The organism is Gracilibacillus marinus, assembly GCF_042651725.1.
GTDB classification, from domain to species: domain Bacteria; phylum Bacillota; class Bacilli; order Bacillales; family Amphibacillaceae; genus Gracilibacillus; species Gracilibacillus marinus.
The window spans coordinates 115,344-173,014 of the sequence record NZ_JBHSDV010000001.1 but is presented as its reverse complement, the minus strand read 5'-3'; the positions used below and the strand labels follow the sequence as shown (position 1 = coordinate 173,014).

Genomic DNA, 57,671 nt, shown 5'->3' with positions numbered 1-57,671 from the left:
CTAACAAATCACAGCCTCTCCAGCTATTGTGTAAATCAATACTATCCCATTTTTTCTTGTAACTATCGATCGACTTTGTATATGTTGGCGCAACATGTAATGCCATTGGTAATGGGTACAGATATGTTGCACCGAGTTTCTTTAATGAACGAATCGAGTACGCTAGTGCTCTATGGACCATTACTTCATCTAATTTCATTGCACTATTTAGGTCATAAAAGTATCCTGACTGCTTATTTTGTTTTTCTTGAAAGAAATGAATCATATGTTGTTTGATAGAATGAGGCATCACCTCTAGTAGTTGATGCCTTTCTAATATGTTTAATCCTTGTGCAGTTGACTCAATGTCTGGCGTAAACAATGCGTTATCTCTAGAACTTCTCGCATAATAGAAACCACCACTATGTTGATCGTATTGACCTAATAACCAATCCCTTAATCCTTCAAATAGTGAATCTAACTTAACTATCCTGTCTTCCTTCCATCCCACAAGAATATGCCCCTCTCTACGCTGTTTAATCTATTATCCTTTAACAGAACCGAGCAATGCACCTTTCGCAAAGTATTTCTGTAAGAATGGATAAACAAGTAATACTGGAACAGTTGCTACTACAATTGTAGCCATTTTAATAGTTGTTTCTGGTGGTGGAACATCTGAGAATGTTTCACTGTCATAATTCATCCCACTTGCTAACACTACAATTTGACGCAATAATACTTGAACAGGCCACTTATCTGCATCACTTAAATATAAAATGGCATGCATGTATGTGTTCCAGTACGTAACTGCATAAAATAATGAGATTGTCGCAATTGCAGGTAATGAAATCGGTAACACAATTCGGAACAAGATACTAAAGTCATTTGCACCGTCAATCTTAGCTGATTCTTCCAAACTCTCTGGGATATTCATAAAGAAACTTCTCAAAATAATCATGTTAAATGCATTAATTGTTACAGGTATAATCAATGCCCAAAGTGAATTAAGTAAACCTGTTTGTTGTACAACTAAGAATGTCGGGATCATCCCACCATTAAAGAGTAGTGTAAATACAATTAAGAAATTAATTGCACGACGACCAACTAAATCCTTACGTGACAACCCATATGCTGTTAGTACGGAGAATAACATACTCCAGAGTGTTCCTATTATCGTAATAAATATGGATACACCTAATGCTCGAAAAATTGTGTCTGTAGAAAAAATGTATTTATATGCCGCTAACGTAAATTCTGTAGGGAATAATAAGAATTTTGTTCTCGCAACTTCTGCACTTGTTGCAAAGGAACTACCAACTACATGAATAAAAGGTAGTACTGTGATAATTGCAATTAAAGCAAGCAAGAAGTAGTTAAAGAAGTCAAATAGTCTACTGCCTGTCGATACCTGTCCTAATTTCGCCATATTGTTCACCTCATTCTAGATTAGTAAATGCCTTCTTCATTAAATTTCTTCGCTAACCAGTTTGCGAATATTACCATTACTAAACCTACCCCACCTTTAAAGAAACCTACGGCAGTACTGTAACTAAATTGACCTTGTTGTAAACCAGCTACATATACATACGTATCAAAAATTTCTGCAACATTACGGTTTGTTGAATTTAGTAATAAATACACATGTTCAAAACCAAGTTCTAACACGTCACCAATTTTTAGAATTAGTAAAACGATGATAACCCCTCTAATAGCAGGTAATGTAATGTGCCACATTTGTCTAAATCTGTTCGCTCCATCCATTCTTGCCGCTTCGTATAATGCGGGATCTACTGCTGTAATTGCAGCTAAGAAAATAATGGTACCCCATCCAGCCTCTCGCCAGATAACTTGTAAAATATACATTGGTCTAAACCATTCTTCACTTAAAAGGAAATTGATTGGCTGAAATCCAAGTGCATCTATAATAGAGTTAACAATCCCACCATCTAATGTCAGCATTACATAACTGATTGACACAATAACAACCCATGACATGAAGTGAGGAATATACACCAATGTTTGTACAGAACGTTTGAAGAAACTATGTCTCACTTCATTCAACATAAGTGATAAAATAATTGGTATTGGAAAGAAGATAAATACTTGTAAACCAAATAATATCAAAGTGTTTTTGAAAATCATCCAAAATTCAGAGCTTGAAAATAACCTCGCAAAATGCTCCAACCCTACCCATTCACTACCCATAATTCCTTTGTAAGGTTTATAATCTTGAAAGGAAATGATTAGTCCATACATTGGTAAGTACTTATACACGATAAAATATAAAATACCTGGAAGAATCATTAAATAAATCAATTTGTTTTTCTTTACCTTTTTCCACGTTTCTGATCGATTTACTTTACGAAGTTGCTTTGCTTCTTTCGAAGATAATGTAGACGTTTCCATTATTACCATCCCTTCTTTCTCTTATCTATTTCTTTCATTCAATCGCTTAAGTCAAATCGTAAATGATAAGTTGTATAACGTAAATAATCATTATCTTAAGAGTTACTATCCTTTATAGGACAAGGATTCCTAAGAAGTTAAAATGATAGAAAATGCAACTAACATAACATAATGATCATCTCCGTTAATGACACTTTTTTATAATTTGGGCTCTTAAACGTCATCCGTTTTAAGAGCCCATTTCTTGCTATAAAAATTGACTGATTTAACGTTTCTAAACGGGAGTAGTCGCTTTTGTTTCATCTAGCTCCTTCTCCCAGCGACTAGTGGACTTCCCTCACCTCTGTACGATAAGTCAACATCGACTCACTTTGTTCGTCGTGTTTCCTTTATCTCCTACGGTTCAGTCCAGTCCATACGTCGCTAAACGGGAGTAGTCGCTTTTGTTCATCCAGCTCCTTCTCCCAGAAACTAGGTGACTTCGCATTTCAACCTTCAATAAGTCATCATCGGTTCGTTCCTCACCGTGATTCCTTTATTTTGGTTGCCCTGCTCCAGTCACTACGTTTCTAAACGGGAGTAGTCGCTTTTGTTTTTACTCAGATGCGTTGAATTCTTCGATGATTTTGTCTCCGCCTCGGGACTTCCAATCTTCTACTGCTTTGTCGAAGCCTGCTTTGTCAATTTGTCCTAAAATATAATTATATGTTGCATCTGTAATAATTTGTTGTAATGTTGCTCCGTCTTGTGTGTATGTTTCTGAGTATAATGGAACTGTTGGATCTTCGATTAGATAATTTTCATTATCGATAAATAATTCTTCTGATTTTGCTTTTGGCTCATAATCGAAGTATCCAATCAAACGACCATTTGTTTCTGGCTCACCGATTTCAAGCGCTTGGTATGGCTTTACTTCACGGTCATTCTTCGCTTGATCATCTCCAACTTTAGCAGCACCATCTATTACTTCATAATGCTCGCCTTCAATACCCCAATATGCCGTATTAATTACTTCTGGAGTCATCATCTTATCAAAGAAACCTAGAATTTTCTTTAAATCTTCTTCTGTCTCAACAGAACTTTTCGGGAACATTACTAAGTTACCGTAACCTGGAATTGCCCATACTCCAAATTCGCCGTGAGGGCCTTCTACATGGTTGTGCACGTCAAATACTACGTCTGGGTTGATTGCAATTGCATCATCTTTCAAACTACCAACATCGCCCATTGAACCAACATATAGACCTGCTGTACCATTTTTAATAAATTCTTGTTGATCTGTTTTACTTGTTACAGGGAAGTCTTTATTGATATATCCTTTTTCATGCATTTCTTTAAAGAAATCCATTGTTTGTACATATTCGTCAAACATAAATTCTGGTAACAGCTGACCATCTTTTTCGCCCCAATAGTTTGGCGTGCCAAACCAGGAAGAGACTGTTTTAAATGCACCATAGATTAAGTCAGATCTATCTGTTACACCAAATGTATCATCTTTCCCATTTCCGTCTGGATCATCTTCAGTAAAAGCTCTTGCCATCTCCATAAATTCATCTGTTGTTGTAGGTGCTTCTAAACCTAGATTATCTGCCCAGTCTTTACGATAAATCAGACCTTGGCGAGAAAGTGGACGCCCTTGATATAATGTATATAATTTCCCATTCACTTTTGTGTTTTCCAACACGTTGTCTTTTAATTTAGATAAGTTCTCAAATTCGTCTAAGTATGGTCCAATCTCCCAAAACTGCTCATCTTGAATCGCATCACGGAACTGAATAAATGTCGTTTGGTTCTTTAAGAACACTGCTTGTGGTAAAGAGTTTGTCGCAAACGCTGTGTTCAGTCTGTCTTCATAGTTGTTATCTGGTACCCATTGAATCTCGATATCTGTGTTTGTCAGTTCTTCTATCTTATTAAGAACTTTTTCGTCAGGTACTTCAGGTGTGTGTAAGTTTGCCATAATTGAGAATGCATATGGTTCATCTGATTCTTCTGGTTGGTCATCTGTTCCTTCTTCAGCAGGTTGTTCAGAATCTGAAGGTGTCTCTTCTCCTTCATTTCCTCCATCTGTGGAATCACTGTTACATGCTGCTGTCACTAATAAAATGAACATTAGCAACAAAACCCCTATTAACTTTTTCCAATTACTCAAATTAACCACCCTCCAAAAATTTATTTAATTTGGTTGAACAGCGTTTGCTGTCTAATTTCATGTTATAGAATAGTTTAAAAAATGTATATAATCACTTTTTCACAGTTGTTGTAAACGCTTACTAACAACGTTTTCATTTTTCGTTTTTTTTAGAGAATAATCATTATCTATTATTCCATCCAAAATGATGACATAATGATTATTTTACATTCCATGAGTTTATAAAGTACTTGCTACATAAGGGTTTAACTCGCCTTACAAAATGATTATTTCATGTAAACGCTTTCTGATTGACTTTACATCTACTTTAGATGCATTTATGCTTATTAGTATAGCATATATTAATGAGGAAAAAGGTGATTACATGGAAATTAACGGCGTATGGGGAAGTTTATATAGAGTAAGCATATGGGTGTCAAGATTTGCCTTATTAAATGTACTATGGATTGTAGCTACACTAATTGGCTTCATTCTATTAGGGATTTTCCCTGCAACCATCGCTATGTTTACAGTTGTGAGAAAATGGGTGCAAAAAGAATATGATATTCCCGTTTTTCAAACCTTTTACAAATCTTTCAAAACTAACTTTCTTCAAGCAAATGGTTTTGGTATAATTATTTATGTATTCGGTTACATTTTATCTGTATTTCTAAAATACACTGGTTTGATGAATGATAGTGTTTTCCACTCTGTTTTATTAGGGATTTTTGTTCTAGCTGCATTTTTTTATGTGATGTTACTTGTTTATATTGGACCAGTTTACGTTCATTATAATCTTAATTTTTGGCAATACATTCGTTACGCCATTACAATTGGTGCAGTTAATTTACATTATTCCATTAGTATTCTTACATTATTAACAGGTGTTTACTTTTTAACATTTCATTATCCTGCAATTAGCTTAGTATTTAGTTTTAGCGTGAGTGCTTATATTACGATGCTTCTAGCAAATATAGGGTTTGAGCAATTGTTAAAGAAGCAAAAGCAAGCAAGAATAGAAGTGGAGGAGTCTCAATCGAACATCTCAACGATCAACACTACATCCCATATTCATGAGTCGCGTTAAACTTCTAGATTAACTATATATAAAGAGAATATAATTCGAGGAAGTTGCCTATGAAAAAGTTGTCAACCAAACATTATTTTAAGTTAATTGCATTTCTTATTATTTTAAGTACAGTTCCTGTTATTATCACAGGTGGCCTTTCTTATTGGCAATCATCTCAATCAATTGTCGATTACTCGAATGACGAAAAAAAGCAAAATATCTACCAAATCCAGACAAATGTGGAGCAAGTACTTAGATACGTTGATTTATCTACAACATATTTTGTACGTTCCACTCAAACACAACAATTTCTTAGTGAACAGATGGATGCATTGTCCTTCTTAAGCTTCCATAATTTACGCAGAGATTTAAATCATCTGCAGACAATTGAGACAGGCATTGAAGATATTGTTTTCGTTAATTTTGAAAAGAATTGGTTGATCAACAATGAGGGACTTGTACATTTAGATGGCAAAACATATGAAAAAATAAATACATCCTATATGAAGTTGCCTCGTAAATCAAATTGGATATTGGAAGAAGCAGACAAAATTAATTTTCCTAATGCAACAAAGAAGAGTTGTTCTCATTACATTACACTTGTAAAAAAACTACCTATCTTATCAACAGAATCAACTGGTGTTATTGGTGTACTTATTCCTAGCTGTGAATTAACAGAGATTATGGCAAAAAGCAATGATAGTGAATCATTCTTAATTTTAGATGAAAATAATAAAACAATTGCGCATAGCAATACATCTTATATTAGCGAAGATGGTTATATTCCTCCTTCCTTGTTTAAAAAGGTAGACCATTCTCTAGATGAAGGCGAGTTTGAAGAAACGCTGAATGGAACTGCTTATAAAATTACCTATCAAACATCCGATTACAATGATTGGACATATTTATCTTTTGTCAAAGTGAGTGATCTCCATTCAAAATCTAGTTCTATTGGTTGGATTACGCTATTAATTGTAGGAATATTATTAATTATTTCCACTGCTTTTGCACTTATTGGTAGTCGTGTCCTTTATGAACCTGTAAAACGTTTAAAGAATTCAATCCAATCGAATAGTGATCCAGTCTCAGGAAATGAATTTGAATTTATCGAAACACATATTGAAAAATTACTGCATCAAAATAATCAGTTAGAACAACGTGTACAAAACCAAGTAAATCAATTAAAACAATTATTTATGATGCGCCTGCTTCAAGGCAAAGTACATCATGATGAAATACCACTAAAACTTGCTGCATTTCATTACACATTAGATTGGACGTGGCTTACTGTCGTCTCATTAAAAATAGATGTCATCGATCATAACAAATTTGAACAGAGCGACCAAGATTTAATTCTATTTGCAATTAATAATTTAATAGAAGATATTATTCCTTATACAGAATGCTTTACACCTGTTGTGATAAATGATACTCAAACAACTATTTTGATTACACATGATGACGATGATGCGGCATATACCAAACAATTAAATGATAAGATTGAAGCGATACAAAGACAAGTTCAAGAAATGTTCCATCTTACGATAAGTATTGGGATTAGTCGAAGATTCACATCACTTGAAGAAGCCAGTACCGCATTTAAAGAAAGTAAAGAAGCATTAAAATATCGATTGAAAATGGGGCAATCTTCTATTATTTTTTATGATAATTTAAATAGAAAATACACGAATATTGCGCCATATCCTACAGCAATTAAGAATAAGTTATTTGATGCAATAAAAATTAGTGATAAAGCACAAGCTGAGTGCGAATTAAATAAACTATTCGAATACATTTCAAGACATGACATTCATCACGAACAATTGGAAATCATATTGTCACGTTTTTTATATGAGTTATTTGAATTAAAAGAAATGCTTGGTATTGAACTGGATTCTTTTCAAACAACTGAAATGATTACACATTATCAATCTTTTACATCTTTACAAGAAATTCATAGCTGGGTATATGATTCGATTGTGCTTCCTTTAATCATTAATTTAGATGCAAAGGATGAAAGTAAAAACAAACGAATTTCAGATAAAATGATTCGAATAATCCAAGATAATTTCAATAAAGATATTTCATTAGATATGATTGCAGCAGAATTGCATTATAATCCGAATTATTTAAGCAGTATTTTCCAAAAAGAAACCAATTACTCCTTTAGTGAGTATTTGCTTAAATATCGTCTAAATAAAGCGAAGGATTGGCTTACAACAACAAATAAATCTGTAAAAGAAATCGCTGAAGAATTACAATACAATAACTCACAGAACTTTATTCGTTCCTTCAGAAAGTTAGAAGGCATTACACCTGGTAAATACCGAAGCGAATATAAAAACAAACAAGCTTAATTAAATACAACAATAGCCCAACCTTTATCCTTATTGATAGAGGTTGGGCTATTTGTAATTCTTATTAAAGGAAAAGTATAACTAAAATCCCGACAATGACACAGTAGTAAGAGAAATATTTTAAATTACCTTTTGCCATAATGTCCATTAACCATTTTAACGCAAAATATGTTGCAATGAATGATGTAATAAATGCAATGATGTAAGGGATAAGTAATGTATCCATCGTTGGATCTTTTAACATATCTGGAATTTCCAAAATCCCTGTACCAAGACTCACCGGAATATAAAGAAGAAATGAGAACCTAAGTGCTGTTTCTTGCTTCATTCCCATTAACATAGATCCAACAATTGTTGCACCTGAACGACTAATTCCTGGAGTCACTGCTACCGTTTGTGCAAGTCCCACAATCAGTGCATCTTTCACAGTTAAATCACCATCATCTTTTCTTCCTCTAAGATTACGTATCATCCATACCGCAACAGCAGTAATCAATAATGTAATCCCAACAACTTTTGTATTACTTAACGCTTCCCCGATTGCATCACCAAATAATACACCAACTACACCAACTGGAATGGTAGCAATAATCAAATAGATAATAAAATTAAAATCCTTTTTCGTATCTTGTTCTCTTTTCGCAACATAGCTAACTCCGTTTACTGCTAAACGAACAATATCTTTCCAATAAATGACCAGTACTGCTAAAAGCGATGCGAAATTAACAAAAATCTCAAAAGATAATCCTTTTGCTTCAATACCAAATAATTCTCTAGCTATAACAAGATGTCCACTTGAGGATATTGGTATCGGTTCTGTAATCCCCTGTACTAAACCAAGTACAAAATATTTAATTAATACAACAAATTCTTCCATCGTTAATCCCCTTCAATTCCATTACTTTGACGTTCCAATTACTGCCCTTAATACGTTTGGATGTTCTTTAAATGTCTTCGTTCCTGCGCCATATCCTATTTCACTCACAATCAAATCTGGCATACCAAGCGAAAATTCCTTAACGAGTACTTTGATAATAGCCGCACCAGTTGGTGTAGTTAATTCTCCTTTAAGTGAACTTTTTTTAATTGGGACACCTTTTAATATTTCTAAAGTTGCAGGTGCAGGAACCGGATATGTACCATGATCAATATGAATATGCCCTGATCCAACCGGGATATGTGAGGCAATGACTTTTTCAATTTCTAATTTGTCTATCAATATAGCTACACTAACGATGTCAATAATCGAATCAATTGCACCGACTTCATGAAAATGAACGTCATCTAATGATTGTCCATGTATTTTTGCCTCTGCTTGTCCAATCCCTTTAAACATCTCTAATGCCATTTCCTTCGTTTTATTAGACAGTTCACTTTCATTAATCATGGAAACAATATCTTTATATGTACGGTGATGGTGATGATGTTCATGACTATGATGATGGCTATGTCCGTGATAATGTGAATGGCTATGTTCATGCGTATCACTATCATGGTGATGACTATGCTCATGGCTATGATGATGGTCTGCATGCTTAGATTCTTCGTAAAGTACATCAAATTTATAGCTAGTTATTCCATTTTTATTCACTTGTTTTACTATTAATTCGTATTCTTTATTCATTCCTAATTTCTTTAATTCTTCTTGCAATTCATCAAACGAAACTCCTGTAGCTAATAATGCAGCTACAGTCATATCCCCACTAATTCCTGAGAAGCAATCCAAATATAACGTCTTAGTCATTTTACCACATCCTATTCCTATTTGATGATTCTATTATAATTTCTTTTTGTTGGGATTGTATAGTTGTATTATAATTATTGACAATTAAATATTAAATAGCCGAACATACTTTCAAAATTATGTTCGGCTACCTATCATTTTTTTGTTATTTAACAGATATACTTACAACAGATTTTGCAGGCAGTTGCAATGTTAATTCACTGCCACTTATTTGGAATTGATTATATTCTTCTGGTTTTACGTTATCTGGTTTATCAAACGTATTGTGTGCATCTAATTCATCTGCTGTAATAATACGTGCAGTTACATTAGACAAATCTTGACCACGTAAATCAAGCATTAAGTCTGATGCTTCACCTTTATCAAGATTACATAAAGTAATTAAGATAGACCCATCTTTTGCTTTCGAAGCAGAACCAGATATCGCTGCTATTTCTTTTTCTCCTATTTTAATTGTACTTGATTCTATATTTAAATCTAATCGTTCTGCATCTTGGTGACCTTTGTACATTTCAAAAACATGATATGTTGGTGTTAAAATCATTTTTTCCTTGTCTGTTAAGATCATTGCTTGGATAACGTTTATTGTTTGTGCAATATTAGCCATTTGTACTCGGTCATTATGATTATTAAAAATATTCAAAGATACTCCCGCAACAAGTGCATCTCGTATTGTATTTTGCTGGTATAAGAAACCTGGATTTGTTCCTGGTTCTACATCATACCATGCTCCCCACTCATCAATGATCATTGCCACACGTTTTTCTGGATCGTATTTATCCATAATTGTACCATGACGCTTAATAAGCTCTTCGATATAAACTGTTTTCTCCATCGTGATATCCCAAACGTTTTCTTCAAATCCTGTGGCAGGGCCTTTATTCCAGAATCCGCCTGGATGTACATAATAATGTAAGCTAAGTCCATCCATTAAATGACCTGCTTCACGCATTAACACTTCTGTCCAATTATAATCGTCTACATTTGCACCACCAGCAATACGGAAGATTTTGTTATCTCCGTAATTTCTGACATATGTTTGGAATCTACGATATAAATCTGCATAATATTGTGGACGCATATTTCCACCACAACCCCAATTTTCATTCCCTACTCCGAAATACTTTAATTTCCAAGGATCTGATTTCCCATTTTCTTGACGAAGATTTGCCATCGGGGATTCCCCATCAAATGTCATGTATTCTACCCATTCAGACATTTCCTGTACCGTACCACTTCCAACATTTCCATTGACATACGGTTCTGTATCTAGCAATTCACATAATCTAAAAAATTCATGTGTACCAAAGTGATTATTCTCTATGACACCACCCCAGTGCGTATTCACCATACGTTTTCTATTTTCACGTGGCCCAATTCCATCCTTCCAATGATACTCATCTGCAAAACAACCACCAGGCCAACGTAAAACTGGAATATTTAAATTACGCAACGCTTCTACTACATCATTTCGAATGCCATCTGTATTTGGTATATCAGAATCTTCTCCTACCCAAAAGCCTTCATAAATACAACGACCTAAGTGTTCTGCAAAATGACCATAAATATTTTTGTTAATGATACCTTTTGACACATCTGCATTTACAACTACTTTATTTGTCATTATTTCCACCTCATTATTATAAATTAAATTTTGTTGATTTTTGACAATACCGAATACAAGCATCGGTTAATTTGAAGAATTTGGCACCATGTGATGAAACTTCTACTTCTATCTTGTCAGAAAGTTTCCCTAATGATTTTTTAGCCCACAAATCCCTTACTTCAACTTTATTCTCTTCCATTTCTAATTGATCAAACGTTACGCCAACTGTTTTTGTCTCATCTGTCAAGTTGAACAATGCGATATATAATGTATGTTCATCTCCACACGATGCCCATACAACTGTGTCATCTTCACGCTTCACTTGCCTTGCACCATATCCATCACGATGCGCTTCTAATACTTCTTCATTCGTAACTAATGACAATGTCCATTCATCATTGTCTCTAAGTTCTCCACCAAACATTAATGGTGACTTAAATATGGACCATAGTGTCATCATTGTCACTTGCTCGTCTTCAGTGAATCGTGTGTATCGATCACTCGCTCCACCATCAACAGACCTTATACCAATATGACCTAACGGGAGCATATCTGCATCTGGCCAATATCCTGGCCCAATATTCTTACTCCATCGATAACATCTGTCAAACATATCATAAAGCAATGGCCATAAATCCCAAAAGTCATCTGTCATGCGCCACATATTTGCATTTTCCTCAAGTAAACTAGCATGGTTTAATGGCGCTGGACCTGGTGAAAGACTTAATACCATTGGACGACCACATTGATCGATTGCCTTACGTATCATTTTGATTTCTTCTGCATGAATGCCATATAATTTGGAATCCGCAATATCATCTACTTTTACAAAATCGACACCCCACTCCGCATATAAGTCAAATAAAGAATTATAATATGCTTGTGCTCCCTCTTTTGTATGATCAATTCCATACATATCCGTATTCCATGGACATATAGAATTAGGTTTAGCTATCTCTCTCGCTCTTACATCTGTGCCTAGAATTTTAGTATTTTGATGGACTGCTTGTCTTGGTATTCCTCTCATGATATGGATACCAAATTTCAATCCCAGATTATGGACATATTCAGATAATTGTTTAAAACCATTTCCATTTGCAGATGAAGGAAAACGATTCGCAGCTGGAATCAACCTTGAATACTCATCCATTTCTAATGGTACAAACGGCCGATATGCTGACGATACAGCACCAGATTCTGACCATTGGATATCCACAACAATATATTCCCATCCATAGTCTTTTAAATGTTGCGCCATATAGTCTGCATTCCCTTTTACTTCTTCCTCTGTTACAGTTGCTCCGTAGCAATCCCAGCTATTCCACCCCATAGGAGGTGTCAGTGCATATTGATGGTGTTTCATGAAGAAACCTCCTTACCCTTTATCTTATGTATTTAATTAAAAGTGACTGAGATATAACATAATAGGTAATGAGCCGATCTGAACAGATTCCCATGATCTATTTAAGTAGGATATGCACTACTTGAAGTAAGTTCAGATTTCTCCTATTTATGTAACAATCCCAGCCTCTTATTTTTCAATCATTCTATTACATTGTAAAATATTTAATCTATGCCTAGTAATCTCTGTTCCTTATTACTCGCCTCTTTTTTGTAGACGAACCATGTTCCAAGAGAATTTAGGGAAGATACCTACAAGCTTGCCATTATCTACATATGATTTACCATTACTATGAGGTTTCACATTTTCTTGGCCAGCTAAATTCACAGCTTTTGCATCTTCATTTTCTAATACGACATGTTCCACTACATCGTATCCTTCAAATGAACGAATATCAATATCCACTTCTAAATCTTGTTTTAAGTGACGATTTGTCGCAAAAATTACCACTTCACCTTTTTCTTCATTAAAGACAACAGACGGATCAAGATATGGCACATCTGTGAAATCTTTACTATCATATTTTGGTGAACTTACTACTGGGTTCAGTGCTACTCCACGTCCATATACAGAAGTATAATAATACGGATAGAAAATCGTTTGTTTCCATGCAGCTCCACCATTCTCTGTCATGATTGGTGCAATTACGTTAACAAGTTGTGCCATACATGCAACTTTTACTCGATCTGAGTGACGAAGCATTGTATTTAGCATACTTCCTACTAGTAATGCATCTTCAAATGTATAGACATCCTCTAATTGTGGAGGTGCAACCGTCCATGGTTCAATTTCTTTATCCTGATCATTGGAGTGGAACCATACATTCCATTCATCAAAGCTCAAGTACATATTTTTCTTACTACGCTTCTTCGCTTTAATATAGTCGCATGTTGAGATAACTGTTTGGATGAAATTCTCCATGTCCATTGATTTTGCTAGGAAGTTAGCTGTATCGCCACTTCTATTTCCATAATATTGGTGTAGAGAAATGTAATCAGCCACTTCATATGTGTGTTCTAATGTATCTGCTTCCCACTGTGGAAATGTTGGCATTGCGGAACTCGAGCTTCCACAAGTAACAAGTTCAATAGAAGGATCAACTAAACGCATTGCTTTACCAGTCTCAGCAGCAAGTCTACCATATTCATATGCAGTTTTTTGTCCTAATTGCCATGGTCCATCCATTTCATTTCCTAAACACCATACTTTAATATTGTGAGGGTCTTCATATCCATGTGATTTACGTAAATCACTCCAATACGTGCCACCAGGATGATTACAGTATTCTAGTAAATTACGCGCAGCATCTACACCTCTAGTTCCAAGGTTCACAGCCATCATCACATCTGTTCCAACCTTCTTAGCCCAATCAACAAATTCATTTGTACCTACTTGGTTCGTTTCCGTCACTCGCCAAGCTAATTCTAATCGTTTCGGACGGCTTTCTTTTGGACCAACACCATCTTCCCAATTATATGCAGATACCATGTTTCCGCCTGGATATCGTACGATTGGAACTTGTAATTCTTTTACAAGATCAATGACATCTTGTCTAAAACCGTGATTATCCGCTGTTGGGTGTTCTGGTTCATAAATCCCACCATATACAGCTCGTCCTAAATGTTCAATAAATGAACCATATATTCTTGCGTCAATTTCTGAAATTTGGAATTCCTTGTCGATGACCATTTTTGCTTTTACTGATTCGTTTGCCATTTGATTCATCCTCTCCTCTGATTCCTCATCATTTGTAATTCATACAGATTTAAACGCTTCCATACAAAACAAAAAAATAATAATTCGCTTTCAGTTGAACGTACATTTTTATATATACACATATAATTGAAGTGGATGTACGTATATTTAGATTACAAAACAGATGGAGAATAGTCAAGACTTTCAGCTTAAATTTAATACTATTAATAGAAAAGAAACATAGATATTTTTTCTTAACACAAAACACGAACGATGTTATTTGTATTGTTTCGCTATAAAAGATGATAGGGAACAACTCTAATGAGTAATTAAGAGATGAATTGTGGACGTATACCCCGCTCCAGCTTACCCACTCCCGTTTCCACTACTACGGTATATTTATCCCTAAGACCTACTTTTTTTGGCGTTCTTTGCTAAAAAAGTTAGCTTAGGGGAAAAATCCACGGAAAGGGAAACGGACAAGCTGGAGCGGTTACAAAGCACATATAAACTTGCAAAGTCATCAAATAGAGTTATATATGAAATTCCCTATCTAATACGCACAAAATCCAAACAATTCGGTAAATAGCCACCGAATCATTTGGATTTTTCAAGTTAAAGAAATACTTTGTTCCAAGCTCATTTTTTCTTTTCTCCACTAATTGATTTTCTAATAACTTTAGTTATTTTTCAACAACTGGTCATCCTTCTTCTCTATTTGTACAATACTTAACCAATTAATACCTAAAATGACTAATACAATGAATAGTAGTGGAATTAGTACAGTAAATTCTATACACAAAATACCAACAACAAATAACCATAGCACCATTAATATTGTTGTAATCGGCTTTGTCATTGTCATAACAAAAGCTAATTTTAAATATTCACTTTTTTTCATCTCAAATCTTGAGTAAATCGGAAAGAAATGTAGTAATAAACCAGTAAGAATAAAAAATAACATTGAAACACCTATTAGTAGCACCGTTCCTACCATATTAGATGTAGTAATTAAAAAATTAAAATCAATGTAGATAAATAGGACAGCTATCCAAAAGAATATCCCTATTATGTTGCTTGATTTAAAATTGTTTTTATATAACGTCCAAAATTCACGAAATACAGACTCTACTTCTTCATTTTTGATCATTTTACGAACTAAAGAACTGACAGCAGCAGTTGCGGGCATAAGTCCGAGTATAATTCCACCTAACAAAGTGAAAAATACCCACAAACAATTCATCCATACCAATTTCACTAATTTGTCTAACATTTGCATGATGTTACCTGCCCAGCCCGTCTCCATTGTCCAAAAACTCCTTTTCATTACTTGTTGTCAATTTTCTTAGCGATTGCTACATTTCCTTGTGAATCTTTACCCATATATACAATGGTTTCATTCCAATTCTCCCAGTCCCATCCATTACTTACTACACCATTAAATAGCGTATCTTGTACAGACACATTGTAACAATTTTCGGATAAAGAAGACCAAGATTTCTCAGTTAATTCTACCACAGTAGCAATATCTTGTCCGTCATTATGCTGATCAACAACAATCCATTCCCATTTTCCAATCAACCTACCTATATTCACCTGCTCATCTGTTTCTCCAGCATATCTTTGGGGAGATACTAATGGCCAGCCATCTCTTGTCCAACTAATTTTGCGAATATGTAAATAATGCCACCTCTTGTCTTTTGGCGCTCGAATATGATGACAGACATAATAAGTATCTTCATCTGTCAATATAGAGTTATGACCTGGTGCAACCCAACCATCATGCCCTTCAAAACGATACCCACCAAGTACCTTCATACCAATTGTATACTGATCTTTTTCTAAATCTGTCATGACATTCCCATTAAAGTCTACATACGGACCTTCAATATTCTTCGATCTTGCAACCCTAATATTATAATTAGAGAACAACGAATCATAGGAAACAAATAAATAATAATAATCAAATGTTGGATGATACACAATATACGGTCCTTCTAATGCTCGATCTACACTTCTATTACGTTTAGCAAGTAATGTTCCTCTTCCTTCTTTGACAAACTTTCCTGTAGATGGATTGATTTCTGCAACATATAATCCTCCAAAGAATGAACCATATACCATCCATGGTTTCCCATCGCGATCAAACGTAATATTAGGATCAATTGCATTAGGTCCATCCGTTCCTTCAACAGATTTATACACTTCACCTAAATCTGTATATGGACCTTCTATTGTATCACTCGTTGCAACACCAATAAACGATTGTGTTTTACCGAATTGACTTGCAGCATAGTACATATAATACGTATCACCATAATTCACTACCTCTGGAGCCCACAATCCATTTGCACCTGTCCATTTTTTGGCTGTTTCTGGTACACCTTCTGCAAATGCTCGTCCAACAAATGTCCAATTAATTAAATCTTGAGATTTTCTAATCTGGATACCTGCTTTGAATTCTCCACCATTCTGTGCATCTGTAGAAAAGACATAATACCAATCTCCATCCTTAATAATTGCAGGATCATGTGCATTATTCGTCGTCCATTTTGAATCATCATGTATCACAGTCTCGTCATATAATTTATCTTTAGGTAATTGTATTGAATTTATCATTTTGTCACCTCATATCTCTCATTATAAGAATACTCTACTATCAAAATGACAGTAGAGTATATTTCTTTAACCTTTAACACCTGAAATGGCGATTGATTCGATAATTTGTTTTTGGAAAATAAGGAAAATAATCAACATCGGTAATAATGCGATAATCGATGCCGCCATAATTAATGGATAATCTGTTTGAATGGCATATGTCGCATTAAAGTTAGCAATTACTAATTGAATCGTTAATTTCTCTGGTGAATTCAAGTAAATAATCGGTGCTAAGTAATCATTCCATACTGCCATAAACCATAAAATAAATTGTGCTGCTATTGCTGGTTTGATTAACGGTACAATAATTCGGTAGAAAATACCAAAGAATGACGTTCCATCAATTTTTGCTGCTTCAATTACTGCATTAGGAACATTAATCAAGTACTGTCTTAAGAAAAAGACCATAACAATATTTCCAAATATAGGCGGGATAATTAGTGGCAATAATGTATCTACCCATCCAGCACTTGCAAACATAGAGAATTGAGGAATCATTAAACTTGGATATGGAATCATCATTGCTGATAATAACAACAAGAAGATTGCATTTTTGTTTTTAAGACGTAATTTAGCAAAAGCAAATGCCGCTAAACTAGACGTAAATGAACCAACAATTGTTACAGATAAAGATATGATTAAACTATTCTGAATACCTGATAGTAACGGACCTGCTTGCCAAATCTCCAGATATTTCGAAAAGTCGAACTCGCTTGGAATCCACACTGGTGGCAATGCAAATACATCTGACTTTTGTTTTACAGATGTAGATAACATCCATAACAATGGTGCAATCATAAATACAGCACCAGCGGATAATGCTACAAATATTAAACTGTCAGCTACTTTTTTTCTTTTTACTTGTGACAATGTTCTCACCTCAACTTATCTTTTAAGACTATTGTAAATCTATTAATCGATTTCAAATGATGATCTGTCATTTAGTTTAAACTGAATCAATGTGACGATAAAAATGATAATACCTAATACTACGGATAGTGTAGATGCATAACCCATTTGTAAGTTATCAAATGCTTTTTTCCAAATATAGAATACTACTGTTGCCGCACTATATTCTGGTCCACCTGTCGGTGTCATAATGTTAATTTCTGTAAACATTTGCGCACCACCAATGATATTTGTAATAACTAAGAAAAAAGTTACCGGTTTTACCATTGGCCAAGTAATATGAAGAAATTGTTGGAAACTATTCGCCCCATCAAGATCTGCTGCTTCGTAGTACATTTTCGGTACACTTTGTAATGCAGCTAAGTAAAGAAGCATGGAATACCCTAAACCTTTCCAAACAGTCATAATAATTAAGGCTGGTTTAACTGTAGCTGTATTTTGCAACCAGTTTGGACCATCAATTCCGATTAATGATAAGAACTGATTCACTAAACCATAATCTCCATTATAAGCCCATTGCCACAACACAGAGATTGCTGCTAATGATGATACTACAGGAATGTAATAAATCACTCGGAATGTCGTTGTACCAGGAATCCCCCGGTTAAGTCCCATTGCTAGTATTAAGGATAGGAATAGACCAATTGGAATACCTAGCATCATAAAGAATGTATTAAATAAAGCTTTTCTAAAATAATCATCAGATAATAACTTTACATAGTTATCAATACCGACAAAGTTCATTGTCCCTAATCCATTCCAATTCGTAAATGATGCATAAATGGAGAAGAAGAATGGATATAAAGTGAAAATTAAATAACCGACTAATGGTGCTAAAATGAAAATAAATGCTGCTATCGATTCTTGACGATATAGTCTAGATTTTCTTGGTTTTTGTACGGATGTTGTTTTTGACACTGACATGGATATTCACCTCAAATTCTTTCATAACCAATGATTAATTGGTAATATTTTTACTTGGAATTAAGCAAACCTTCCTTCATGTTGATAAATAACGAAGAAAAGATTTGCTTAAAGCCATGTAAATACCACTCATTATTTCTATTTCGAACATGGACTTATTTCTTTTGAATGGGAAAGGAAGATAATACCATTCATTATAAATGACAGGTAATACCTCCCTATTCAACTTAATGTAACTAATCCCTACTTATTTTGATTGATTTTCTAATTCAATAGCATTATCAAGATATTCTTGCATTTTCGGTTGAACTTCTTTTACATATTCAGCAGCTGTCTTCTTACCATCAAGCACTGGTTGTACATTTGTAAAGAAGTAATCATACCATTCTGCATTATATGTGTTGTTTGCTGGTAATGCACGACCATAATCTTCTACAATTTGAAGATATTCTTCTTTGTTTGCTGGCATAGATGAATCATCTGCCGCCCATTCTTGTGCCATGTCTTTCAAGTTAGGAATTTGGATACGTGCATCTACAAGTGCTTGTTGTCCTTCTTCAGATGCAGTTAAGTAATACACTAATTCTGTTGCTAAATCTGGATATTCAGTTGCTTGTGCTACTGCAATACCTAATGTTCCAATCCAAGTGGCAGATTCGCCTGTTTTTCCAGCAGGGTAAGGAATTACATCATATTCAAAATCTAACTCTGTATCAAATGTAGCTAAATCCCATGGTGCTACAGGGAAGAATGCCAATTGACCTTGCATCCAACGTTGGTACGTATCTAATGTTTGCGCATCTTCAATAGATGGTGTAATTTCATACACGTTTTGGTGATCTGCAAACCATTGTAATGCTTCTGCGAATTCTGGTGTATCTACTGTTACTTTTGTTTGTGTTTCATCTAAGAAATCGCCACCATTACTCCATACAAATGATTGTAATACCCAGTTTATATTAAATCCTGTACCATATTGGTCAATTTCACCATCGCCATCTGTATCTTTCGTTAACTCTTGGTTTACTTCAATAAATTTATCCCATGTCATTGGCTCATCTTTGTCAGGCAACTCCAAACCAGCTTTTTCAAACATTGTTTTGTTGTAACCTAATGAGAATGGACCAACGTCTTTCGGCATTGCATAGATAGAACCAGTTCCTTGTGTTTCACCATCAAAACGATAGCTATCTACACCATATTGCCAAATGTTATCTAGATTGATATTTTCATTACTTTCTACATACTCTGTTAAATCTAATAATATGTTACTGTGTACATATGATCTTACTTCACCAGGTGCAACATAAAATACATCCGGTACTTGGTTACCAGTAATCGCAGCTTTTAATTTTGTTGCATATTGGTCTGCTGCAGTTACGATCATTTCTACTTCTACTCCAGGGTTTTTCTCTTCAAAAGCGTCGATTGCTTTTTGATACGCTTTCTCTTCTTCTGTTCCACCTCTAAACATAAATGTTAATTTTTTTGTACCGTCTTCAGATGCTTCACCGCCATCGCTATCTTTTGAGTCGCCACCTGCACATGCGCTTAATACAAGCAGTACAGATAGAAGTAACATCGCTATCATTGCATAGGATTTTCTCATAATTTTCTAACCCCCATTTTTTAATTTTTATTAGTATGTGTAAAAGTTCTTCGTATATTCAGAAAGCGTTTTTATATTTATATGTAACGCTTTCAACTTATCGAACAACCTTACAATTAATAATATATTATAGTTGTTCGTACATGTCAAGAGAATATGTATTAATTTTTTAGTTCTTTTTATCTAAATTAATAGAATTATGTTATTTTTTCGGATACATAGCTGTAATTATTACGAGAATCGACAGTATAATCAATGTTTCAACATTGACTATTACACAAACAGCCTTCTATTAAATATAACTTGTACGTTAGTTTTTTAGCAAGCTCACTTAATCCAATACTTATATCATTTAGAAATATTCATATAATTAACTACTTTCTCCTCTTTCTTTTATATTTGTTTATTAGGTTACATTTTGCCAAAAAAAAAAAAGCACCAAATCGGTTAACCATTCGATGCTTTTTTGTAATTATACATTATTAAATTGCCATATCATTCTCCAACAATTGTGTTGATTGCCTTATTTTCAATTCTGGCGTATATAACTTAGATAATTGATTAATTTGTCTAGCTCCTGGTTTTTCAATCATTTCAATAATAGCCACTGCTGCATCATATCCTAGCTCACTTTTAGGGTGAATCACAGAAGTTAGTTTGATTTCTGTTATTTCTGAATACATAGAATCATCATACCCAACAATAGAAATATCTTCAGGAACTCTTATACTCGCATTACGAAAATAGTCGAACAACCGTAATACAAGTTGGTCATTATAACAGACAACTGCTGTAGGTCTATCGATTTTCAAATCCAACAATTCCTTTAATCCTTGTAACGGTTTGATAAATTCATTCTCTGATTCATATGTAATGATATTCTTGGGGTTTAATGTTGTAATACTTTCGCGATGCGCCTTAATAAACCCTTTTAGTCTATTTTGACCTTGTGCATCATCTGTTTTATATATACATGCAATATTAGTATGACCCAAGTCCATTACATGCTTTGTTTGTAAGTAACCACCTAATACATCATCCATTGTAAAACTCACTGGCTCTAACTCATCATATTTTGCATTAATCATCACATATGGAATCTTCTCTTTTTCTAAGTTTAAATAAAATTTTAAATTCGGACTAGATGATGCACTGTGCGTAGGTTCAATAATTACTCCAGCATAATTACCTGTCAATATTTGATTTAGAATTTGTTTTTCTTGCTCATACTCATTATTCGTGTTGAAGATGCTTACATTATATCCTTTTCTACTTAAATACCTTTCTGCACCTCTAATAATGGATGGAAAAATATATTCTGAAATAAATGTAGTGACAATTGCAATATTTCTATTAGAAGATGGTAGAGAGGTAGTTTGTTGAGATGATCGATCTGCACAAAATGTACCTGCACCTTGTTCACGATAAAGCCATCCTTCGTTTACTAATTCGCCTAATGCTAATCGAACTGTATGTCTACTCACACTGAATTGTTGCATTAATTTACTCTCTGAACTTATCTTCTCATGTGGGGTAATGATTCCTTCTAAAATATTCGATTTAATAGAATGTTTTATTTTTTTATATTTTGGTTCCAAATGATGTTCCCCCAATCTTTGTTTATTCATTAAACCAACCAATTGTTATCGGTTACACAAAAAATATAAAAAATAATTCCCTTGTATAAACATACACTATTGTACGTACTACTAGTATATCAAAAAGATTATTTATTACAATAACTATTTGTCTTTGTCACTATCGTCTCACTATAGAGCAAAAAGACTAGCATATAGATATGTATAACAAGTACATAATCTATTCTAGTCTCCCTTACATTCTATCTTCTTATTTAACTGGTCCTGTAGAGCTACGTATAACTAGCTCTGGATCAAAACGAATTAAATCCTTTTCTGTCATTGTTTGTTTCTTCGTTCCTTTAGATTGTTTTACCATATCCAAAATAACTTTAGCAGCTAATTCTCCCATTTCACTCTGCGGGTGTTTCACTGTCGTTAATTTCACTTCTGTCAGTTCCGCCATAAAGGAATCATCAAATCCTATAATAGATAAATCTTCTGGTATGGATAATTCCGCATCACGAATGACATCTAATAATTTTATTGCTAACTCATCATTGTAACAAACGATTCCTGTTGGACGTTTCTCAGGACTCTCTGCCAATAACTTTGTTAACACTTCAATTGGTTTCGTCGATTTTTCCTCGGTTGTATATGTGACAATATTATTTGGCGCAATTTCTATACTGTGTTTTCGATGTGCCTTCAAATATCCTTTCATCCGCTTCGTACCTTGTGTATCATCATTTTTAAAGAATCCGACGATATTACGATGCCCGAGTTCAATTAAGTGCTCTGTCTGTAATAGACCACCTTTTTCTTCATCCATGACAATATGGAATGGTTCTAATTCATCATAAAATGCATTAATCATAAGATATGGTATATTTTGGCGTTCTAAATTCAGATAATAATTAATATTTGGATTAGATATCGCGCTCTTTGTTGGTTCAATAATTACACCATCAAATTGTTGCGTTAGGATTTTTTCAAGAAATTTACGTTCATTATCATGATCATTATTTGTTGAGAAAAGACTAACTTGGTACCCTCGTTGACTTAAATACGATTCCGCACCACGAATAATTGATGGAAAGATATAATCAGAAATATACGTTGTAATTATGGCTATATTTTTCTGTCGAATTTGGTTTACATTCTCTTCTTTTGATCTGTCTGCACAGAAAGTTCCTGCTCCTTGTTCACGATAAAGCCATCCTTGATTAACTAAATCACCTATCGCTAAACGAACGGTATGGCGACTAACACCAAATTGTTTCATCAATTCACTTTCTGAACTGATTTTTTGGTGAGGTTGATATGTGCCATCTAATATTTGCGATTTAATCGCTTGTTTGACAATATTATATTTTGTTTGCATCTACTTACACCTCATTAATTGCTATTCGGAAATCGTAGAGCGCTTACTAAATCACACACCCCACTTTTTTATACTATATACAATAAGACTACTATCATTTTACATGAAAAGACACAATAAACCAATAAAATTCTTTGATGTAGATAAACTTGGGTTTATTGCCAGAAAGCGATAAGTGCTTTGTCTATTATTATATATGAAAGAGAGACCTACATTACGTAGATCTCCGCATTCACCTTATTAACGATAAATTGCTTCATTCCATTTTAATTCATTCCTAAACTGGCGTAAATTCATATCTTTATCAATCACAACACACTCGATTTTTGCCATGTTAGCAAAATCATATAATTGTTCTGTTGTCACTTCAAACGAGAACACTGTATGGTGTGCACCACCAGCATAAATCCATGCTTCTGTTGCTTCACTTAATGATGGTTCTGGCTTCCACAACACTTTTGCAACAGGTAAGTGTGGTGTATCAATTTGTGGTTGTTCTGCTTTCACTTCATTAATCACAAGGCGATAACGACCACCCATCTCAATTAATGATGCATTCACAGCATCTCCACCACGACCGTCAAATACTAAACGTGCTGGATCTTCTTTACCACCAATACCTAATGGGTTCACAACAATTTTAGGTTTTGTTGCAGAAACTGTTGGACAGATTTCTAACATGTGAGATCCTAGAATCATTTCGTTACCTGGCTCTAAGTGGTATGTGTAATCTTCCATAAATGACGTACCTTTATTGTCTGCAATAATCTTCATAAAGCGAGTTAGTGCCGCTGTTCTCCAGTCACCTTCTCCTGCAAAGCCATAACCTTCTGCCATTAAACGTTGTGCAGCTAAACCAGGTAATTGCTTCATACCATGAAGATCTTCAAAGTTTGTTGTAAATGCTGTATAGTTACCTTTCTTCAAGAAAGATTTTAATCCTAACTCGATTTTAGCTTGATATAGAATAGAATCGCGTACATGACCAGCTTCACTTGCTTCAGCAGGTAGTTCATATAATTTTTCGTATTCACTGTATAGATTTGCAACTTCTTCATCAGAAATTGTATTCATTTCTTCAACTAAATCACCAATACCATAGTAATCAACAACCCAGCCGAATTTAATTTGTGCTTCTATTTTATCTCCATCTGTTACAGCAACATTACGCATATTATCACCGAAACGCGCAACACGAATGTTAGAACCTTCTGATACTGCAACAGCTGTTTTCATCCAGCTACTAATTTTTCCTGTAACTATTTCATCTTGCCAATGTCCTACAACTACTTTACGTGACACATCCATACGTGTACCGATAAAGCCATATTCACGATCTCCATGTGCAGCTTGATTTAAATTCATAAAGTCCATATCAATGCTATCCCATGGAATATCACGGTTATATTGTGTATGAAGATGTAACAATGGTTTTTGTAATGTTTTTAAACCAGCAATCCACATTTTTGCGGGTGAGAATGTGTGCATCCATGTAATGATACCTGCACAATTTTCATCTGAATTTGCTTTTAACATTAGTGCATGGATGTCATTTGATGTTGTTAATACTTCTTTAAATTCTACCTCAAATGGAAGGTTTCCTTCGTTGTTTAATCCTTCTACTACTTTTTTACTGTTGTCCGCAACTTCTTTTAACGTTTCTTCACCGTATAGGTGCTGGCTTCCTGTTACAAACCAAAATTTGTATGGTCTAATTTCTAACATATGTGTTACCTCCTATTGGTTCATTTTTATTTATCTTGTCCATAATATGCATTTGCACCATGCTTACGTAAATAATGTTTATCTAATAAGTATGAATCCATTGGTGCAATGGATGGATTTAATTGATATGTGTGAAGTGCCATTTTTGCAACTTCTTCTAATACCACAGCATTGTGCACTGCTTCATGAGGGTCTTTCCCCCAATTAAATGGTGCATGGCTATGCACTAGTACACTAGGGACTTGTAGTGGATCGATTTCTTTGAATGCTTCCACAATTACATTACCTGTTTCCCATTCGTATTCACCTTTTACTTCTTCTTTCGTCATTCTTCTTGTACAAGGAACTTCACCGTAAAAGTAATCCGCTTGTGTCGTTCCTAGTGCAGGAATTCCTCTCCCTGCTTGCGCCCAACTTGTTGCCCATGGCGAATGTGTATGAACAATCCCGCCAATACCCGGGAACTTCTTATACAATAAACGATGTGTTGGTGTATCTGAAGATGGCTTCAAATCACCTTCCACAATATTCCCATCCAAGTCTAAAACAACCAAATCTTCTACTTTTAATTCTTCGTATGGTACCCCGCTTGGTTTAATAACCATTAAACCGGACTCTTTATCGAAACCGCTTACATTGCCCCAAGTAAACGTAACGAGCCCGTATTTGGGTAAAGCTAGATTCGCTTCTAATACTTGTTGCTTTAACGATTCAAGCATGTATACATCACCTTTCTAATTAATATAGCCCTTGTACGTATGTGTAAAATGGATTAACTTAATAATAATATAATTCGTACGTACATTCAATAAAAAAATAAAAAATTATAAAAAATTGAACAAAAAACAAAAAAAAGTGTAGTAAACCTCCTATATATGTAGCTAAAACTTCATATAAAGCACATACACACCTAACTTATTTTTACAAGTTAGGTGTGTATATTATTTACGTATTAATTAAAAATTTGACATTTGGATGCGTGTATACGGTCTCAAACAGTTCGTGATTTACTAGTTGCTCGTGGAGATCTTCTGGCGAAAACCATAAATGATCATTTTCGAATGTCACATCTGCACCATAATGATAGCATGCCCAGACTAATTTAGAACAATAAATATATTCCCATATATTATCTAAATCTTGACTTAATTGAAATGAAAAAACAGGTTTCTTTATGTCATCCTTCAAATTATCCATGTACTTTTCATGATAATTATTAGCAAAATCTGCTGCTTTTTTACCAATTGTTACTTTTTTCGGACGAAATTGAGCATGAATAGGATGTTTGGTTAAAAATTGTTGTATCGTATCTTTCGAGATAGCAGGATGCCCTCCACTAGCTTCTACTAAATATTGCCCATCTACAACAATAGCTGAGTGCCCCATATACCCAGACAACTCTTCTTTTACATTATCACTCGCTACAAGAATGTCCCCTGGCATGAATTCTCTATCTCTTAGTGTTTTGCTTTTTCGAATCAAATAATCTTCACGATAAATGTAATTTGTCTCAAAATGTACGATTGTAACCACTTCATGTTCAGTTGTGATTGGAAGCAGAATAACACCATTATTTCTTTCCCATTGTCTCACTTGTTGATAGTCTACATATATTCTTACATGTGATGACTCTAATCCATCTATCACAAAATATTTATTGTTTGTTTGAACTTTATGATGATACATCACTCACACCTCCATCATATCCTATGCAGAAGTATATTAGATGGAAACAAAAGCGAAAGCGTCCGTTAGAAACGTAGAGACTGGAGCGAATCAACAGAAATAAAGGAATCACGGTGAGCTTGCGAATCGATGATGACTTATACTCACCAGTACAAGTGCGACTACACCTCATGTATCCACATGAGGTAAGTCTTCTATGTTGATCGTTGATTCGTGAAGTCTCCTAGTTTCTGGACACTTGAGCTGGATGAAACAAAAGCGAAAACGCCCGATTAGAAACGTAGAGGTTGATACGCATCAACGTTTCTAATCGGGCTCTTTTGATGTTACTTATTAAAAAACAATTGTTTTATTACCATACACAATAATACGGTCTTCTAAATGCCATTTAACGGCACGTGCTAATACGCTACGTTCCACTGATTGACCAATTTTCTTCATCACCTCTGCATTATCACGGTGATCCACACGACTAATATCTTGTTCAATAATCGGACCTTCATCTAAGTCATTTGTCACATAATGAGATGTGGCACCAATTAATTTCACCCCACGGTTATACGCTCTTTCATATGGTTTCGCACCAATAAATGCAGGTAAAAAGGAATGGTGAATATTAATAATTTTATTTTTGAATACTTCCACAAAATTAGGAGTTAAGATTTGCATATATCTTGCTAAAACAATGACATCAATATCATGTTCTTTTAATAATTTAATCTGTTGCTCTTCGACTTCATTTCTAATATCCTTATTCGCAGGAATATAATAATATGGAATACCTAAAGACTCCACATATTCTCTCGATGTCTCATGATTGCTTACTACTAAGCTGATATCTGCCATTAAATCTCCGCTTTGCCATTCCCATAGTAGCTCTAATAAACAATGTGGCTCTTTGGATACAAATACAGCGACTTTTTTGATTTGATCCACATATTTAAATGTTGCTTTCATATTAAACTTCTCTTTTATTTCCTTAAAATCTTCTTCTAAAGTAGCTATTTTTTCTTTTAGTTGAGGCATTTCAAACTCTAATCGAATAAAAAATTCCCCACCTTTAGGGTTTGTAGAATATTGATTGGATTCTAAAATATTCGCATTGTGTTCAGCTAAAAATTGCGAAATAGCAGCAACAATTCCTGGTTGATCTGGACAATTAATTAGTAATCTAGCTCTGTTTTTATTTTCCTCTCGAAATGCATCTATATGTTCTTTAATGTAATTTTTCATCATAATCCCTCTTTGTTAGTTTCATTCTTTTATCACTGTGCTCTCGTCTGTTATATGGTATACACATGTAAACAGCCGCTAACCACTTGATAAGTCTCCTTATATACTTTATCATTTTAACGCAAATGGTCAAGTAATTCTAAAGATTTTAATCAACTTAAAAACCGATTCATCTCTTATTATGAATCGGTTCCAAAGCATATATTAGTTAAATAATTGTTCCATTACGTGTAGAAATTGATTCATTTCTTCTTTTGTTGTATTTAATGGTGGCAGTATACGTACGACACTTGGTCCAGCAACAACAATTAACAGTTGATAATCTTCTCTAGCTTTATTCACAAAATCAATTGCTTGCCCCTCTACTTCTAAACCAATTAAAAGACCTTTTCCTCTTACTTGTTTTATTACTTTTGAACTAGTAGCTAGTTGTTCAAGTTGATTCCATAGATAATCCGCATTCTCTTTTGCTTTTAAAAGAATATCAGTTTCGGTTAAATATTCTACCGTCGCCAATCCTGCTGTTGTTGCAATCGGATTGCCACCAAATGTGGAGCCATGCGTACCAGGAGAGAAGGATTTTGCAACATGTTCTTTTGCAATGATTGCCCCAATTGGTATTCCTGATCCTAATCCTTTAGCTAAACTGATCACATCTGGCTCTATATCATATTGTTCATACAAAAATAAGCTACCTGTACGACCCATACCTGTTTGAATCTCATCTACCATTAGTAAACTATCATTCTCTTTACAAATAGCTGCAACTTGTTGTACCCATTCCTTATCTGCAGGTATGACACCACCTTCTCCCTGCACTAATTCAAATAAAACAGCTGCTGGTTTTATTTTTTTCAGTTGCTCTAATGCATCCATATCATTAAAAGGAAGATAAGAAAAACCAGGCGTAAGTGGTGTAAATCCATTTTGTATTTTTTCTTGTCCTGTAGCAGATAATGTTGCCATTGTTCTTCCGTGGAAAGAGTTCTTAAATGTGATGATTAATGGTTGCTCTACTCCATCCTTATCATTCGCATATTTCTTCGCAATTTTTATACTTGCTTCGTTCGCTTCTGCTCCACTATTACAGAAGAACACTCGATCACCGCAACTATATTGCACTAGTATTTCCGCTAATTGTTCTTGGACTGGAATATGGTACAAATTCGAACAGTGCCACAATTTAGTCAATTGCTCTTGGACCTTTTTCTCCACTACTGAAGGTACGTGACCTAAGTTACATGTTGCAATACCAGATGTATAATCTAAATACTTTGTACCTTTGTCATCCCATACATAACTACCTTTTCCTTCCACAACTGCTAGCGGAAATCTTGCATATGTATCCATTACTGGTGTTGTCACTACTTGTTCTGTCATATACTTTTTACCTCCTTATCTAAGTTAATTCTAGTACCAATCATTTTTCCTTGCATAAACTGCAATAACCCGTTCTGTTCCATTCCGTTCACAATAGAGACTTCACGTACATGATGCTTTAATGCTTGTATCGCAGCATTTACTTTTGGTATCATCCCACCAGAAATCACTTTTCTTTCAATTAGTGTCGTAATCTCTTGTTCATTTAACTGATGAAAGACATGCTTCTCTCCATTTACTTCTTCATAAATACCATCAATATCACTAATAAAGCACAATTTCGCATGTAAGCTTTCCGCAATACTAGATGCAGCCATATCTGCATTAACGTTGTACCTTTGGCCATAATTATCCATCGCAATTGGTGATATTATAGGAATTAACCCTTGAGAAGCCATTTGTTCCAATATGTCCTTATTGACTTCTGTTACCTTTCCAACATAACCTAACTTGCCAGTAGGATCGACTGGTTCTGCTGTTAACAATTGAGTATCTACGCCACTTATCCCTAAGCCCTTCCCACCAAGTTGTGCGATATTTCTTACAATCCCTTTGTTCATCGCACCACTTAACGCCATCTCCACAACATCTAACACTTCTTCTGTTGTGACACGTAACCCATCTACAAATGTTGATTGGACGCCTGTTTGATCTAATAATTTTGAAATTAATGGTCCACCACCATGAACAATGATTGGATACCATTCTCCTTGTTCTTGTATCGTAACAATATCTTGATAAAAAGAATGCGGCAGTTGTTCAAACACACTGCCACCACATTTAATCACAACATAATTATTTTCCATTGCTATCATCCTCCTTATGTTCGGTAAGATGCATTGATTCTCACATATTCATACGATAAGTCACAACCCCATGCAGTTGCTTTGCCATTTCCGTCCCCAAGCTTTGCAAGTATCTTTACTTCATCTTGCAATAAATGATTTTTTGCTTTTTCTTCATCGAACACTAAAGGGATTCCGTTCTCAACTACTAGCACATCCCCTAAATAAATACTTACTTTATCCGGGTCTAATGCTTCCCCACTATAGCCAATTGCTGTAATAATACGTCCCCAGTTAGCGTCTGCACCATGAATTGCTGTTTTTACTAGATTCGAGGAAATAATAGATTTCGCAATAATTTGTGCAGATGTATCTGTAAAAGAACCATCAACAGTTACTTCCACCAATTTACTTGCTCCTTCACCGTCTCGAGCAATTTCCTTTGCTAAATGCTCACATACAAATTGTAATCCTTCGTAAAATGCATCCCAATCCTTATGTGCTTCTGTTAACGATTCATTCATTGCTTTCCCATTTGCTAGTACTAACACCATATCATTTGTACTTGTGTCCCCATCCACTGTGATCATATTAAAAGATTTATTTGTGATTGATTTTAATGCTTTAGAAAGTTCACTCGCTTCAATATTGGCATCTGTTGTAACAAATCCAAGCATTGTCGCCATATTTGGGTGAATCATACCTGACCCTTTAGCCGCACCACCGATAACTACTTTTTTATCATCGATTTCTAATTCTATCGCAATCCCTTTTTCGTGTGTATCTGTTGTTAATATCGCTGTCTCAAATTTATCTGCACCTTGATGTTTTTCCTCATGCAGTTGGCTAATACCTTTGTGAATGCGTTCCATCGGTAATAACTCGCCAATCAACCCAGTCGAGGCAACTGCTGCTAAATGTGGCTCAATTCCCATTTTTTCAGCGAAAGAATTACGCATATCGTATGCATCTTCTAACCCTTGTTGTCCAGTACACGCATTTGCAATACCTGAATTGACAACAATTGCTTGCAACTTGTTCTCTGCTGCAATACTTTCTTTAGTTACTTTTAATGGCGCTGCTTGAAAGGCATTTGTTGTATACACTCCTGCCGCTGCCGCCTTTGTATCTGAATATATCCAACCGAAATCTATTTTTTGCTTTCTAATACCACAATGTAATCCGCCAGCTTTAAATCCCTGTGCTGTTGCAATATTTCCGTTCTCTATGATACAAAACTTCCCCTGTTGTTCTGTTAGCATTTACTTTTTTCACTCCTTATGGATAGATCGGCAACTGTGTCAGCCCAGTCGTCTCATCCCATCCATTCATTATATTCAGATTCTGAATTGCTTGGCCTGAAGCCCCTTTAACTAAATTATCAATCACAGATACGATAATTAACTTACCTGTTCTCTCATCTACATACAGACCAATATCACAATAGTTACTACCAAATACTTCTTTTGTCTGCGGAATAGTTCCTTCTTCTCTTATTCTTACAAATGGATCATTTCGATAGAATTCTTTATATAAATTGATTGCCTCTTTTGTTGATAACTTTTCCTTTAAATCCACATATATCGTACTCATAATTCCTCTTGTCATCGGAACAACATGTGGTGTAAACGTAACTTGTAATTCTGTATTAGCCACATCTGATAATACTTGTTCTATTTCAGGAATATGCTTATGCACACCTAATTTATATGCTTTAAAATTTTCCTGCATCTCTGAAAAATGAAATCCTTGTGCTAAGCTTCTACCTGCACCTGTTGTACCAGTTTTGGCATCAATAATGATTTGTTTCTTATCTATGATTCCTTTAGACAGTGCTGGAATGATCCCTAAAGTAGTAGCTGTAGGGTAACAACCTGGGTTTGCGATTAAGGATGCTTCTTTAATCTCTTGCCTATTTATTTCACACAAACCATATACCGCCTGTTGAATATACGTCTCTTCTGCGATGTCTTCCCCATAGTACGATTTGTATAAACCACCGTCTCTTAATCGAAAATCTCCAGATAAATCAATACATTTCACGCCTAAATCTATTAAGCTTGGAATAACATGTTTACTAACATTAGAAGGTGTTGCGAAGAAAACCACATCGACTTCTTTCGCTAAATTTTCTACATCTAATGCTTCCATTTCTAAATCTACAATATTAGTTAAATGTGGATATACCTCACTAAAAGGTATACCACTATTAGAATGTGAAATTATTTTTGCTACTTTTACATGTGGATGATTGTATAAAAATCGAAGCAACTCAACTGCCCCGTATCCAGTTCCGCCTACTATTGCAACATTCACATTAAATCCCCCTACATTTTCCGTTTCTGATATTTTATAATTATACTTCATAATGTATTTATATGCAATATGGAATATTAGAAAAACTTGACTTTTCGCCAAAGTTGAATAGCGGAAATTCAAGTTATACTTATACTGTATACTTTTCGTTTTTATAGCATGATGAGACTTCTATACAAAAAAGAGACTTCCCTAATTATTTAGAAAAGTCCCTTTTTTGCGTGTCATACTCATTATTGTTGGCTTATTTTATTTTGCATTGCGCCAATATGTTCAATTTCTACCTTCACAATATCACCATCTTCTAGAAATGATTGTGGGTTCATCCCCATCCCCACCCCATCAGGTGTCCCTGTTAAGATAATATCGCCAGGATTTAACGTAATTAATTCAGAAATGAATCGAATCAGAAATGGCACAGTGAAGATTAAATGTTTCGTATTGGATGATTGTCTAAGCTCTCCATTCACATATGACTGAATACTCAGGTTAGATGGATTTTGTAATTCATCTTTTGTCACAATCCACGGACCAATTGGCGTGGAATGGTCTAATGATTTTCCTTGTAACCATTGTACCGTTCTTTTTTGCAGATCCCTTGCTGAACTATCATTTGCAATCGTATATCCAGCAATATAATCAAGCGCCTCACTTTCATTCACCTTAGAAGCTTTTTTCCCAATTACTAATGCAAGCTCGACCTCATAATCTAACTTTTCTGTTAAAGAAGACTTATGAATATCATCCTCTGGACCAATTAATGCATTATTAAATTTAGAAAATAACACTGGAAAAGGTGATATTTCACTACCCATTTCTTTCACATGATCGGCATAGTTGACACCGACACAAATTATTTTAGATGGATTTGGAACAGGTGTAGATAAACGAACATCTTCCATTTTGTAAGTCGCCTTTACCGTATTTGCCTGAATATACTTATAGGCATTCATCAATAACTCAATATGTACATTCGCTTGCGCAAAAAAGGCTGTAGGATTACTCGGTAATGTATAGATACTCGGAGCATTTATCGTCTTTTGATATTCCTTATATGCTGATGCTACATCCACTATACAATCCTTCCAAAAAAGACCGATGCGCTCCTCAGCAAAATCATATAGCAAACGATAATTAACTAACTTCATATGACACGCCTCCTCTTTTTCCTTCTATTTTATCACGGCACCTTCGTTCTTTACACGCTAAAGTTCTTTCTTTGAAAAACAAAAAACTTGTAAATGAATCTTACAACAGTTCAGACATAATGAATGAACCATGTAAAAATAACACTATATTTACTTGAATGAGGAGTGTATGAAATGAAAATAGTAGAATTATTTCAGTTTAAGAATGAGCAAATAAAAGTTTTACATTTTACATGGTTTGCCTTTTTTGTATCTTTTTTTGCTTGGTTTAGTATGGCGCCACTTGCAACAACAATGATGGCAGATATGAATTGGTTAACGAAAGAACACATTGCTGCTCTCGGTATTTGTAATGTTGTATTAACAATCCCTGCCCGCATAATAATTGGACAATTGCTAGATAAGTTCGGTCCGAGAATCGTCTATTCAGGCCTTCTAATTACGATGTCTATTCCTGCTATTATCTTTGCATTTGGAGATAGTTGGAGCCAATTGATGATATCAAGACTAGTATTAGGGAGTATTGGTGCAAGCTTTGTTATTGGTATACGTATGGTTGCTGAATGGTTTCCTCCAAAAAACGTCGGTTTTGCTGAAGGTATTTATGGCGGTTGGGGGAACTTTGGATCTGCTGCCGCGGCAATTTTGTTACCATGGTTTGCTCTAACGGTTCTTGGTGGGGAACAAGGGTATCGCTATGCATTAGCATTTACAGGGATTCTTTGTTTCGTTTATGGTATCATTTATTATATTTTCATTCGTGACACACCTGAAGGCAAGAAATTAGTTAGGCCAAAAAAGGCAGCAGCACTAGAAGTAAGCAGCTGGGGCGATATGGTTCAGCTAATTATTTGGACATTACCATTAGGTGGAGCTGTGGCGATTAGTGCTTGGCGTTTAGAAGGACTAGGATTTATTACATCGAATGTACTTTATGCAATTTATACAACTATTATTCTTGTTTTAATCTACCAAGTATATGCCATCCTTAAGGTGAATGTACCTATATTAAAGGTTGGAGTACCTGAGCAAGATAAATATAAATTTAAAAATGTTGCTGCATTAAATAGTACGTATTTCGCAAACTTTGGTGCTGAATTAGCCATTGTTTCTATGTTACCAATGTTCTTTCAATTCACATTCTCTCTAACTCCAGCACAAGCGGGAATGATTGCATCCTCTTTTGCCTTTGTTAATTTACTCGCAAGACCACTTGGCGGTGTATTATCAGATCGGATGGGCAGTCGAAGAAAAGTAATGTTAGTATATATGGTTGGAATTACTTTCGGACTCCTTCTAATGGGATTAATGAATTCCAATTGGCCACTTATCCTTGCAGTCACTATTACTATCTTGACATCTATGTTTATTCAAGGAGCAGAGGGTGCTACTTTCGCTGTCATTCCAATGATTAAAAAGCGAGTCACAGGTCAAATTGCAGGAATGTCTGGTGCATACGGAAATGTTGGTTCAACTATTTATTTAACATTATATACATTTGTTACTCCACAACAATTTTTCTTTATTTTAGCTACAGGTGCTTTTGTTAGTTTTGTTATTTGTTATTTTATGCTAGAGGAACCTAAGAATTCATTCGGGGAAGAATATTATTTAACAGAGGAAGAGCAACAAGAGCAAAAAAACATTTCACCACCTATACCTATAAGAAAAGAAGCTTAGAAACAAAAATAGTTGTAAAAAATGTAAGTTCATAATCTTATTCCATACGAAAAATACCCTCAGTAAGAAGTGCATACTTTCTTGCTGAGGGCATTGGTTTATTTTATTAGTTTAAGTCAGTGTCTCCACATAAACCTACAAAACTTTACTCAAAAATGCTTTTGTTCGTTCGTGTTGTGGATTTTGGAATAATGCGATTGGTTCGTTTTCCTCTACTACATACCCATCATCCATAAAGATCACTCGATCTCCAACTTCTCTAGCAAATCCCATTTCATGTGTGACAACTACCATTGTCATTCCTTCTTTTGCAAGCTGCTTCATTACTTCTAATACTTCTCCAACCATTTCAGGATCAAGTGCAGAAGTTGGTTCATCAAATAACATAATTTTCGGCTCCATACCTAACGCACGAGCAATTGCTACCCTTTGTTTTTGTCCACCTGATAAGGAGTCAGGATAAACTGACGCTTTATCTTGTAGTCCTACTTTCGCAAGCAACTCCATTGCTTTTGCTTCGGCATCTTGTTTTTTCCACTTACGAACAGTAATCATTGGTAATGTAATGTTCTGTAATACGGTCTTGTGCGGGAATAGATTAAATTGTTGGAATACCATTCCGACTTCTGCCCGTAATTTATTGATATCAATTTTTTTGTCTGTTATTTCTTGTCCATCTATCGTTACCGTACCATCTGTCACTGATTCGATTAAATTCAAGCAGCGTAATAATGTTGATTTACCTGAACCGGATGGCCCAATTACTACAACAACTTCTTTTTGTTTAATTTCAACATTGATATCCTTTAATACTTCTAAATCTCCAAAGGTTTTCTTTAAATGTTTTACAGTGATCATTTCACATCAAACCTTCTTTCTAAATAATTAAGTAAATAGGTCAGAGAGAGTGTTAATACTAAATAAATAAGTGCCACCATTAAATATGGTTCCCAAACACGTAAATATTGGCTAGCAGCTGCTCTTCCCCAATATAATAATTCTGGCGCTGCAATCATCGCACCGAGAGAGGAATCTTTTAATAAAACAATAAATTCATTTCCGAGTGGCGGGATAGATCGTTTAAATGCTTGTGGCAACAATACATAACGCATCACTTGGAATTTGTTCATACCTAAAGAATGTGCCGCTTCACTTTGACCTTTATCAATAGATTGTAATCCTGCACGGAAAATTTCTGCAACATATGCGGATGAGTTAAGTGACAATGTTACAATAACAGATGTCACTGCCGTTGTATCACCTAAAAGTGCTGGTAATACAGCATAATGAAATAGAAATAATTGCACAAGTAGTGGTGTCCCTCTTAAAAAGTTAATATACCATGTAAATGGAAAACGTATAAGTAAGACTGGAGACATCTTACCTAAAGCAATAAAAAACCCTAATATACATCCAACTAACACCCCTACGACGGAGAGTAAAATGGTGAGCATCATACCTTCTAAGAAAAACGGCATATATTCTGTTATAATTTCAAACCGAAAGTCCATTCATAAGACCCCTTTCTTTCCATATTATCATTTGTTCACTATTTTCCCTTATGTACAGGGGATAAACGACAGAAAAGCGCAACGATTTTACCGTTACGCTTATGGTATCACTGCTCACTTACTGCAATGCATCCATATTTGGATCTGCATCAAACCATTTTTTATATAATTCTTCATATGTTCCATTTTCCATTAATGTTTGTAGTGCTGTGTTTACTTGTTCCACTAACTCACTACCTTTTGGAAACATAATTCCGTAAAATTCTGAGTCAAATGTTTCTGGATCTGTAATCATTTCCACATTTGCATCTGGATTATTGTTTACATATTCATCTGCTACAATATTATCTGTTACAACAGCATCCACATCTCCTGATTGTAAGGACATAAATGCTAATGTATTGGAATCATATTTAGAGATATTCGGGTGGTTCTCTCCCATGATTTTTTCAGCAGCTTTTGATCCAGTCGTTCCTGCCTGTACACCGACTTTTAATTCTTTAATATCTTCTCCACTAGTAATTGCTTCTCCTTCACGAAAAACTACTTTATGTGTAGATTCAAAGTATGAACTAGAGAAATCATATGTTTGTTTACGATCGTCATCCACTGTAATACCTGCGATTGCTAAGTCTGCATCTTTGTTCTGAACAGCAGCTAGCATCGATTCCCATCCTACATTTTCGATTGTATACTCAATTCCAGCTTCTTTTAATACAGCATCAATTAATTCAATGTCAAAACCAACCAATTCACCTTTATCTAAGTAAGAAAACGGCATGAATCCTGCTTCTGTTACAACTTTAATGGGTTCTTTTCCTTCACTAGCTCCATTATCTCCTTCATCAGAAGAGCCACATCCGGCTAACATAAATATAACAAATGTTGCAATAATACCAATCATCCATTTATTCATAAATATTCACTCCAGTTATTATTTATACATTTAATAATCATTATAATATAGCATATTAATGCAAATTACAATAGGTTTTACTCAGAAAATAATTATTTAAATTTTCTGATAATTCTTATTTCAAAATGTATATTATATACATCAACATGTCATTTCCTCCAATTAAAAAGAAAAGGTGTATTCCTAACCATAAGATACACCTTTTCCTCTTTCTTATACAATAATCATTAAAAGAATTGGTAATGTAACAATGCTTAGAACAGTCGTAACTAGTGTTGCACTAGAGACAAAATTAGGTCTAGCACCAAATTGTAATGCATACATGGTTGTATTGGCTGCTGTTGGCATTGCTGCAGTTAGTACTAATATATCCTTCACCATCTCATCTAGAGGTAATGGCAATGTGATAAAATACGCAATAACTGGTGCAAGAATTAAACGAAATACAACTGCCAAGGACAATTTACCAAATTCTAAATCATGAAGTTTAATTTTTGCTAATTGCATACCTAACACAATCATAATAATTGGAATCGTCGCTTCTGCCACCATATTAATTGCTGTCATCATTTGCTCACTTATTTGGATATTACTCATATTACAAACAATTCCTATTATTGCACCATAGACAATCGGTACTTTAATAACATCTTTTAATGGTGATATTCTTACATTTGTTTCTGATGCTCCACCTTTTGCCGCTACATAAATCCCAATCGTACACATAATCAGTGTCTGTAATACCATTAATATAATGGCGTAATGAAAACCTTGCTCACCAAATACAAGTAATACTAACGGTGTCCCATAATTCCCATTATTCATAAATACAGAAGCTAGTATAAACCCACTCTTCTCGCTATTATTCCATTTTCTAATATATCCGATTACATAACAGAACAGTAAACTAATCATACATAATACAAATAAAAAGCCACCTAAGTATACATAGTCAATTGTTAACTGGTTAACATAGAATGTTTGAAAAGCAAGTATCGGAGACATCAAATATAATGTCACTGTTGAAATCGATTTAATATCTACACGTAGAAACTTTACTCCGATATAACCGATTGCAAAAATGCTAAATATCGGGAGTAGTACACTTATAAATTGCATATTCTCACCTATTTTGTCTTATGATTTTCCATATGGTAACACGTGATATAGTAACATAGTTAAAGAACCGATACTAGATAAAATACCCATATATAAATACAATGTGTCACCACCAAATGTATCCATCAATGTTCCACCAAACAATGATCCAATAATTCCAGATATCCCAAAGAAGACCGCAACAAATATTAAGTGTCCTGTTGATTGCATGACCATTGGAATCAATCTTGTGACATATTGGAATGCTGTTAAGTAGAAGACACCAAATGTAAGACCATGTAAGAATTGTAATCCGACAATCAGCATTGGATCATCTGCACTCGCATATATAAACCACCGTATACTATACAAGAATCCTGCACTTATCATAAAAATAAGCGGATGATATTTCTTAAACCATTTTCCCGCTGTTGCAAATACAAGTGCTTCACTTGCTACACCTAGAAACCAACTAAAACCAATCAAACTTTCTGAGCCACCTAGTTCGGCAATATAAATACCAACAAAGCTATCATTGGCCCGATGCGTAATTGTAATAAACGTAATGATAAATAAGAAAATAATAAATGGCTTTTTCTTCATTAAGTGACGAACATCGGAGAACTGAACTGGTCTTTTCTTCACCTTTGCATCTGTAAGCTTCATACTAGATAAGAAAGCTGCACCTGCTAATAATAAATAAGGCCATACTATAAATTGAATCCCAACAATAGATAATACTTGTCCTACAATCAGAGAGGATGCTGCAAATCCAATCGATCCCCATGTACGTATTGCACCAAAAGATATCCCTAATTGATCTGCCCTTCTTTGCGCTAAACTATCCCCAAGTGCTCCAATCGGTGATGCAAAAAAATAATAAGCAAAACCAAGTGTAGCTAACAATGGTAATGTAGCCATTTGTAAAAAAAATGTACTACTAATTAAGACACCAATCAAACAAATCATTAACATTCTTTTAACTGTTTGATATTTATCGCTCATATATCCCCAAAATGGTTGCGAAATAATAGATATAAAAGGGCCAATTGCCATAATCCACCCAATCTCTACACTACTTAAATCGCGATATTGTAAGTACAATGGTAAAAAACTAACAATAACTGTGTTTGCCGCATGAAAATAAAATAACAACATTTTTAATGGTACTGTCGATTCTGTATTTGTCACAAATTTCGCCCTTCCTCTCAGCTGCGTATTCATCCGTTTGACTTAACTTCCTATTATACGCGCTATCATCTAATAAGAGAAGAGCAAAAACAAAAGTAAAACCTCTTGTTTTTACATGAAAATAGATCTAAATTTGTATGTATTTTTCTGAGTTCGTATTGTGTTATGCTTTTTTAGAAAGCGCTTTCTATAACTTAACTAATTAAAATAGGAGGAATTGTATTGAGTATTTTCAAAAGCATTTGTACGATTACTTTTACCATTTTTACACTTCTTATTACTACAAACATCACGACATCTGCAGAAACTACTTCAACCATTGACATCAATGAATACACACAAGCAATGCAGCCAGGATGGAACTTGGGTAACACATATGACGCTGTCGGTACAGACGAAACCGCATGGGGCAATCCCTTCGTTACAAAAGAACTGATTGATACAATCGCATCCGAAGGCTTTAATAGTATCCGTATTCCAATCACCTTTGATCAACGTATGAGTGACGCACCCGACTACACGATTGACGAAGATTTCCTAAGTCGTGTTGAACAAACCATTAACTGGTCTTTAGATGCTGGGATGCATGTGATGATAAATATCCATCATGATTCATGGGTATGGTTAGAGTCAGGTATGGTAAATGACCACGATGCGACTGTCGCTCGATATGAAGCGATTTGGACACAACTGAGTCAACGGTTTAAAGATTACCCAGTCGAGCTCATGTTCGAAAGCATTAATGAACCGAGATTTAGTACATCTGATGAAGAAAGTCAGCAATTTATTAATGAATTAAATGATATTTTTTATGATGTTGTTCGTCAATCTGGTGGGAAAAATGACATCCGTCCATTAGTATTGCCAACACACCACACGGCATCTGATCAAGGAAAATTAGATGCATTAGCTACGTATATTGAACAACTCCATGACCCAAATATTATCGCAACAGTACATTACTATGGCTTTTGGCCATTTAGTGTGAACATCGCTGGTCATACTCGTTTTGATCAAGCGACAAAAGACGAGATTCATCAAGTATTTGACCGTGTACATGATACCTTTATCAAAAACGGCATACCTGTTGTCATTGGAGAATTTGGCTTGTTAGGTTTCGACCGTCATACTGGTGTCATTCAACAAGGCGAAAAGTTAAAGTTTTTTGAGCACATGATTCATTACGCACAAGAAAAAGAACTTGTCCACATGTTATGGGATAATGGACAACATTTAGACAGAAACACACTCGAATGGCAAGATGAAGAATTATTCTCGATGATGCAAACAAGCTGGTCTACTCGGTCTGCCCATGTTCACGATAACTTCATCTATTTAAAACAAAACAATGATATTAGTGAGCACACCATTCCAATTACTCTAAATGGAACGACTTTTGATAAAATGGTAATGAATGATACGGAACTAACTGAAGGTGTAGATTATACTTTTGCAGAGAGTACTGTTACGTTTACTGCATCATTTTTGTCTACTATCATGAACGATAATAATACAGGAATTATCGAAACAGTTACAATGCATTTTAGTAATGGTTTTACATGGGATATTGATATTATTTCTTATACTACACCGTTATTGCAGGATACTACTGGTAGAACAATGGAATTTCTTATCCCAACAGCATTCAATGGAGACCAGTTGGCTACAATGGAAGCATATTATGCAGATGGTAGTATCGCAGGCCCACAAAATTGGACAGGATTTAAAGAATTTGATTACACTTTTTCACCGAATTACGAAAATGGAACGATTCGTCTTCAAGAAAATTTCTTTAAAGAAACAGAAGATGGAGAAATCGTTCTAACCTTCCATTTCTGGAGCGGGGAACAAATTACGTATTATATAGAGAAAAGTGGCGATCAAGTAATTGGTCGAGCTACAGATCAACCTATTGAAACACCAACTAAGCCATCCACACCATCAGAGCCGAGTGCAAATGATGACAATTCTGTAGATAAGACAGCTGAAGATACGAATAATAATGATTCGAACCCACCATCTAATACAGTTACTGATGATACGTCCTTAAATAATGAGGAAAATGGAAGCACGTTACCTAATACTGCTACATCTATGTTTGCATATATTCTAATTGGGCTATTGGTCATTTCAATTGGTTTTATTACAATGTTTATTGCAAAAAAGAGAAAAATAAGTCTGGAATAAATAACAAAAAGCCTCCCTTACATCATCTTGTAGGAGAGGCTTTCTTCTATTTTTTTATAAACATTTGCGTCCAATAGTTCCCATCATTGTCAAATCCTACACCGATATGTGTCACATCAGGATCTAACATGTTGCGGCGATGTCCCTCACTATTAAGCCAACTTTGTACAACTTCTTCTGCTGATTTTTGGCCTGCTGCTATGTTTTCCGATGCTTTTGTATAATCTACTCCAAATATTCGTAACATATCAAAAGGAGAGCCATATGTCGGTGAAGTATGTGAGAAATAATTATTATCAGACATATCTTCTGATTTTGTTTGCGCGACATTATTTAAGACATTATCCATCTGCAATGCACTGACACCATTTCGTTGTCTGGCATCATTTGTTAAGTCAATGACTTGTTGAACTACTTGATTGGTCGCTTGTGAAGTATTATTTTGTTGCTCTATTTCCTTATCATTTGTATTATCTGATGCACGCTGTTGTCTTTCTTGCCCCTCTGTATTACTGTTCTCAAAACGATAATTGAAGTTTGTATCATATTCACGTTCTGTAAAGATATTTTGCTCTCTTCCCGGGTTTACAGGAATCTTATTACCTTGATTTGCTCTTGATTGATTCTCCATCTGTGTCTCATTTTCACCCGAAAAACTAATATACTCTGGATTTAAATTATCATCCTCAGGTGGTAAAGATGACTCATTATTACATGCAACTAATGTAAGCAAACCTAATAACACTACCGACAAACATAATTTATTGTACATATAGGAATTCCTCCATGTTCATAGTGATTTCTCACCATTAATATGTACAATTTCTTTTCATTTATACTGTGCCAAATTGTTTCATATATCTAGATGGAATCATTTTTCCATCCCAAATTTTCTTTGTTACCGCTTCTCTTTCTTTCACTTCTGGCTCCTCTAATAGTATGAAGAAATTTTTAGTCGGTAATGTGCCCAAATGATGTTTCTCAGATAGACGATCTAAATATTTTCTCATTTTATCCAAATTTTTCGACTGATTGTTTCCAGTTACTGAGAATTCATACAATACACTTGCTACAGGAACTCTTTTGACACGGTATTTCTCTGCTACACGCAAAAAGAAATCCCAATCCCAATAATTTCGCATCTCTTCATCGAACTTGCCTATTTCTACATGAATAGATTTTTTATACATGCTACCAGATGGTACATATGTAGAAAACTTCTTCATTGCATCTAAATCATATGTATAGGCAAATAGTTGAGAAGAAAGAGGAATTCGCTCCATCTCTGTTTCCATATAATTCACAATCTCTACATCAGAGTATAATAAATCATAGTCATCTGTATGCTGGAACATTGTTTCGATATGTGTTGGTAAAATCAAATCATCGTCATCAATTAACATGATCCATTCACCACTTGCTAATTCAAGACCTCTGTTTCTCGCACGAACATGGTAGCTATTCTGTTCTAAATTAATAATCTGACAGTGTAACTCCTCATACGCATCTACAATTTTAGATATATCAGATCCAGCGTCATTAATAATGATCACTTCAAAATCTTGGTATGTTTGCGCAGCTAATGAAGCTAATAACTCAGATAAAGCAACTGGACGATTATATGTTGGTATGATTATAGATAATTTTGGATTCAACGTGTGTTACCCTCTTTCATTATAGTTACAAATATTAAGTTATTGTGTGTTCTTTGAAATGTGTGTAAAGTTAATTGACATGTGCCGATACATCGATAAAATGAAGGCATAAACTAACCATATCATATTTTTAACTTTACTCATATACGAAGGATTCACACTTAATAATTATTACATTTTTCTTACTTTTTATCACATTTTGACTACATTTGCATAGTTGATATTTGAATAACATATAACAATTATGGAAAAACTTATCGTAAGAATTAAAATAAGGAGGGAAAACAATGGCATTTTTAAGAGAAGCAGTTGAAAGGCAAAAAGTATTTCTCATCGAACAACTGATAGCGAATGGTGAAGTACACCCAAATGATGAAGAAGTGTATAAAAAACCAATTAGCGAAATTGTACATGATTACGAAAAATTCTGCATTCAATTCGAACAAAAAAATCCGAACAGCTTCAAATTCACTCGTTTCAATCCATATGAACAACAAGAAGAGAAGCCCGATTTCCATTAAGGCTTCTTTTTTGTGGAGATTCGTTAACGTTCTTTTTGAATTCCAAATCTTGCATTAATTTCACCACGCAATAATTCTCTGCGCATTTTCTTTTCTTTTTTACGTTCTGCACGAAGCATATCTTGTCTAATCTCGTATGTCTGTACTCCTTCTTCACGTTTGTTGGCAATATCGATTAATAATTCTACATCAGCAAACGAATATTTTCGATTTCCTTTTGCGGAACGCTCAGGGAATACCAACTTTCTTTCTTCGTAATAACGAATCTGTCTTTCTGATAGACCTGTCAACTCACTAACCACGCCAATCGTAATCACTTTTCTCGTTTTATATGAAGGATTTTCAGACAATAAGAACACCACCTATTAAGACTTTAGCTTACTGGTTGTATTAATCTTACTTAAATTATACACTTTTTTCCTTTCTTGAAAAAACTTTTGTCAGATAATCTTACAAACATTTTATGTAAAAATGATAAAGTGGAAATAACTATCTTCTTTCTGATATAGTTAAGCTAGTAGAAAAAAAGGAGTTTTGTTATGGCGATATCAATAACTAAACCTGCAGCTAAATGGTTTGTAAATGAATTACACCTAGAAGAACATGACGCAATACGCTTTTTTGCAAGATATGGAGGATTTGGCGGAGTACATAAAGGGTTCTCTTTAGCATTAGAAAAAACAGAACCAAATGATCCTGGTATGCAAGTTGTGGAAGAAGGCATTGTATTCTTTGTTGAGCAATCTGACATGTGGTATTTTGACAATAAAGATTTCCATATTAAATACTCTAGAAAATATGATGAAATCGAGTATATCGTTAAATAGTTTCTTATTCATTTTATATGGAAAAAGAAAATTTTATGTTTACTTTTCATAATAAAAACGAAGGTACTCAACAAATTGTTGTGATTCCTTCGCTTTTTTATTTCGTCTAGCGTAATCGTTCAAAACTAGAATATTTAGAGAATTATGTCATATTTAATATTTCCTAATAAAAGAATGATACCACACAAATTTGAAATAATTGATGTGCGTATAACCCGCTTTGGCTTGCCCAATCCCCTTTCCATGGGCTTTTTACTTCAGCTAACTTTTCCAAGCACAAACCGCTTGAAAAAGTGGATCTTCAGGAAAAAGTGCCCCATAGGAGTGGAAGTGGGCGCCGACGCTCAGTGAAGTTCTACAATGTTTGCAAGTGCTGACATTTTGTATTGTTACAGATAGTTGCTTATTTTGTATATAATGATACGTAATCTAAAGACAAAATCATAGTCGATATGGAATAAATCCAGCGTTTATATAATTATTTTTTTATGCTTACTAGAATTGTAGAATATAAAATAGTGGAGGTGTCCGTTTCCACTCCTGTGGGATGTTTTTCCCCTAAGATCCACTTTTTAGCGAACTGTGCTAAAAAGTTAGCTTAGGGGAAAAACCCACGGAAAGGGAAACGGACAAGCCGGAGCGGTTGCAACGCACATATCTATTCTCAAAATTATATCTCAGTTTTCTTCTAATACACACAAAATCCAAACAATTCGATAAATAGCTTCCGAATCGTTTGGATTTTTGTGATGAATGAATTCTTTCGTTCCAGTCTCTACGTTTCTTAACGGGCGTTTTCGCTTTTGTTCCATCCAGCTACAACGCCCAGAAACTAGGAGACTTCACGCATCAACGGTCAATAAGTCATCATCGGTTCGTTCCTCTCCGTGATTCCTTTATTTCTGTTGATTCGCTCCAGTCTCTACGTTTCTTAACGGGCGTTTCCGCTTTTGTTATTTCAATGTAATGGTTGCTTTTGCTTTATGTGCACTAAAGTCTAGTGTATATCCAGGCTCTCCAAAGTACGGGAAGCCGTCGTTTGTCCAGAATAAGCGTTGGATTCGCGCATGGCGATTGTGATCATATAATGGATTCTCTGTACTAAATCCTTTGTATGGACGTGCATGATAAATAATTAATTCATAGCCATTTTCATCAACAGAAAAACTGTTATGACCAGGTCCATATTCAACTGTTGTATCATCTGATACCATTACAGGTTCTTTTACTTTTGTCCATGCATTCGGATCTAGTAAATCCCCATCTACATCTGCATACAATAAACCTACTGCATAATTCTCATCTGTTGCACTTGCCGAGAATGCAATAAAAATATGCTGATCATTCTTAATCATAGCAGGCCCTTCATTCACATCAAAACCAATTGTTTCCCAATCATACTCAGGTGTAGATAAGAATATTTGCTTCTTGATTGTCCAAGGGTTCTCCATTTCTGCAATGAACAGGTTAGAAATCGTATCATTGTCTACTTTTTGTGCCCAAACTAAATATCTTTTGCCATTATGTTCAAAAGTTGTGGCATCTAATGAGAAACTTTGGAACTCTGTATTCACTTGTCCCTTTTCTACCCATTCCCCTTCTAATGGGTTCTCTGCGTCACATTCTAACACATATGGACGAATTGCCCATACATCGTCTTTATCTCCTGCCGCAAAGTGGAAATACCATTTACCATCAATATAATGAATTTCTGGCGCCCAAATATGTTCTGACATAATACCAGATTCATGCTTCCACCAAATCACTTTTTCTTCTGCATCACGTAACCCATCGATTGTTTTTGCTCTTCTTAGTACAATTCTGTCGTAAAGCGGATAAGAGCCAGTGAAGTAATAATATCCATCTGTATGCTTATATAAATAAGGATCTGCACGTTTTTCAATAAATGGTTTCGGGTAATCCGTATGTTTGATTGTACCCTTTACCTCTACTGTTCCATTCTCTGCTAATTGTTTTACATCAATTGCATCCCACTCCACATCAAATGGTGCAGTAATATTATCATTTAAATCTACATTTACTTGTGTTGGTAATACAATATTCTCTTGATTCGTCACTTGTAAATCTATATTGTGTATACACTTAATTTCCATCGAAAACTTCCTCTCTTTACAATATTAATTCTTATTATAAACAATCTCACTTGTACTTACAAGTAAAATAAATAGCAATTATATACTTAACTTATACTAACAAGAAGAAACCAGTGAGGATATTCAAGCCTTCACTGGTTTCTTTTCCTATTATATATACTTTTGAACAAATTTACCCATACGTTTCATCGCTTGATCTAATTGTTTAATGGATGTGGCATACGAACATCTAATGTATCCTTCTCCACTTTCACCGAATACATGACCTGGAACAACCGCCACTTGCTCTTCTTCTAATAATCGTTCAGCAAATTCTTCAGAAGTCATCCCTGTTTTCTTTATGGATGGGAAGACATAAAATGCACCTCCAGGTAAATGACACTCAAGGCCCATTTCGTTCAATGCCTTGACAACAAAATTTCGACGATGGCGATAACTCGTTGTCATTTCTTCCACACTATCTCGACCATTACGAAGTGCTTCTAGCGCACCATGTTGAGCCATTGTTGGCGCACACATGATTGTATATTGGTGAATTTTTGTCATTGCTTGGATAATATCAACAGGACCCGCTGCATATCCTAAACGCCAGCCTGTCATTGCAAAGGATTTAGAAAAACCCGATATTAAAATCGTTCGATCATATAAACCTTCTATCGCTGCCATACTTACCGCTTTTTCATCATAAGATAATTCTGCATAAATTTCATCAGAAATCACAAGTAAGTCATGTTTTGTCACAACTTTTGCAATAGCTTCTAATTCTGACTTTGTGAGCACCGTACCTGTTGGATTATTTGGACTACAAATGATAATCGCTTTTGTTTTATCCGTAATTGCCTTTTCTAATTGCTCTTTTGTTACTTTAAAGCCATTCTCACTTGATGCACTTACAGTAACAGGTATCCCACCTGCTAATCGAACTGTGGACTCATACGCAACAAAGCAAGGCTCTACAATGATTACTTCCTCACCTGGATTTACAACTGCTCGAAGTGCAATATCAAACGCTTGACTTGCACCAACAGTAACAATTAATTGATTTTCTGGATTGTACTCTACAGAGAAATATTGGTTTAAATACAAACTAATTTCTTGTCTTAGTTCTAACAATCCAGCATTTGCTGTATATGCTGTATAACCTTGTTCTAGTGAATGGTAGCTCGCTTCGATTACATTCCAAGGTGTAACAAAGTCTGGTTCTCCCACACCTAATGAGATGACATTTTCCATTTTTGACGCTAAATCAAAAAACTTTCTAATACCTGATGGCTGGATTTCTTGTACTTTGTCAGATAAATAGCGCGAACTCATGGCGACACCATCATTCGCTTGTCATCATCATTGTCATCAAAAATAATACCATCATGTTTATATTTCTTCAGAATAAAATGTGTCGTTGTAGAAATAACTGTATCTAATGTCGATAATTTCTCTGAAACAAAGCGACTCACTTCCATCATTGTCTTTCCTTCTACTGAGACACTTAAATCATAGGACCCTGACATAAGATATACTGCTTTCACTTCAGGGAATCGATAAATTCTAGAAGCAATCTTATCAAACCCAAGTCCACGAACTGGCGTTACTTTCACGTCAATCAGCGCCGCTACTCCTTCATATTCATAGACATTTTTCCAGTCTACCAATGCAGAATAGCCCAATATTGCATGTTCTTGTTCTAATTTTTCAATCATTTGGTTCACTTCATTTTCTTCTACGTCTAACATGTTACTAATTGTTTTTGTGTCTAATCTACCGTTTTTCTCGAGAATCTTTAGTAATTCTATCTCTTTTTGTTCCAATTCATTCACCTTCTTTAAACAATAAGTATACATTATCATATAACAATTATATTTCATCTTACTACAATTCTAACCAAAGATAAAGAAAGACTTACGTTGGTTTAGGTCCACCATGATTCGATTAGAAAGCTACAAAAGGAGTGAAAAAATGCCTATCCAACCGACAAAAGATTGGCTATTACAATATATTCAAAAGAACAAAGATATTTCCCCATTTACATGCCAAGAAAAAACGATTTGCGCAAAGTTATCTCCTTATTTTGATTCGATAGACCCAGAGTTGTTACAGCATCATTTATTGCATTACGGCTTATTTGTTCCAACACGCTCTGATTCTAAACAATTATTAAACTGGCTTGACTGTACTTATGACAAATTAGTTGGTACTTATTATCAAAAATTGAAGAAGCGTTGGAATGGACCATCTGTAGACATATTTCTCTTCCCTTCAGATACAAGTAGTCGAGAATTAACGGAGACATTCGGTGGTTGTGCTGGAATAAGTTACCCAACTAAAATCATTTTATTTTTGAGTGACACTATTTCAAAGAAACAGCTATTAGCATTACTAGCCCATGAATATAGTCATTCTGTTCGATTACAACACTTTGCAAAACCTGAACTTGATTACATTTTACTAGATGCACTTATTTTAGAAGGAATTGCTGAATATTTAGTTCGGAAATTAGTTGGTGTAGAGTACAGCAATCAGACAATCGATTTACTCGAAGAAAGAGAGGCACGTCATCTTTATCAGAAATGGGTACAACCCCACCTTAATATAAAAAGAGACCATCCTACACATGACATACTAATGTATGGGAATGGAAGAATTAGAAAAAATCTTGGTTATCATATTGGCTTTTTTCTTGTTCATCACTATATGCAAAAGCAAAAACTTACAGAAAAAGAATTATTATTTGTAAATCCCAATGACCTTATATCAGAATGGAATTCGTGAAGATAATTAAATGGACTATGAACACTCGTCCACCCCTTTCTTTCAGTTAAAGCATATCTTACTAGTATATGATTCTAGAAAGGAGTGTTGATATGTCCCATCATTACTCATTTTGTTGTCAAAATATTGGGCGTCCTGTGAAGATTATCACCCAAAACGGACAGGTACATCAAGGCATTATCCGTAATGTAAATCGTCAAAAAGTATTCCTTGCCCCAATTGCAAATAATAGGTTTGGCGGATATGGGTTTGGTTATTACAGATATGGCCGCTATCCTTATGGCTATGGCGCCGGCCTTGGGATTGGAATCGCATTAGGAGCGATTGCAACAATTGCATTTTTACCATTTTTCTTTTGGTAACCTCTTTTAATTTTGCGACCTTCTAGCAAAATCAACGAACCTGAATTTATCTGGTCGTTGTCGAGATTCTGTGTATTGGAATAATTGCGCATCATTTAAATAGACATAATTTCTAATCACAACAATGTTATTAAAACCATCTACATCTAGATATGCTCTATCTTCATCTGTTAGATACTCTACTGTAATCTCCTTTTTTGCAAAACTAATTGCTAACTGAAGCTCATTCTCTAAATACTCGTAAATGGAGTTTCTTGCTATTTCTTTTGTCATATGTGGTACAAAACTTTGCACAAAATAATCTTTATCTAATGTGACACGTTCATTTGAAAATGTCCTGACTCGTTTAATTTCCCATATTTTTTCTGACTGCTTTACTTTCATTTGCTCTTGTAGCGTATCAGAGGCTTCCATTAATTCACATGATTGAACATGTGTTTCAGCCTTTTCTCCTAATTTGTCGATGACTTCTTTGAAGCTAACTAAGCCAGACACATGAAAGTCCAATTTATTTCTATCAATCACAACAGAACCTCGACCTTGTATTTTTTGAATGTAGCCATTCTGAGCTAACAATGTTAATGCTTTTCTGATGGTTTCTCTTGACGTCTGATAGATGGATGTTAATTCATGTTCTGATGGGAGTAATTCCTTTGGTCTATATACTCCTGACTCCAATTGGTCAATCATTTCATGGTAGATCATAATATATTTTTTTTGCATATGTAATTCCCCATTTTCAAATGATATCAATCGCATTTATTTACATCATTTTCCCTTATCTATCCTAATATTGCAAGTTACACAATATATGACTTATTGCTTTCCTACTACAGAAAAAACTAGGCGCCCGTATTTGAGCGCCTAGTTTCTTTTTTTACCATGTGATTGTTTCTTTATCAAGATAACCATCATTCTCCATAATCAACTTTAATGACTCTTCAAAGTCTTCATCTGTCACCGTAAATTCCACAATATATTCTCTTGGTCCATCTTCTACCGTTGCATCTGTATCTGAGGTAAATGCTGCGACCATTCCTCCACCCATACCTGTTCCTGTTGAACTACTTCCCGAATAAGTAAGTGGTGTCAGAAATAATGTCTTATCTGCTTCAGGTAATCTATCTACTCGTACGTCATTTGCTTGTACTTTGTGTAATTGTGATTTAAACGATTCTGCTTCACTTTCTGTTTTAAAAAACGCCTGTAACGATTTACTCATCTTTGATCTTCCTCTCTTCATCATTTGTTGTTAATGTACCCGTTTTCAAATAAATTAAAACAAGAAGTAAAGTTTTGATTAATTTTATGAAAAGGTACAGACCTAATTAGATAAATCTAGTAGAATAAATATATTATGGAAAAGTGGGTGATGAAGGTGACATTTTCAAATAAAGAAAAAAGTTGGATGTTTTATGATTGGGGTAGTTCTGCATTTACATTAATTATTACTACAGCTGTATTTCCAATTTTTTATAAAGCACAAGCTTCAAGTGTTGGTATAGAAGGACATGTATCTACAGCATATTTAGGATACACAATTGCTATTTTTACATTTATCTTAGCGATGCTCGGTCCAGTCCTTGGGTCCATCGCGGATTATGATGGGCTAAAAAAGCGATTTTTCATTGGTTTTCTAAGTGTCGGCCTTCTTTCTACTGTATCTTTAGTATTTGTCCCGGACGGGAATTGGTTCCTTTTGTTACTACTCTTTACATTTGCATCACTTGGTTCAACTGGTGCGAACATTTTTTATGATGCTTTTCTTGTAGATATTACAAAGGACAAACGAATGAATCGAGTATCTGCAAGAGGATTTGCGCTTGGTTATATCGGGAGTACGATTCCTTTTATTATTAGTATTGCCATCATTGTATTCGCACAACAGGAAATTCTCCCTATCACTAGTACAACTGCGAGTAGAATTGCCTTTCTTATTACATGTGTGTGGTGGGGTATCTTTGCTTTACCCTTAGTTAAAAATGTACATCAGGTTTACGCAATACCGAGAGAGAACAAAATTATTAAAAAAAGCTTCCTTCGTTTATATAAGACCATTTTAGATATTAAACAGTATAAATACTTGTCACTTTTTCTCCTTGCATACTTTTTTTATATTGATGGAGTTGGTACAATCATTTCCATGTCGACAGCATACGGCACAGATGTTGGTATAAGTGCTACAGTATTACTTATTGTTTTATTAATGACGCAAATTGTCGCTGCACCATTTGCTCTTCTTTACGGAAAGTTAGCTGATCGATTCTCAGCAAAAGTCATGATTAATATTGGCTGTATTGTGTATATTATTATTTGTATCTATGCTTATTTCCTAGAAACAGCTATAGACTTTTGGATATTAGCAATGCTCGTAGCGACATCACAAGGCGGCATTCAAGCATTAAGTAGATCGTATTTCGCTAAACTTATTCCTAAAAATAAAGCAAATGAGTTCTTTGGTTTTTATAACATCTTTGGTAAATTCGCATCCATTACAGGCCCACTTCTGATTGGGATTACCGCCCAACTTACAGGTAGGTCAAATACAGGAATTCTTAGTTTAATTGTATTATTCATTATTGGTATGATTATCTTATTCTTCGTACCTTCAGATAAGAAACTTGAGCATACACCAATTAACTGAATACTTATATATACTCATCTTTAAAATTCGAATCCTTTTCAAGCAGAATTTTGTTCTCACAACAATTCCCTTTGCTTAAGAAAGATTCGTTTTTTTGTTTGTACAGAAAAGCTATACCACACCTATCTCAATTCAGCATTAATTCAATCTCATATATGTATTGTTTATACCAAATTGATATAATACACTTGTATTAATGCGGATTTTTCACACTATTTTGACTTTATTCCACACTTTTAAAGAAAATCAATCGTATTTCATTACGAATTTGCATTTCTCTTATGAATCAAAATAGGATAGTGATGTATCTTTTTGGCAAAATAAGTAGAACAATGTGTCACGCTTTGTATCACTTAAATAAATATAAATAAGGAGAGAGTAGTTACACTATGACAAACGCAAACCAAGTTGCACAAAACTATGTAAATGATGTATACGAAACTGTCCAAAAACGTAACCCTAATGAAAGTGAATTTCATCAAGCAGTAAAAGAAATTTTCGCTTCTTTAGTACCAGTATTTGAGAAATATCCTGTATACATGGAACAAGGGATTCTAGAAAGAATCGTTGAACCTGAAAGAGTCATCTCTTTTCGTGTACCATGGGTAGATGATGAGGGGAAAGTACATGTCAACCGTGGATTCCGTGTCCAGTTCAACAGTGCGATTGGACCATATAAAGGCGGCTTACGTTTTCACCCATCTGTAAACGCAAGTATCATTAAATTCCTAGGATTTGAACAAATTTTCAAAAACTCTTTAACTGGCCAACCAATTGGTGGCGGTAAGGGTGGTTCTGACTTCGATCCTAAAGGTAAATCAGATAATGAAATCATGCGATTCTGTCAGAGCTTTATGAGTGAATTATCTAAACATATTGGTCAAGATACAGACGTTCCAGCTGGAGATATCGGTGTAGGTGGACGTGAAATTGGTTATTTATTTGGTCAATACAAAAAAATGCGTGGTGCTTACGAAGCTGGTGTGTTAACAGGTAAACCTCTTAACTTCGGCGGAAGCTTAGCACGTACAGAAGCTACTGGTTTTGGTACAGTTTATTTTGTACAAGAAATGCTAAAAGACCAAGGGGATAGCTTTGAAGGAAAAACAGTAGTTGTTTCAGGTTCTGGTAATGTATCCACATACGCAATCCAAAAAGCAACAGAGTTAGGTGCAAAAGTAGTTGCTTGTAGTGATTCTGGTGGTTATGTATATGACAAAAATGGTATTAACCTTGAAACAGTAAAACGTTTAAAAGAAGTAGAAAGAAAACGTATTAAGGAATATGTGAACGAACATCCTGAAGCAGTATATACAGAAGGATTCGAAGGTATCTGGAGTATTCCGTGCGATATCGCTCTACCATGTGCAACACAAAACGAATTAAATGAAGAAGCTGCAAAAACATTAGTTGCTAATGGTGTAAAAGCTATTGGTGAAGGTGCAAATATGCCTTCAACACTTGAAGCAATTGATATATTCTTAGATAACAAAGTACTATTCGGACCAGCAAAAGCTGCGAATGCAGGTGGGGTTGCTGTTTCTGCACTTGAAATGGCACAAAACAGTGGTCGTCTATCTTGGAAATTTGAAGAAGTAGATGAAAAACTTCAAGAAATTATGCAAAACATCTACAAAAATAGCGTAGAAGCTGCTGAAGAATTCGGTCATCCTGGCAACTTAGTTGTTGGTGCGAATATCGCTGGTTTCTTAAAAGTTGCAGATGCAATGGTTGCACAAGGTGTCATTTAATCTTTATCCTTTTATTACACTATAGTTTTCCATTCTATCTCAAACAAAATATCCCTGTTTGAGATAGAAGAACTTAGCATATTGATAAGTGTCACTATCACTTGATCTATCCTTATTTCACATACCCATCCCAAAAAGTGATGGAAACAAAAGTTTTCTTTCACTACAAAAATCCAAACGATTCGGAAACTATTTACCGAGCAGTTTGGATTTTTTGTGTATTAGAAGATAGCTCTATTTACTAATTGTGATATTCGATATGTGCTTGGCACCCGCTAGGGCTTGTCCAATCCCCTTTCCATGGGCTTTTTCCTTCAGCTAACTTCCCCAAGCACAAACCGCTTGGAAAAGTGGATCTTCAGGAAAAAGGATCCCATAGGAGTGGGATTGGGCGCCTACGCTCAGTCAAGTTTTATAATGTTTGGAAATGCTAGTATTTTGGTTAGTTACAGAAATCAGCTTATTTTGTTTATAATGATAATAAATCACAAGCGATATAGAATAAAGCCAATATTTTTATAATTACTTCAATTGTAGAGTATAAACAAGCGATAATGTCTGTTTCCACTACTACGGGATATTTTTCCCTTAAGATCCACAGAAAGCGCATTGGGCAAGCCGGAGCGGGATATACGCACACACCATTACTCATTAGCGTAATGTCTTATCATCTTATTACTAACCAATACATATGGTGCGTTCATGCTTTGTATGACAAATAATAGTTATGTTCGCCTCTTTTTTTCTGTCTGCTTATACTTTGAATCGTTGCATTTCCTTTTCTAACTCCTTCGCTAATTTTTGCAAGTCTGCAGCACTTGTTAGAACTTCTTCCATAGAGCTTAATGATTGTTCGGAGGAGGCAGCTGTTTCTTCCACTCCTGCAGCGGATTCCTCAGATACAGAAGCTATTTCTTGAATAGTACCCGAAATTTCCCCCGATTCTTTTACCACACGATTTAATTCTTCTGACACTTGTTGAATTTGATGCACGATTTTGGTAACAGATTGATTTACTTCATCAAAGATGACTCCTGTTTCTCCTAAATGAATGGATCCCTTTTCTACTTCCTCATAACTTGACTGTAATGCTTCAGCTACGTTTGATGACCCTACTTGAATTTTCTGCGTCAATGCTGTTACTTGTCCAATTGATTTGGATACACCTTCTGCCAATTTCCTTACTTCGTCTGCTACTACTAAAAATCCTTTTCCTTGTTCACCTGCTCTAGCCGCTTCAATAGCCGCATTTAATGCTAATAGGTTAGTCTGTTCTGCGATGCCTTCAATCACAGTCACTAATGATGAAATTTCCTTAGAATCTTGATCTAATTCTTTCACTTTATTGACAGCTACTCCAACTAATTCATGAATCTCATTCATTTGCTCAACAGATTCTTGTAACGCTTGTTTTCCGTTATCTGCATGATTAAGCACCATTTCTGCATCTGAGACTGTTTCAAGTGTAGATTTGTCTGCATCATGTATATGTGATAACAATCGTTCCATTTTTTCAGATAAACTAGTAGCTCCATGCGCTTGTGCCTCTGCGCCGTCTGCTAATTCTCCCATTGTTGTTGCAATTTGCTTACTTCCCTCTGTCACTTCATTTGCTGATTGACTAAGCACATCGCTTTGTGCCACCACATTTGTCGATACATTCGAAGCTTTTTGAATCAATTGACTTAAATGGTGTTTCATTTGATTCGCAGCATTTGTTAACTCTCCGATTTCATCTTTTCTTTTTGTTTCTTCCATCACACCACTTAAATCTCCATTTGCAAAGTCCTGGATATGTAATGTGATTTTGTTTAATGGTTTTCCAATATATCGCCCCATCTTCAAACTTAGTAACATAGCCACGATAGCCGCAACAACTATTGTGATAATGATTATGTTTCGATTTGCTTTAAATGATGCAAAATTCTCTTGGTTGTATGTCTGAATTGCCTTCTCTGTTTCTCCCATTAATGAGGTAAGGTATTCACTTGCAGGTTCATAGTACTCCCCACCTGCTATGAGACCTTCGCGCGCCATATCATACTCTGCATTTTGAATCAGATTGATATTACTTTGAACAACTTCAGTAAAAGCTATCCAGTTTTCTTTAAAGTTCTGATAGACTGCCTTTTCCTTTTCATTTAATGGGATTTGTTCATATTCATCCATTAATGAAGCAATCTCTTTCAAATTATTCGTTGCTATTTCTGTCTTACTAACATCTTCATTTAACACAGCGGACATCATATTCACTCTTGTGTTCTCTGCTAACTTCACTATCTTATTCATGTCTTGTAATGGTTCCACTCGTTCATAATACAATGACTTTGCATTATTATTCACTTGTAATAAGCCATTTACCGCAACTACCCCTGACAAAACCATGATCAATACAAGAGTAGCATAGGACAAAAGCAATTTTCCTGTAATTTTCATTTTTCTTCCCCCTATATTTTTATCCATTCGTTACAGTGAACAGAAATGGATGATTAGTATTTTTTAACTATATATAATTACTTATAATCATTTTATCATTATTCTTCTATTCATACTTCTCTTTTTTCTATTACGTTCAAAAATAATAGGAAAGGGTATACTAAAGGAAGGAGGGGATGTTTACATGACAAAGCATGTACTTGTATTATTTCATAAAGATTACCGCTTACTTGATCATCCTGCGTTATCAGAGGCTTCCAAACAAGGCATCGTTGTTCCTTTATATATA

51 protein-coding genes (2 of these 51 cut by a window edge) are annotated in these 57,671 nt (G+C 34.9%); 11 read left to right on the top strand and 40 right to left on the bottom strand.

The genetic code is table 11. The features are described 5' to 3' along the window. From ACFOZ1_RS00870 to ACFOZ1_RS00855, 4 genes are all read right to left on the bottom strand, one after another. A protein-coding gene (locus tag ACFOZ1_RS00870; protein ID WP_390194883.1) for a hypothetical protein crosses the window boundary here: on the bottom strand, positions 1-490 show its 5' end (the start). Its footprint begins 608 nt before the window's first position; 490 of the gene's 1,098 nt are visible here — the first part of the coding sequence; its start codon is at positions 488-490; the stop codon falls past the left edge of the window. A gap of 33 nt (positions 491-523) precedes the next feature. Continuing rightward, positions 524-1,405 (bottom strand): carbohydrate ABC transporter permease, encoded by an 882-nt coding sequence (locus tag ACFOZ1_RS00865; RefSeq protein ID WP_390194881.1) that lies wholly within the window; start codon positions 1,403-1,405, stop codon positions 524-526. A 20-nt stretch (positions 1,406-1,425) separates the two neighbouring features. Further along, positions 1,426-2,385: an ABC transporter permease gene (locus tag ACFOZ1_RS00860; protein ID WP_390194879.1), complete on the bottom strand. Its 960-nt coding sequence runs from the start codon at positions 2,383-2,385 to the stop codon at positions 1,426-1,428. Positions 2,386-2,980: 595 nt separating this feature from the next. Then, entirely contained in the window at positions 2,981-4,537 is a 1,557-nt protein-coding gene (locus ACFOZ1_RS00855; RefSeq protein WP_390194877.1) for an extracellular solute-binding protein, read from the bottom strand. A 319-nt stretch (positions 4,538-4,856) separates the two neighbouring features. Here ACFOZ1_RS00855 and ACFOZ1_RS00850 point away from each other — a divergent pair, with 319 nt between their 5' ends. Both ACFOZ1_RS00850 and ACFOZ1_RS00845 read left to right on the top strand, forming a co-directional pair. After that, positions 4,857-5,603, top strand: coding sequence for a YesL family protein (locus ACFOZ1_RS00850; protein WP_390194875.1), 747 nt, complete (start codon positions 4,857-4,859; stop codon positions 5,601-5,603). A 50-nt stretch (positions 5,604-5,653) separates the two neighbouring features. Next, a complete protein-coding gene (locus ACFOZ1_RS00845) occupies positions 5,654-7,942 on the top strand; it encodes a helix-turn-helix domain-containing protein (protein WP_390194873.1) in 2,289 nt (762 codons plus the stop codon). Positions 7,943-8,006: 64 nt separating this feature from the next. Here ACFOZ1_RS00845 and uppP read toward each other — a convergent pair whose 3' ends face one another. The 21 genes from uppP to ACFOZ1_RS00740 all read right to left on the bottom strand — a co-directional run bounded on the left by uppP (position 8,007) and on the right by ACFOZ1_RS00740 (position 33,723). Next, a complete protein-coding gene (gene uppP / locus ACFOZ1_RS00840) occupies positions 8,007-8,819 on the bottom strand; it encodes an undecaprenyl-diphosphatase UppP (protein WP_390194871.1) in 813 nt (270 codons plus the stop codon). Positions 8,820-8,840: 21 nt separating this feature from the next. Further along, positions 8,841-9,686 carry a nickel pincer cofactor biosynthesis protein LarC gene (gene larC, locus ACFOZ1_RS00835; RefSeq protein ID WP_390194869.1) on the bottom strand — a complete coding sequence of 282 codons (846 nt, stop codon included), beginning with the start codon at positions 9,684-9,686 and terminating at the stop codon, positions 8,841-8,843. A 145-nt stretch (positions 9,687-9,831) separates the two neighbouring features. Then, positions 9,832-11,310, bottom strand: a complete 1,479-nt coding sequence (locus ACFOZ1_RS00830) for an alpha-N-arabinofuranosidase (protein WP_390194867.1) — start codon at positions 11,308-11,310, stop codon at positions 9,832-9,834. 16 nt (positions 11,311-11,326) lie between these two features. After that, the gene (locus tag ACFOZ1_RS00825; RefSeq protein ID WP_390194865.1) at positions 11,327-12,655 is read right to left on the bottom strand and encodes a glycoside hydrolase family 27 protein; all 1,329 of its coding nucleotides are present in this window, start codon (positions 12,653-12,655) and stop codon (positions 11,327-11,329) included. Positions 12,656-12,889: 234 nt separating this feature from the next. Then, positions 12,890-14,410, bottom strand: coding sequence for an arabinosylfuranosidase ArfA (gene arfA, locus ACFOZ1_RS00820; protein ID WP_390194864.1), 1,521 nt, complete (start codon positions 14,408-14,410; stop codon positions 12,890-12,892). Between the two features lie 658 nt (positions 14,411-15,068). Beyond that, positions 15,069-15,695, bottom strand: coding sequence for a YesL family protein (locus ACFOZ1_RS00815; protein ID WP_390194862.1), 627 nt, complete (start codon positions 15,693-15,695; stop codon positions 15,069-15,071). A 20-nt stretch (positions 15,696-15,715) separates the two neighbouring features. Beyond that, entirely contained in the window at positions 15,716-17,008 is a 1,293-nt protein-coding gene (locus ACFOZ1_RS00810) for an arabinan endo-1,5-alpha-L-arabinosidase (RefSeq protein ID WP_390194861.1), read from the bottom strand. A 66-nt stretch (positions 17,009-17,074) separates the two neighbouring features. Continuing rightward, positions 17,075-17,917 (bottom strand): carbohydrate ABC transporter permease, encoded by an 843-nt coding sequence (locus ACFOZ1_RS00805; protein WP_390194859.1) that lies wholly within the window; start codon positions 17,915-17,917, stop codon positions 17,075-17,077. Between the two features lie 42 nt (positions 17,918-17,959). Beyond that, positions 17,960-18,880, bottom strand: a complete 921-nt coding sequence (locus tag ACFOZ1_RS00800; RefSeq protein ID WP_390194858.1) for a carbohydrate ABC transporter permease — start codon at positions 18,878-18,880, stop codon at positions 17,960-17,962. Positions 18,881-19,127: 247 nt separating this feature from the next. Continuing rightward, positions 19,128-20,489, bottom strand: coding sequence for an ABC transporter substrate-binding protein (locus ACFOZ1_RS00795; RefSeq protein ID WP_390194856.1), 1,362 nt, complete (start codon positions 20,487-20,489; stop codon positions 19,128-19,130). 482 nt (positions 20,490-20,971) lie between these two features. After that, on the bottom strand, positions 20,972-22,087 hold the full coding sequence (locus ACFOZ1_RS00790) for a GntR family transcriptional regulator (RefSeq protein WP_390194854.1): 1,116 nt from the start codon (positions 22,085-22,087) through the stop codon (positions 20,972-20,974). 250 nt (positions 22,088-22,337) lie between these two features. After that, entirely contained in the window at positions 22,338-23,450 is a 1,113-nt protein-coding gene (locus ACFOZ1_RS00785) for a GntR family transcriptional regulator (RefSeq protein ID WP_390194852.1), read from the bottom strand. A gap of 240 nt (positions 23,451-23,690) precedes the next feature. Further along, complete coding sequence (araA, locus tag ACFOZ1_RS00780) at positions 23,691-25,175, bottom strand: L-arabinose isomerase (RefSeq protein ID WP_390194850.1); 1,485 nt, start codon at positions 25,173-25,175, stop codon at positions 23,691-23,693. Positions 25,176-25,201: 26 nt separating this feature from the next. Continuing rightward, positions 25,202-25,894 (bottom strand): L-ribulose-5-phosphate 4-epimerase, encoded by a 693-nt coding sequence (gene araD / locus ACFOZ1_RS00775; RefSeq protein ID WP_390194848.1) that lies wholly within the window; start codon positions 25,892-25,894, stop codon positions 25,202-25,204. Positions 25,895-26,120: 226 nt separating this feature from the next. Then, positions 26,121-26,861, bottom strand: a complete 741-nt coding sequence (locus ACFOZ1_RS00770; RefSeq protein ID WP_390194846.1) for a hypothetical protein — start codon at positions 26,859-26,861, stop codon at positions 26,121-26,123. A gap of 333 nt (positions 26,862-27,194) precedes the next feature. Next, positions 27,195-28,094, bottom strand: a complete 900-nt coding sequence (gene purU / locus ACFOZ1_RS00765) for a formyltetrahydrofolate deformylase (RefSeq protein ID WP_390194844.1) — start codon at positions 28,092-28,094, stop codon at positions 27,195-27,197. A 204-nt stretch (positions 28,095-28,298) separates the two neighbouring features. Continuing rightward, positions 28,299-29,474 carry an aspartate aminotransferase family protein gene (locus tag ACFOZ1_RS00760; protein WP_390194842.1) on the bottom strand — a complete coding sequence of 392 codons (1,176 nt, stop codon included), beginning with the start codon at positions 29,472-29,474 and terminating at the stop codon, positions 28,299-28,301. Next, complete coding sequence (gene argB / locus ACFOZ1_RS00755) at positions 29,471-30,280, bottom strand: acetylglutamate kinase (protein ID WP_390194840.1); 810 nt, start codon at positions 30,278-30,280, stop codon at positions 29,471-29,473. The genes ACFOZ1_RS00760 and argB overlap by 4 nt, the downstream gene beginning before the upstream one ends. Positions 30,281-30,294: 14 nt before the next feature. Further along, positions 30,295-31,521 (bottom strand): bifunctional ornithine acetyltransferase/N-acetylglutamate synthase, encoded by a 1,227-nt coding sequence (argJ, locus tag ACFOZ1_RS00750; protein ID WP_390194838.1) that lies wholly within the window; start codon positions 31,519-31,521, stop codon positions 30,295-30,297. A 16-nt stretch (positions 31,522-31,537) separates the two neighbouring features. Continuing rightward, positions 31,538-32,575 (bottom strand): N-acetyl-gamma-glutamyl-phosphate reductase, encoded by a 1,038-nt coding sequence (gene argC / locus ACFOZ1_RS00745; RefSeq protein ID WP_390194837.1) that lies wholly within the window; start codon positions 32,573-32,575, stop codon positions 31,538-31,540. A 233-nt stretch (positions 32,576-32,808) separates the two neighbouring features. Continuing rightward, positions 32,809-33,723, bottom strand: a complete 915-nt coding sequence (locus ACFOZ1_RS00740; protein ID WP_390194835.1) for a fumarylacetoacetate hydrolase family protein — start codon at positions 33,721-33,723, stop codon at positions 32,809-32,811. Positions 33,724-33,897: 174 nt separating this feature from the next. On the opposite strand from ACFOZ1_RS00740, the gene ACFOZ1_RS00735 reads away from it, so the two are divergent. Next, positions 33,898-35,403: a NarK family nitrate/nitrite MFS transporter gene (locus ACFOZ1_RS00735; RefSeq protein ID WP_390194833.1), complete on the top strand. Its 1,506-nt coding sequence runs from the start codon at positions 33,898-33,900 to the stop codon at positions 35,401-35,403. Between the two features lie 135 nt (positions 35,404-35,538). On the opposite strand, the gene ACFOZ1_RS00730 is transcribed toward ACFOZ1_RS00735, so the two are convergent. The 5 genes from ACFOZ1_RS00730 to ACFOZ1_RS00710 form a co-directional block, all read right to left on the bottom strand. Next, positions 35,539-36,261 carry an amino acid ABC transporter ATP-binding protein gene (locus ACFOZ1_RS00730; RefSeq protein WP_390194831.1) on the bottom strand — a complete coding sequence of 241 codons (723 nt, stop codon included), beginning with the start codon at positions 36,259-36,261 and terminating at the stop codon, positions 35,539-35,541. Then, positions 36,258-36,914 carry an amino acid ABC transporter permease gene (locus ACFOZ1_RS00725; RefSeq protein WP_390194829.1) on the bottom strand — a complete coding sequence of 219 codons (657 nt, stop codon included), beginning with the start codon at positions 36,912-36,914 and terminating at the stop codon, positions 36,258-36,260. The genes ACFOZ1_RS00730 and ACFOZ1_RS00725 overlap by 4 nt, the downstream gene beginning before the upstream one ends. Positions 36,915-37,032: 118 nt before the next feature. Then, the gene (locus ACFOZ1_RS00720) at positions 37,033-37,830 is read right to left on the bottom strand and encodes a basic amino acid ABC transporter substrate-binding protein (RefSeq protein WP_390194827.1); all 798 of its coding nucleotides are present in this window, start codon (positions 37,828-37,830) and stop codon (positions 37,033-37,035) included. Positions 37,831-38,043: 213 nt separating this feature from the next. Continuing rightward, the gene (locus tag ACFOZ1_RS00715) at positions 38,044-38,949 is read right to left on the bottom strand and encodes an AEC family transporter (RefSeq protein ID WP_390194825.1); all 906 of its coding nucleotides are present in this window, start codon (positions 38,947-38,949) and stop codon (positions 38,044-38,046) included. 18 nt (positions 38,950-38,967) lie between these two features. Then, positions 38,968-40,119 carry an MFS transporter gene (locus ACFOZ1_RS00710; protein ID WP_390194823.1) on the bottom strand — a complete coding sequence of 384 codons (1,152 nt, stop codon included), beginning with the start codon at positions 40,117-40,119 and terminating at the stop codon, positions 38,968-38,970. 222 nt (positions 40,120-40,341) lie between these two features. Here ACFOZ1_RS00710 and ACFOZ1_RS00705 point away from each other — a divergent pair, with 222 nt between their 5' ends. Next, entirely contained in the window at positions 40,342-42,306 is a 1,965-nt protein-coding gene (locus ACFOZ1_RS00705; protein WP_390194821.1) for a cellulase family glycosylhydrolase, read from the top strand. A 46-nt stretch (positions 42,307-42,352) separates the two neighbouring features. On the opposite strand, the gene ACFOZ1_RS00700 is transcribed toward ACFOZ1_RS00705, so the two are convergent. Both ACFOZ1_RS00700 and ACFOZ1_RS00695 read right to left on the bottom strand, forming a co-directional pair. Beyond that, positions 42,353-43,078, bottom strand: coding sequence for a CAP domain-containing protein (locus tag ACFOZ1_RS00700; RefSeq protein ID WP_390194819.1), 726 nt, complete (start codon positions 43,076-43,078; stop codon positions 42,353-42,355). Between the two features lie 61 nt (positions 43,079-43,139). After that, positions 43,140-43,961, bottom strand: coding sequence for a glycosyltransferase family 2 protein (locus ACFOZ1_RS00695; RefSeq protein ID WP_390194817.1), 822 nt, complete (start codon positions 43,959-43,961; stop codon positions 43,140-43,142). Between the two features lie 287 nt (positions 43,962-44,248). On the opposite strand from ACFOZ1_RS00695, the gene ACFOZ1_RS00690 reads away from it, so the two are divergent. Continuing rightward, a complete protein-coding gene (locus tag ACFOZ1_RS00690; protein ID WP_390194815.1) occupies positions 44,249-44,482 on the top strand; it encodes a Fur-regulated basic protein FbpA in 234 nt (77 codons plus the stop codon). 23 nt (positions 44,483-44,505) lie between these two features. Here ACFOZ1_RS00690 and ACFOZ1_RS00685 read toward each other — a convergent pair whose 3' ends face one another. Beyond that, entirely contained in the window at positions 44,506-44,832 is a 327-nt protein-coding gene (locus tag ACFOZ1_RS00685; protein WP_390194813.1) for a MerR family transcriptional regulator, read from the bottom strand. A 189-nt stretch (positions 44,833-45,021) separates the two neighbouring features. Here ACFOZ1_RS00685 and ACFOZ1_RS00680 point away from each other — a divergent pair, with 189 nt between their 5' ends. Next, on the top strand, positions 45,022-45,309 hold the full coding sequence (locus ACFOZ1_RS00680; RefSeq protein WP_390194811.1) for a HesB/YadR/YfhF family protein: 288 nt from the start codon (positions 45,022-45,024) through the stop codon (positions 45,307-45,309). Between the two features lie 677 nt (positions 45,310-45,986). On the opposite strand, the gene ACFOZ1_RS00675 is transcribed toward ACFOZ1_RS00680, so the two are convergent. The 4 genes from ACFOZ1_RS00675 to ACFOZ1_RS00660 form a co-directional block, all read right to left on the bottom strand. Next, a complete protein-coding gene (locus ACFOZ1_RS00675; RefSeq protein WP_390194809.1) occupies positions 45,987-46,121 on the bottom strand; it encodes a hypothetical protein in 135 nt (44 codons plus the stop codon). Positions 46,122-46,262: 141 nt separating this feature from the next. Next, positions 46,263-47,423: a family 43 glycosylhydrolase gene (locus ACFOZ1_RS00670; RefSeq protein ID WP_390194807.1), complete on the bottom strand. Its 1,161-nt coding sequence runs from the start codon at positions 47,421-47,423 to the stop codon at positions 46,263-46,265. 150 nt (positions 47,424-47,573) lie between these two features. Continuing rightward, positions 47,574-48,737, bottom strand: coding sequence for an aminotransferase (locus tag ACFOZ1_RS00665; RefSeq protein WP_390194805.1), 1,164 nt, complete (start codon positions 48,735-48,737; stop codon positions 47,574-47,576). Then, positions 48,734-49,228 carry an Lrp/AsnC family transcriptional regulator gene (locus ACFOZ1_RS00660; RefSeq protein WP_390194803.1) on the bottom strand — a complete coding sequence of 165 codons (495 nt, stop codon included), beginning with the start codon at positions 49,226-49,228 and terminating at the stop codon, positions 48,734-48,736. Before ACFOZ1_RS00660 ends, ACFOZ1_RS00665 begins: the two co-directional genes overlap by 4 nt. A 148-nt stretch (positions 49,229-49,376) precedes the next feature. Here ACFOZ1_RS00660 and ACFOZ1_RS00655 point away from each other — a divergent pair, with 148 nt between their 5' ends. Further along, positions 49,377-50,189, top strand: coding sequence for a DUF2268 domain-containing putative Zn-dependent protease (locus ACFOZ1_RS00655; protein ID WP_390194801.1), 813 nt, complete (start codon positions 49,377-49,379; stop codon positions 50,187-50,189). Between the two features lie 92 nt (positions 50,190-50,281). Then, complete coding sequence (locus ACFOZ1_RS00650; RefSeq protein ID WP_390194799.1) at positions 50,282-50,551, top strand: hypothetical protein; 270 nt, start codon at positions 50,282-50,284, stop codon at positions 50,549-50,551. 6 nt (positions 50,552-50,557) lie between these two features. Here ACFOZ1_RS00650 and treR read toward each other — a convergent pair whose 3' ends face one another. Together treR and ACFOZ1_RS00640 are read right to left on the bottom strand one after the other, a co-directional pair. Next, a complete protein-coding gene (gene treR / locus ACFOZ1_RS00645; protein ID WP_390194797.1) occupies positions 50,558-51,274 on the bottom strand; it encodes a trehalose operon repressor in 717 nt (238 codons plus the stop codon). Between the two features lie 154 nt (positions 51,275-51,428). Next, positions 51,429-51,773, bottom strand: coding sequence for a hypothetical protein (locus ACFOZ1_RS00640; RefSeq protein WP_390194795.1), 345 nt, complete (start codon positions 51,771-51,773; stop codon positions 51,429-51,431). Positions 51,774-51,923: 150 nt separating this feature from the next. Here ACFOZ1_RS00640 and ACFOZ1_RS00635 point away from each other — a divergent pair, with 150 nt between their 5' ends. Further along, a complete protein-coding gene (locus tag ACFOZ1_RS00635) occupies positions 51,924-53,195 on the top strand; it encodes an MFS transporter (RefSeq protein WP_390194793.1) in 1,272 nt (423 codons plus the stop codon). A 389-nt stretch (positions 53,196-53,584) separates the two neighbouring features. After that, complete coding sequence (gene gdhA / locus ACFOZ1_RS00630) at positions 53,585-54,946, top strand: NADP-specific glutamate dehydrogenase (RefSeq protein ID WP_390194791.1); 1,362 nt, start codon at positions 53,585-53,587, stop codon at positions 54,944-54,946. 753 nt (positions 54,947-55,699) lie between these two features. On the opposite strand, the gene ACFOZ1_RS00625 is transcribed toward gdhA, so the two are convergent. Continuing rightward, on the bottom strand, positions 55,700-57,382 hold the full coding sequence (locus tag ACFOZ1_RS00625) for a methyl-accepting chemotaxis protein (protein ID WP_390194789.1): 1,683 nt from the start codon (positions 57,380-57,382) through the stop codon (positions 55,700-55,702). A 184-nt stretch (positions 57,383-57,566) separates the two neighbouring features. Here ACFOZ1_RS00625 and ACFOZ1_RS00620 point away from each other — a divergent pair, with 184 nt between their 5' ends. Further along, positions 57,567-57,671 carry the beginning of a cryptochrome/photolyase family protein gene (locus tag ACFOZ1_RS00620; protein ID WP_390194787.1) on the top strand. It continues 1,302 nt past the right edge of the window, so 105 of the gene's 1,407 nt are visible here — the first part of the coding sequence; its start codon is at positions 57,567-57,569; the stop codon falls past the right edge of the window.

Bases quoted from the DNA above. Each gene is read 5' to 3' on its own strand.
- ACFOZ1_RS00865 (WP_390194881.1), bottom strand. From the start codon at position 1,405: ATGGCGAAATTAGGACAGGTATCGACAGGCAGTAGACTATTTGACTTC.
- ACFOZ1_RS00860 (WP_390194879.1), bottom strand. From the start codon at position 2,385: ATGGAAACGTCTACATTATCTTCGAAAGAAGCAAAGCAACTTCGTAAA.
- ACFOZ1_RS00850 (WP_390194875.1), top strand. From the start codon at position 4,857: ATGCTTATTAGTATAGCATATATTAATGAGGAAAAAGGTGATTACATG.
- ACFOZ1_RS00845 (WP_390194873.1), top strand. From the start codon at position 5,654: ATGAAAAAGTTGTCAACCAAACATTATTTTAAGTTAATTGCATTTCTT.
- uppP (WP_390194871.1), bottom strand. From the start codon at position 8,819: ATGGAAGAATTTGTTGTATTAATTAAATATTTTGTACTTGGTTTAGTA.
- larC (WP_390194869.1), bottom strand. From the start codon at position 9,686: ATGACTAAGACGTTATATTTGGATTGCTTCTCAGGAATTAGTGGGGAT.
- ACFOZ1_RS00830 (WP_390194867.1), bottom strand. From the start codon at position 11,310: ATGACAAATAAAGTAGTTGTAAATGCAGATGTGTCAAAAGGTATCATT.
- ACFOZ1_RS00825 (WP_390194865.1), bottom strand. From the start codon at position 12,655: ATGAAACACCATCAATATGCACTGACACCTCCTATGGGGTGGAATAGC.
- arfA (WP_390194864.1), bottom strand. From the start codon at position 14,410: ATGGCAAACGAATCAGTAAAAGCAAAAATGGTCATCGACAAGGAATTC.
- ACFOZ1_RS00815 (WP_390194862.1), bottom strand. From the start codon at position 15,695: ATGGAGACGGGCTGGGCAGGTAACATCATGCAAATGTTAGACAAATTA.
- ACFOZ1_RS00810 (WP_390194861.1), bottom strand. From the start codon at position 17,008: ATGATAAATTCAATACAATTACCTAAAGATAAATTATATGACGAGACT.
- ACFOZ1_RS00800 (WP_390194858.1), bottom strand. From the start codon at position 18,880: ATGTCAGTGTCAAAAACAACATCCGTACAAAAACCAAGAAAATCTAGA.
- ACFOZ1_RS00795 (WP_390194856.1), bottom strand. From the start codon at position 20,489: ATGAGAAAATCCTATGCAATGATAGCGATGTTACTTCTATCTGTACTG.
- ACFOZ1_RS00785 (WP_390194852.1), bottom strand. From the start codon at position 23,450: ATGCAAACAAAATATAATATTGTCAAACAAGCGATTAAATCGCAAATA.
- araA (WP_390194850.1), bottom strand. From the start codon at position 25,175: ATGTTAGAAATTAGACCATACAAATTTTGGTTTGTAACAGGAAGCCAG.
- araD (WP_390194848.1), bottom strand. From the start codon at position 25,894: ATGCTTGAATCGTTAAAGCAACAAGTATTAGAAGCGAATCTAGCTTTA.
- ACFOZ1_RS00770 (WP_390194846.1), bottom strand. From the start codon at position 26,861: ATGTATCATCATAAAGTTCAAACAAACAATAAATATTTTGTGATAGAT.
- purU (WP_390194844.1), bottom strand. From the start codon at position 28,094: ATGAAAAATTACATTAAAGAACATATAGATGCATTTCGAGAGGAAAAT.
- ACFOZ1_RS00760 (WP_390194842.1), bottom strand. From the start codon at position 29,474: ATGACAGAACAAGTAGTGACAACACCAGTAATGGATACATATGCAAGA.
- argB (WP_390194840.1), bottom strand. From the start codon at position 30,280: ATGGAAAATAATTATGTTGTGATTAAATGTGGTGGCAGTGTGTTTGAA.
- argJ (WP_390194838.1), bottom strand. From the start codon at position 31,521: ATGCTAACAGAACAACAGGGGAAGTTTTGTATCATAGAGAACGGAAAT.
- ACFOZ1_RS00740 (WP_390194835.1), bottom strand. From the start codon at position 33,723: ATGAAGTTAGTTAATTATCGTTTGCTATATGATTTTGCTGAGGAGCGC.
- ACFOZ1_RS00735 (WP_390194833.1), top strand. From the start codon at position 33,898: ATGAAAATAGTAGAATTATTTCAGTTTAAGAATGAGCAAATAAAAGTT.
- ACFOZ1_RS00730 (WP_390194831.1), bottom strand. From the start codon at position 36,261: ATGATCACTGTAAAACATTTAAAGAAAACCTTTGGAGATTTAGAAGTA.
- ACFOZ1_RS00725 (WP_390194829.1), bottom strand. From the start codon at position 36,914: ATGGACTTTCGGTTTGAAATTATAACAGAATATATGCCGTTTTTCTTA.
- ACFOZ1_RS00720 (WP_390194827.1), bottom strand. From the start codon at position 37,830: ATGAATAAATGGATGATTGGTATTATTGCAACATTTGTTATATTTATG.
- ACFOZ1_RS00715 (WP_390194825.1), bottom strand. From the start codon at position 38,949: ATGCAATTTATAAGTGTACTACTCCCGATATTTAGCATTTTTGCAATC.
- ACFOZ1_RS00700 (WP_390194819.1), bottom strand. From the start codon at position 43,078: ATGTACAATAAATTATGTTTGTCGGTAGTGTTATTAGGTTTGCTTACA.
- ACFOZ1_RS00690 (WP_390194815.1), top strand. From the start codon at position 44,249: ATGGCATTTTTAAGAGAAGCAGTTGAAAGGCAAAAAGTATTTCTCATC.
- ACFOZ1_RS00680 (WP_390194811.1), top strand. From the start codon at position 45,022: ATGGCGATATCAATAACTAAACCTGCAGCTAAATGGTTTGTAAATGAA.
- ACFOZ1_RS00675 (WP_390194809.1), bottom strand. From the start codon at position 46,121: ATGGAACAAAAGCGAAAACGCCCGTTAAGAAACGTAGAGACTGGAACG.
- ACFOZ1_RS00670 (WP_390194807.1), bottom strand. From the start codon at position 47,423: ATGGAAATTAAGTGTATACACAATATAGATTTACAAGTGACGAATCAA.
- ACFOZ1_RS00665 (WP_390194805.1), bottom strand. From the start codon at position 48,737: ATGAGTTCGCGCTATTTATCTGACAAAGTACAAGAAATCCAGCCATCA.
- ACFOZ1_RS00655 (WP_390194801.1), top strand. From the start codon at position 49,377: ATGCCTATCCAACCGACAAAAGATTGGCTATTACAATATATTCAAAAG.
- ACFOZ1_RS00650 (WP_390194799.1), top strand. From the start codon at position 50,282: ATGTCCCATCATTACTCATTTTGTTGTCAAAATATTGGGCGTCCTGTG.
- treR (WP_390194797.1), bottom strand. From the start codon at position 51,274: ATGCAAAAAAAATATATTATGATCTACCATGAAATGATTGACCAATTG.
- ACFOZ1_RS00640 (WP_390194795.1), bottom strand. From the start codon at position 51,773: ATGAGTAAATCGTTACAGGCGTTTTTTAAAACAGAAAGTGAAGCAGAA.
- ACFOZ1_RS00635 (WP_390194793.1), top strand. From the start codon at position 51,924: ATGAAGGTGACATTTTCAAATAAAGAAAAAAGTTGGATGTTTTATGAT.
- gdhA (WP_390194791.1), top strand. From the start codon at position 53,585: ATGACAAACGCAAACCAAGTTGCACAAAACTATGTAAATGATGTATAC.
- ACFOZ1_RS00625 (WP_390194789.1), bottom strand. From the start codon at position 57,382: ATGAAAATTACAGGAAAATTGCTTTTGTCCTATGCTACTCTTGTATTG.